The sequence below is a fragment of the Nocardiopsis coralliicola genome (assembly GCF_054779695.1).
Genome location: NZ_BAAGXT010000037.1, coordinates 1 through 57,671, shown reverse-complemented (window position 1 = coordinate 57,671; position 57,671 = coordinate 1). Strand labels below are relative to the sequence as shown.

Sequence of the window (57,671 nt, the reverse complement as noted above, 5' to 3'; positions counted from 1 at the left end):
CGCCCAGATCCAGGCCCAGCGCGTGGTCCGCGTCGCCGCCGCCCTCAAGGAGAGCGGCAGCCTCTGATCACTCCGCTGATCCCGACGGGGGCGCCGCGACCGCTGCGGCGCCCCCGTCGCGCTGTTGACCGGGTGCCCTCATCCCCATGTCGACACGGGGATATGCGGGTAGGGCGATTCGGCGGCTGCAGGCGCATTCCCGTGCGGGCGGCGGCTGCTACTCGGCGAAGAGCTGCAGCGCGGCCGCCTTGGCCGTATCGGTGGCGTGCGGTACGCCGGCGCTGGCCACCGCAACTGTGGCGCCCTCGAAGAGGATGAAGAGGAGGTCGCCGGCCGCGCCGGGGCGAGGCAGGCCCGCTTCCGCGGCGCACCCGCGGAACAGGGACCGCGTCCACTCCTTCTGTGCCCGCACGACGTCCAGCCCGGGGTGGGCGGGGTCGGTCAGCTCCACGCCAGCGTTGACCATGGCGCAGCCGCGCCGGGCCTCGTCGCCGAGCCACCCGCCGAGCGTGTCGAAGGCGGTGCCGACCCGCTCCGCTGGAGAGGTGCACCCCTCCAATCGCTCCGCCAGTGTGCCGCGCCAGCGCCGGTCCCGCGCCGCCAGGTACGCGGCGACGAGGCGGTCCTTGGAACCGAACCGGTCGTAGATCGTCTTCTTGGTGACCGCCGCTTCCTCGGCCACCCGGTCCATTCCCACCGCGTTGATGCCCTCCGCGTAGAAGAGCCGCGATGCTGCCGCCAGCACCTTGCGCGCCGCCGGAGTGAGTGTCGGCGGCAGGTCCACTGCAACGTCGTCCATGGGGACCGGCCTCCTTCCATCGCGCCCGAGTATACCGGTTGGTATAGGGAGGCGCGCTGGCGCGGATCTCCGCTCCCGGCCGGGGCCGGCGCCGCCGCGCGCTAACCCGGTTCGCCGGGCGGTTCGAGCGGCGCGGGATAGCCCGCCGGCGGCGGGTCGAGCGTCCACGGGGTGTGCACGGCACGGCCGGCGATACCGCCGAGCTCGGGGACGTAGCGCCGCACGTAGGCGCCGTCCGGGTCGAAGCGGTGGGCCTGCCGGATCAGGTTCGCCCGCCGGTTCGGCCGCGTATCGTTCCCGGTCCCCGCCACCCACTGCCAGTTGCCGTACTCGTCGGCCACGTCCCCGTCGAGCAGGAGGGTGCCGAAGTGGCGGCCGCCGCGGCGCCAGTCGATGCCGAGCCGCCGCGTCAGGTACCAGGCGGCGATCATCCGGGCGCGGTTGTGCATGAACCCCTCGTGCCGGAGCTGGCGCATGCCCGCGTCGACGATGGGGACGCCGGTGCGCCCTTCGCACCACGCGGCGAACGCCTCGGGGTCGTCCCGCCACGTCTGGCCGCGGGGCCGGTAGTCGTCGTCGGCGATCGACCGGACGGCGGCTGTGACCTGGTGGTGGAAGTCGCGCCAGGCGAGTTGGCGGACATACGGCGCACCGCCCTCCCGCTGCCGGGCGGCAGCGGCGAGTTCGAGCGGGGAGAGGCAGCCGAACCGGAGGTCGGCGCTGAGCCGCGAGGTCGCGTCCGCCGCGAGCAGGTCGCGCGCTGCGTCGTAGCGGGCCAGGCCTCCGTCGAGCCACGCGGCCATCCGCCGCCGCGCCGCGGGCTCCCCTCCTTCGGGCACGGCGGGGGAGAGGATGCCGGTCCCGGTGCCGAGCTCCGGCCGGCCCGGCAGCGGGCCGCAGCGCAGTCCGCGCGGAACCGGGACGGCCTCGGGGGCCGGGAGTACGCGGCGCCAGGCGTGCTTCTCCCACGCATGCCAGTAGGGCGTGAACACCCGGTAGTGGGTCCCGCCGGAGGGGGCTACCGCGCCGGGCGGCACCACCGTGACGCCGGGCAGCCCGCGCACGCGCAGGCCGGCGGCTGCGGCGCCGCGCTCGAGGTGCTCCCGCCGCGAGCGGGCCAGCCGGCTCACGTCGTCCGAGAGGAAGACGGTCTGCGCACCGGACTCGCGGGCGGCACTGAGCACCTCGGCGACGGTGTCGCCGCGGCGGACCGCCAGGTCGCCGCCGCGCTCCCGCAGCTCTGCGCGGAGCGCGGAAAGGGCCTCGCCGAGATGGCGGTTGCGGTTGCGCGCGCTGCTCCGGAGGATCCGCGGATCCAGCACGAAGAGCGGAACCACCTCGTCCGCGCCGTCGAGCGCCGCAGCCAGCGCCGGATGGTCGTGGACGCGCAGGTCCCTGGTGAACAGGACTACGGCGCGATGTCGCTCAGCCATCCAACCCCCCGTTCCGGGAGCCCGGACGGCACCCTTCGGCCTTCCTATCGATTCGGGCCGGTCCGCGCGCGCTGATCCCGCGGAATCAGCGGAGGACGTTCAACGGCGCACAACGAGGGGAGGCCGATGGAAGCGCCGGGAAGAGCTGGGGGCCCGCCCCGGCCGTGTCCTCCGCATTCGCGGCTGGCCGGAGCGGACCCCGCGGACGGGCTACTTGCCGCCGTGGCTCCAGTTGCCGGACTCGCTGACGGTCCACTCGGACGCGACACCGTCCGGACCGGCCATGCGGTGGCCCTCGACGTAGTACACGTCGCCGTTCTCCGTCACACCGGTGTAGACCCCGTGCACGCCCGCGCCGTCCGGACCGGCCATCGTGCCGCCCGTCGAGAACGAGTCGGCCATCGCGGTACCGGACAGGCTGAAGGCCAGCGCGGGTGCGGCGACACCAACGGTCAGAGCCCAGGCGGCCTTCTTCGAGATGCTCACAGTCAATCCCCTTTGATTGCGGATTACCAGTCCACCAAAAAGGCGAACCGGGAAGAGGGGAACACCATTCAGCGCCCCCTCGATCGCAGTCTTCCAGTGAATTTTTCGAGGTCAACGCAGCGATCGGTGACGATTATCATCCAATCCTTTTCCGCGGCCGCTACGAACACGCAGCCCCTTTGGGGGCGCATTTCGGCATTCCTCCCACCGAACCGAACGCACAATACCCGCCGCCGCTGCGCACCCTTATTTTTCCCTGAACCGCCCGCACGATCGCCCCGTACGCTGAACGCACGCCTGGGCCCACTGCGAACACTGCACTGCCCACCCCGGGCTGCACGAACACTCAGACGTACATGAGCAATCGCCGAAAAATCTCAAATCATCACCGCAGCCCCCGATTGAATTCCCTATACAATCCGGACCGGACGAATCACCCTGGATACATTCATCCCCGCGGCGACCTGCAGAGAAAAATCGAACTACGCAGTCAATCCGATACGCAATCCACCGAAGACAGTGATTTTCTCTGGCACAGGGGTTGCGCCAGGGGTCGCGAATTCGCCAAAATCCCCGGCGGCGTGGAATGCGGGCCCCACCCCCCACTGGCCCGCACGGCGCAACCGGAGCACACGTATGCCCCCCATATCCCCCCACCCGCCCGATGCCGTCCGCCTGGATGACCCAGCGGTACTGGCTGACCCGCCGGCGCTCTGGGACGACCTCCTTGAGCGCTATCCCGAGGGACTCGCCCCCGTCTACCTCTCCGAGGGGGTACCGGCCTGGCTGATGCTCACGGTGGAGGTCCACCAGCAGGTTCTGCAGTCGCCGGACACGTTCGCCCGCGACGTCGTGCACTGGCGCGACTTCAACAACGGCACCATCCCCGCCGCTTCGCCGGTGCGCGCCATCTACACGCGGCGCCGCAACCTGTGGAACCGCGACGGCGCCGAGCACCGCCACTACCGCGACATCGTCGTGCGGGCGCTGGCCGGCATCTCGCAGGAGCGGGTCCTGGGCCACGTCGAAGAGGTCGTGGACCGCGTCATCGACACGTTCTGCACCGAGGGCCGGGCCGACCTGGTGACGCGCTACAGCGGGATCGTCCCGCTGCTGGTGCTCTGCCGCCTGTACGGCATGGACGCGCAGGAAGGCGTCGCCGTCTGCGCCTACCAGCGGCGGGTGTGGGACGGGGCCGGGGACGCGCTGCACGCGCACGCGCAGCTCCAGCGCCGGATGACCGACCTCATCACCCGCCGCAGGGCGGAGCCGGGCCCCGACCTCGCGTCCGCGCTCATCGCCGAAGGGCTGGACGACGAGGAGGTGCGCGACCACCTCACCTTCATCACGGCTGCGGCGCACGAACCCGCGGCGCACACCGTCGCCCACGCCCTGCGGCTGCTGCTGGACCGCAAGAGCCGGCTCGTCCAGCTGCACTCCGGGCGCACGGTCGGCGAGGCGGTCAACACGAGCCTCTGGCACTCGCCGCCGATCAACACGCTCATCGGCCGCTTCGCGGTCCACGACACCGAGGTCGGCGGATTCGCCATCGCCGCCGGCGACTGCCTGGTGCAGGGGTTCGGGCCGGCGCAGCAGGAGCTGCGGCGCAACCCGCAGCTGGACACCGACAGCAACCGCTCCTACCTCGTCTTCGGCCTCGGGCCGCACGGCTGCCCGACCTCCGGCCGCGACCTCGCCCTGACCATCGCCGAGACCGCAGTGCAGCGGATCGACCTGCGCATGCCGGACATGGTGCTCGCCGACGAGACCCGGCCGACGGGCGCCTCGGCGCTCCTCAGCGGCGTGGAATCGCTGCGCGTTGCCTTCAGCCCTACCGACCGCCGCCACGAAGGAGCCCCGTGGGAACTCAGCGCATCGCCATCGACCCCCGAGAAGCCGACCGGGCAGCGCTCACCCGCGCGCTCCACGCCGCGGGGCCGGTGGCTGAAGTGGATCTGGCCGGGATAGGGGCGTTCGCGGTCACCCACCACGAAACGCTGCGCACCGTGCTCACCGACCGCACCGACACCTTCGTGCGCGGCAACGCGCAGCAGAACTGGCGGGCGCTGCGCGAGGGCGAGGTCGAACCGTCCAGCCCGCTGGCGCGGCTGGTCGGCGGCGGGATCGGCAGCCTGCTGACCGCGCACGGAGCGGACCACGCGCGCCTGCGCAAACCCATGCAGACGCACTTCACCCGGCGCCGGGTGGAGGGGCTGCGGCCGCGGGTGGAGGAGATGGCCGCGGAGCTGCTCGACCGCGTGCCGGACTCGGGCCCGGCCGACATCAAGGCCCGGTTCGCCTGGCCGCTGACGGTCGGCGTGCTGGTGGAGCTGATGGGGCTCTCCGCGGAGGAGGCGCCTGTCCTCGGCGACATCGCGCGGCGGCTCTTCGAACTGACCGACCCCGCCGTGTTCAGCGACGCCCCCGCCTTCCTCGGCGCACTGGTGCAGCGGCGCAGGGACGACCCGTCCGACGACCTGGTCGGCGCGCTCGTCGCGGGGGACGATGCGGCGGCGCCGGAGGACCGCCTCGGCGACGCACAACTCGTCGCCAACCTCTTCCTACTCGTCGTCGCCGGGTTCGAGACCACGATGGGCACCCTGACCACCGGCGTCCGCGCGCTGCTCGACCATCCGGACCAGCTCTCCCGGGTCACCGGGGGAGAGGTGGCGTGGAGCACCGCAATCGAAGAGGTCCTGCGCCGGCACACTTCGGTCAGCCTCCTGCCGACCGTCTTCAGCGCCCGGGACACCGAACTCGCCGGTGTCGCCGTACCGGAGGGCTCACTGCTGCTGCTCGGCTACGGGCCCGCGGGCCTGGACGCCGCGGCGTGGGAGGACCCCGAGGTGTTCGATGTCGCGCGCGACACCCGCGGCCACGTCGCCTTCGGCCACGGGGCGCACCTGTGCCTGGGCGCCCCGCTGGCGCGGCTGGAGCTGGAGGTCGCGCTGCAGGCCCTGTTCACCCGCTTCCCCGATCTGGCGTTGGATCCCGGCGGCGACTCGGAGACGCCGGTGGCGAGCTGGATGATGAGCCACCCGCAGGAGCTCTGGGTGCTGCCGAAGGGCAGAAGCTGACCTGCGGACGGCGCTGCTGACGAAAGGCCCGGACACCCGGGCCGCGCAGCTCCGGAATGCGGCTCCGGCGCCGGAGCCACTAGGCTGCCCCGGCGCCGGGCCCGGCGCCCGAGGAAGGGGGGCCGGGCCCGGTGCGTCTCGATCGGCGCCGCTTCCGGAGCAGGTGTTCAGGCGCCGAACGCGGTCAGCGAGCCCGAGTCGTCAAACGCTGCGCCGGGTGCCCATGCGATCTCCCACCGGTTGCCTTCCGGGTCGGCGATGTATCCGGAGCGTCCGCCCCAGTCCCGGTCGCGCGGCTCGGCGACGGCATGGGCTCCGGCTCTGATGGCGGCGGCGAATGCGCGGTCCACATCCTGTGGACGGTCGACGTTGCAGGCGAGGGTGGTGCCCGACCACCCCGCCGGGGGCGCCGCGCCGTCCGCAGCCTCCGCCGCGAGCGCACCCACTGGGTAGAGGGCCAGAAGCACCCCGCCCAACGGGAACCCCGCCCACTTGTCGCTGCTCCCCGGCGCCTCGTCCCAGCCCAGGGCCCGGTAGAAGCGCCGCAAGGACGGCAGGTCGCGCGCGCCGAGGGTGACCACGGTCAGTCGTGCAGGGATTTCACTCATACCGCAACCCTAAGAAGCGGAGGCGGCGCGCAGGCGGTCCAGCACGGCATCCCGCGACAAGTCGACACGGCGACAGGCCGATTCGCCGACGGGGCGGCAACCGGAAACCGGCCGCTGGGGACCGGGAACCGTCCGCGCCGCGGGGTGCCGCCTCTTCCACGGCCCCCGCGCGCGAACCGAACAGGGAGGCTGCCGCCGGCCCCTTGTCACGCCCCGCGGGCGGAGACACCCGCCAGGATGAGGTCGAGGACCTGGTCGAAGTAGGTGCCCTCGACCGCGAGGACCTCGGCGCCGGAGGCGGCGGCCGCCCGGGCGCCGTCGTGGGCGGCAGCATCGCCGGCCTTCATCGCCTGCATCGTGACGGCGGCCGCTGCCGCGCCGAGGAGCTGGTTCGAGACCGCGCGGATCGCCACGGCCATCTCTTCCTCGGTGCCGCCGCGCTCGGCGAGCGCCTCGACGATGCGCCGGGAGAGCGCCACCGCGTTGGGGCCGACGAGGGGCCGCGAGCCGGCGAACTGCGCCGCCCAGCTGTGCGCGGTCAGCGCTGAGTAGAAGCGGTGCGCGGTCGCCTTGACCGCGGCGTCCCAGGGGACGTCGGGCCCCGGGAGCTCGGCCGCCGCGCCGGCGAGGATCGCGTCCACGGCCAGGTCGATCAGGTCCTCGCGCCGCTCCACGTACCAGTACAGGCTGGTCGCGTGCACGCCGAGCTCGGCGGCGACCTTGCGCATGGTCAGCGCGCCGGAGCCGTCCCGGTCGAGCAGCGCGATGACGCCCTCGACGATCCGCTCGCGGCTGAGCGCCGGCTGAGCGCGCCGGCCGCGCGCGGGCCGGTCGAAGACGCTCCCGGCGCCGTGTCCGGCCGCTTTCTTCGCGGTGCCCCGCGCGGCCTTCCGGGTGCCGGATCCGGCGGCGGGCCCGGGCTCCGCGGCGGATCCGCCGTCCGGGCTCGCGTCATTTTTCGGCGGGGCGCCCGACTCGGGGCGCTGGTCAGCGGGGTGCTCAGCTCGTGCGTCGTCCATGCGTCCCAGAATACTCGCAATCCTACGTTGTATGTCGCTATCCAACGGTGTATGTTTTCGGCATGGCCAACGACACCGCGGCTCGCCCGCAGCCCCCCGCACCCTCCGCCCCCGCGACTCCCGCCGACCCCTCCCGGACCACGGTCCTGCCGGCCCGCGGCCTCGCCCCCTACTTCCTCATCACCTTCGCCTTCTCCTGGACCGTCTGGTGGCTCGGCTCCTTCCCGCAGGCCCAGGCCCTCGGCCCGATGCCCTTCGTGGTCGTCGGCTCGTTCGGCCCGATGGTCGGCGCGGTCCTGGTGACCCTCGCCAACCACGGCCCCTCCGGCGTCGGTGCGCTGTTCCGCCGCCTCTCGCCGTTCCGCGGCGGCCTGGTGCCCTACCTGATCGGATTCCTGGTCGTCGCCGCGATCGCCGCGTCGGCGGCGGGGCCGGTCCTGCTCGAAGGCGCCGGCATCGACCAGCCCGCACTGCAGGCCGCGCTCGCAACGGCCCCGATCCAGTTCCTGGTGATCGCCCTGGCCGGCGGCGGCAACGAAGAGCTGGGCTGGCGCGGCTTCGCCCAGCCCCGCCTTCAGGGCGCCCTGCCGCCCCTAGCCGCCAACGTGGTACTCGGCCTGATCTGGGCCGTCTGGCACGCCCCGGTGTTCCACATGGCCGGCACCATGCAGTCGGAGATGTACTTCCCGGCCTACACGCTGCTCTGCGTCGCGCTCACCGTCGTCCTCGGCCACGTGTTCAACGCCTCCCGCGGCGGCGTCTTCGCCGCGGTGGTCGTGCACGCCGCCATCAACACGGTCTCCGGCCTCAAGGGCGCCGCGGTCTTCGACCCGGCAGGCCCGACCGAGGTCGCCGCGGTCGGCCTGGTCGCCCTCCTCCTCTTCGCCGTCACCAAGGGCCGCCTCGCCCCCCGCCGCCCGAACCCGCACAACGCGCCCGCCTGACCCCCGATACGCACCGACAGCGAAGGGGCCCCGCGGCTGAGCCGCGGGGCCCCTTCGCTGTGCCGCGCCATCTGCCGGGCCGGGTCAGTCCGATGCGCCGCGGAGCTGGACGGCGGGCGGCTCCGGTGCCGTGCGCAGCCGGGTCCGCACGGCGAAGGCCAGCAGGCCGAGGCCCAGCAGGGCGAGGACCGGTTGCGCGGGGGCGAACCAGTTCAGCGCACCGGCGGTCCCCACTGCGGCCAGGACCAGCGTGTTGCAGACCGGGCAGGCGATGGCGAACCAGGCGAGCAGCCCGCCGCCGAGTCCCTGGCGGCGCGGGACGGCGCACGCCCCAGCCCCGCCCGGGCCCGCGTAGGTCGCCATCAGCACGCCGCCGAGCACCGCGGTGGCAGCCCAGACCGGATAGGACCACCAGGTCGGCTCGATCTCGCGAGTGAAGAGCCCGTTGGGGATGAGGACCGCGGGGATCCCCAGGACGACCAGCAGCAGGACCGCCCCGCCGACCGCCACCGCCCACTGCCGCCGCGTCCATCTGCGCATTCCCGACTCCCTTCCACCGGGGCGGGCGGCACCCGCCGTTCTTCTATGTAGAGTAGAGGAACTTCTATTAGGGATAGAAAAGGGGGGCTTTCAGTGCGGAACACGGCGCGGCCCGATGGCGGCGGACCGCTCTGGTGGATCGTCGGGGCGGTGGTGACCGTCATCCTGGCAGTCGGAGCGGTCGGCCTGTACCGGGCCGGCGGGGAGGGCGGCGCACCTTCCGGCGGCGCGGGGCCCGCCGGCGGAGTCACACCCGAGCTGCGGGAGCTCGGTGAGACGCTGGCGCGCCGCGACGCCGAGGACCCGATGGCGCTGGGGCCGGCGGACGCCCCCGTCGTCCTCGTGGCCTACTCCGACTACCAGTGCCCGTTCTGCGCGAAGTGGGTCGCCGAGACGCAGCCCGAGCTCGTGGAGCGCTATGTCGACAAGGGCGACCTGCGCATCGAGTGGCGGGAGTTCCCCTACCTGGGCGCGGAGTCGGAACTGCTGTCGATCGGCGCCCACGCGGCGGCCGCACAGGACCGCTTCTGGGAGTACCACCGCGATGTGTACGCGGCGCAGGAGGAGCTGAAGGAGGCCGGGTCGGACCTCGAACCCCAGCTGGTCGAGCACGCCGACGGAGCGGGCCTGGACCCCGACCGGTTCCAGAGCGACCTCGGCGACCCCGAACTCGCTTCGGCCGTCGACGAGGAGTTCCGCGAAGGGCAGCAGCTCGGGGTCTCCGGGACTCCGGCGTTCTTCATCAACGGGCAGCCGGTCATGGGGGCCCAGCCGATCGGTGTCTTCACCGACGCGATCGACACCGCGCTGGCCGAGGCGGAGGGCTGACCATGGACGTCGGCTACGCCGCCGCCCTGGTCGGCGGCCTACTCGCCCTGCTGAGCCCGTGCAGCGCCCTGCTGCTGCCGTCGTTCTTCGCCTACGCCTTCCGCGACCCCGGGCGCCTGCTGCTGCGCACCGGCGTCTTCTTCGCCGGGCTGTGCACCACGCTCGTCCCGCTGGGGGCCGGCTCGGCCGCCGTGAGCACCCTCTTCTACGGCCACCGCGGCGCGCTCATCACCGTGGCCGGCGTGCTGATCATCGCCCTGGGCGCGGTGCAGATCCTCGGCATCGGGTTCGCCTGGGGGCCGGCGGCCCGGCTGCAGAACCGGTTCGCCGGCGGGCGCGGCGCAGCGTCGGTGTTCGGCCTGGGCGCCGTCTACGGCCTGGCCGGCTTCTGCTCCGGCCCCATCCTCGGCGCGGTGCTCACCGTGGCGGCGACCGGAACACCGGCCCGCGGGGCGCTGCTGCTCGCCTGCTACGCGCTGGGCATGGCGCTGCCCCTGTTCGGCCTGGCGCTGCTGTGGGACCGCTTCGACCTGGGCCGCAAGACGTGGCTGCGGGGGAGGAGCTTCCAGGTGGGCCGGTTCCAGGTGCACTCCGGCAACCTCGCCTCCGGGCTGATCTTCATCGGCATCGGGGTGCTCTTCCTCGCCTTCGACGGCACCGCGTCGCTGGGCGTGCCCGGGATGGGCTGGGCCGAAGAGGCCGCCTACCTCGCCCAGGGCGCCCTGCTCGGGCTGGGCCCCTACCTCGACGCCGTCCTGCTCGCGCTGGGGGCGGCGGTGGCAGCCGCGGTCGTGCTGCACCGCTGGGCGCGCCGCCGCGCGAGAGCGCAGGAGGAGGCGGAGGTGCACGATGACCGCGGCGCGTGACCGGCGGCGCCGCCTCTCCGGGCAGGCCGCCGCAGCCGCCCTGCTGCTCCTCGCCGCGGCCTGCGGGCGGGACGTCGGAGCTGCGGACGACGCCGAACCGCGGTCCGCGCCGCCGGAGGCCGCGCCCGGCGTCGAACCGTCGGCCGTCCCGCCCGCACTGCACCCCGAACCGCTCTGGCGGGCTCCGTTCTCCTCCGCGCCCAAAGCGGCCGGCGACGGCTACGTGGGCCTGGTCATGCCCGCGGAAGGCGAGCACGACCTGCGCTTCCTCGGCGTGGACGCCGACGGCACCACCCGCTGGGAGACGCCCCGCAACCCGAGCTGCACCGGGTTCGCCGTCACCCGCATCGGCGGCCGGGACCTGGTCGTGCTGCTGGACAGCGATGCCGACCCGGACCGCGGCGCGGCCGCAACCCGCACCACCGCCGCGGCCTACGACCCGGCCGACGGCACCAAGGCCTGGGGCCCGGTCGACGTGCCCGGCACGCTCACCGGGCCGGGGCTCGTCTTCGGTGCGATCGAGCACACCATCATCAGCGCGCGCAGCGGCCCGAAGCTGGCGCTGACCGCGGAGACCGGCCGCGCCGCAGCGGACGAGGAGGACGGGGACCTGGAGATCCTGCACGAGCACGGCGGGGCCCTCCTGGTGCGGGACGGCGACCGGCTGGAGGCCCGGAACACGGCGGACGGCCGCGCGCTGTGGGACAGCGGCGGCCTGCGGGTGCCGGACCCGCCGGCCGGGGCGGCACCGGTCGTCTCCTATGGCCCGCGGCCGGAGTCCGACTCCAGCGCGGCCGTGCTGCTGGAGTGGGCCGACGGCGAGCGCGGGGAGGTGTACGCCTACACGCTGCACGACCTGCGGAGCGGCGAGCAGCTCGCAGGACTGGCCGCCGGCCGCGAGCCCGTCCTGGTCGGCGACGAAGGCGGCGACCGCTCCCTCGTGCACGGCCTGGACGCCGCGGGGGAGGAGGTGCTGGCGGCCTTCGGCGGCACGGGTGCCGAGCCGCTGTGGTCCCGCGATCCCCCGGCCGGCGAGTTCCGGCTGGAGCGCATCGCCGGCGGCGCGGTCTACGGGTCGGCCGGGCCGGACACGGTCGCGCTCGAGGCCGCGACAGGCCGCGGACTGGGCTCGGGGCCGTGGTCGGCCCCGGTCGCCGCGACAGCGGACAGCGCCCTGCTGCCGGTCGAAGACCCGGGCCCGGGGGAAGTGTTCGCGGCGCTGCCGCCTGCCCGATGACCGGCCCGCAGCGCAACCGAGATCTGCTATACAGCATAGAAATAGACGCGAGCGGTGGGAGGCGCGAGGCAGCGATGGGCCGTCGGGGGCAGGAGCGTCCGGGACTGGGTCCGCTGGAGTCGGCGGTTCTGGAAGCACTGTGGTCCGCCGAGGCGGCACTGAGCGTGCGCGACGTGATCACGGCGCTTTCCGGTCGCGAGCCCGCCTACACCACCATCTCCACCGTGCTGGAGAACCTCCGCCGCAAGGGGTGGGTGGACCGGGAGCGGACCGGGCGGGTCTGGTTCTACCGCCCGCTGCACGAGCGCAGCGACTACGCGGCACGCCTCATGCACGGGGCGCTGGTCGACAGCGGTGATCCGCGCGCCACGCTGCTGCGCTTCATCGACGACATGTCCGACGCGGACGCCGCCACCCTGCGTGCCCTGCTGGCCGACGTCCCGCGGGAGGAGTAGCCGTGCTCGCTGCCCTGGTGTGGCTCGCCGCTGCCGCAGCCCTCAGCACCGCCGGGCCGGCCGCGCTGCGTGCTCTGGGCGGCGGCGCTTCGCTCGGGCCCCGCGCGATGCTCGCCGCGTGGCTGGCGGCAACGGCTGCCTGGCTCCTGTCCTGGGCCGCGTTCCTCCTGCTGGTGGCGATCGAGGCCCTCGGCCCCGGGCTCAAGGGGTTCCTCACCGCATGCGTCACTCTGGCGCAGGCGATCCACCGCAACGGCGGCGCGCTGCTGCTTCCCGTCCTCGCTGCCGCGGCCGCCGGCCTGCTGCTGCGGTTCACCTGGGTTTCCGTGCGGCGCGCGATCCGCTCTGCGCAGTGGCGCCGCAGCCACGTGAGCGGCCTGGACGCCGCCGGCCGGACCGCGGTGGTCGAAGGCCACCGGGTGCACCTGGTTCCGCGCAGCCGCCCCGAGGTCTACTGCCTCCCCGGGGACCGGGCCTGCGTCGTCGTGACCCAGGGGGCAGTGGACGCGCTCACGCCGCGGGAGCTCCGCGCGGTGCTCGCCCACGAGCGCGCCCACCTCACCGGCCGCCACCACGCCATGGTCGGCTGGGTCCGGCTGCTGAACACCGCCTTTCCCGGCGTGCCCCTCCTCGCGGCCGCCGAGGAGGAGACCGCCGTCCTGGTCGAGTGGGCCGCCGACGACCGGGCCGTCCGCGCCGCCGGCCCCGCCGCCCTCGCCCACGCCCTCGGCGCCATGGCCGGCGCGCGCACGGCCGCCCCTGAGGCGACCCTGGGCGTCCTCGGCGCCTGCCCCGTCCAGCGCGTCCGGCGCCTGCTCACTCCGCTTCCGGCCCCGCGCCACCGCACCCTCCGCAGGATCATGGCCGCAGCAGCCGTCTGCGCGGCCGCCGCGCCCCTGGTCCTCCTGCTCACCACCACCATCGCAGGCGCCGCCCTGACGCAGTGCACCTGCAGCCTCTGAGGCTGCTGCCCGGACCGTCCGGCAGTCCGGCAGCCCTGTCTCCATGGCGGCACGGCTGCATGGCGCCACGTCGACATGGCGCTCTCTCTACCTGCGGCGCACGCCTCTCGCGGAGGTCGGTGGCGGCGGAACCGTGCATGGTGCGCCACCCCGCCCGCGGTTCTCCCCCGGCCCGGAGGACGCGGACCGGCGACCCGTCCCCCGATGGCCCGCAGTAGCCGGCGGCGCTCGGCGGCCGCGGCCGAAGGGCACCGCGGGGCCAGGCGCGGTTGCGCTGCTCAGGGGCAGCAATCCAGAAAGTGCCCGGAACAGGGACCCCGGCGGCGCACGTGTGGCGCACGGGCATGAAAAAAGGCCCCCGTGTGGGAGCCTTTTCGCTGGTGGGCGTACCAGGACTTGAACCTGGGGCCTCATCCTTATCAGGGATGCGCTCTAACCGACTGAGCTATACGCCCGCGTTCCGAGTGGAACTCTACCGCATCCCGGGGGAGCGGCGAACCGGGTTGAACCGGCGGGGAGGGGGTCCCTCCGCTGCCACCAGTGTAGCGGCTGTGCGGAGGGGTTGGTCCGGCCGGCGGACCGGCCGGACCGGCTTCTACTCTGCCTCGGAGAGGGTGACGTCGATGCCGCCGACGAGGTCCGCGGCGAGGTTGTAGAGCATCGCCGAAACCGTAGCCAAGGCGGTGATCAGCACGATGTTCAGCGCGCCGATCAGACCCGTGTAGCCCAGCACCCGGGCCGGGGAGAACCAGGCGGCCGGGTTGATCGGGATCTCGCCGCCCTCGCCTTCGCCGCCCTCGGTGAGCGCCGTCAGCATGTCCGCCAGGGCGTCGAAGACACCGAGGCCGGAGAGGATCGCGTAGATCACCGCGACAGCGACGAAGAGCACGATGAAGCACACCAGCGAGATGACGAAGCTGAACTTCATCACCGACCAGGGCTCGATCCGGCTCAGGCTCAGGTGGGCCTTGCGCGCCGACTTGGCCGCGCCCACCGGCGACTGCTGCGCCGCACGGGCGGCCTCCGAGGCCGTGCCGCTCTGACCCGGCTGGTCGTGCCGCGGTATCGACATGGACGACTCCCCCTGCGCCTTGGCCCCCTTCGGGGCGCTCCCCGCCACCATGCTCGGGCCGGACCCGCTCGGACGCGACGGCGCGCTGGCCGACCCGGCGGCACCCGATGCGGCCGCGCCCGTGGCCTTCCCCGCGGTCGCCTTCGCCGAACCGGCACCGGCCGGTCCTGCCCCGGCCGCGGAGCTCTTCTCCGCCGCCGTCCCCGCTGCCCGAGTCGGGGACGTCCCGGCGCTGGGCGCTGCCGCACTGCCGCCGGGCTTCTCCGCGGGCTCCGCCTTCTCGCCGGCCTCGCCGGACGAGGCGCTGCCCGCGGTCTCGGCCTCCGCTGCATCGCCCGCCGGGGCGGTCCCCTGCTCCGCAGCCGCCGGGCCCGCCGCGGCCGAGCCCGCGCCCGCCCCGCTCTTGCTGCCCTTGGTGCTCTTCTGGCCGGACTTCCCCGAGGTCCGGCTGCCTGCTGCCCGGCTCTTGGCCCCCGTGCTCCGGCTCTTCGCCGCGGAGCCCTTGGCGCCGGAGGCCTTGGCGGCAGTGCCGGCGCCGGCGCCCTCCCCGTCTTCGGTGTCCCCGGAGCTGCTGCCGGCGCCGGGTTCCGGGGCGCTCTCGGGCGCAGCGCCGGAGGAGTCGGTGGAATCCCCGTCGGCGGACGCGTCCGCCCCGGAGCCGGCCTCCTGGGCCGCCTCGGTGCCGGACTCCTCCGCGGCCGAACCCGCAGGCGCTTCTGCGGAGGGGTCGTCCGAGGAGGTCGTCACATCTGAGTCCTGCTTCGTCTTGTCAGACATAGCCACGTTACCGCTGGACTTTCCATCGACGGGTGAAAATGTGGGCGACCGGTGCGGGGGAGGGGACCGGGAGAGGTGTGCGGAGGGGCACTCGCCCCTCCGCACACCACGGTAATAGCCGAACGGGGGTCAGGACTCCCCGCCCGAGCCGCCGGCGTCGCCGCCGGAGGCTTCCGCCCCGTCCGCATCGGGCTCAGCCGCGCTGGCGCCGACACCGCCGGCGTCCGCGGTTTCTTCGGCGGCCTCGGTGTCGGCCCCGTCGTCTTCGGGGTCGTCCGCCTCGGCGTTGCGGGCGATGGCCACCACGTGGTTGTTCTTGCCGAGGTTGACCAGCCGGACGCCCATCGTGGCGCGGCCGGACTGCTTGATCTCCGCGCTGCGGGTGCGGATCACGCCGCCCACCGAGGTGATCGCGAAGACCTCGTCCTCCTCCGGGTGGACCATGGCGGCGCCGACGAGTTCGCCGCGGGCCTCCACGACCTTGGCGGTGAGAACGCCCTTGCCGCCGCGGTTCTGCACCGGGTACTGGTCGGACGGCGTGCGCTTGGCGTAGCCGCCCGCCGTGGCGACGAGCACGTCCACCGGACCGTCGTCCTGGCGGATGGCGTCCATGCTCAGCAGGTGCGCGTCCTCGGTGAACCGCATACCGATGACACCGCTGGTCGCCCTCCCCATCGGCCGCAGCGACTCGTCCGACGCCTGGAACCTGATGGCCTGCGCGTCGCTGCTGATGAGCAGCAGGTCGTCGGTGGGGAACACCAGCCGGGCGGAGATGAGCTCGTCGTCGTCGCGGAGGTTGATCGCGATGATCCCCGCCGAGCGCGCCGAGTCGAAGTCCTGCAGCCGGGACTTCTTCACCAGGCCCTCGCGCGTGGCCAGGACCAGATACGGCGCGGCATCGTAGTCGCGCAGCGCCATGACCTGGGCGATCTCTTCGTCGGGCTGGAACTCCATCATGTTGGCGACGTGCTGGCCGCGGGCGTCGCGCGCGGCCTCCGGCAGCTCGTAGGCCTTCGTCCGGTACACGCGGCCCTTGTTCGTGAAGAACAGGATCCAGTTGTGCGTGGTGGTGACGAAGAAGTGCTGGACGATGTCGTCCTGCTTGAGCTGCGCGCCGCGCACGCCCTTGCCGCCGCGCTTCTGGGCGCGGTAGCCGTCCAGGCGGGTCCGCTTCGCGTAGCCGCCGCGGGTGATGGTGACCGCGACGTCCTCCTCGGCGATGAAGTCCTCCATCCGCATGTCGCCCTCGAAGGGGACGATCTGCGTCCGGCGGTCATTGCCGTACTTCTCGACGATCTCGCCGAGCTCCGCGCGGATGATGGAGCGCTGCCGCTCCGGCGAGGCGAGGATGTCGTTGTAGTCCTCGATCTGCGCCATGAGCTCGTCGTACTCGGCGGTGAGCTGCTGCCGCTCGAGGGCGGCCAGCTTGCGCAGCTGCATGTCGAGGATCGCCCGCGCCTGGACGTCGTCGATCTCCAGCATCTCCATCAGGCCGGTCTTCGCGGCGTCCGCGGAGGCCGACGCGCGGATGAGTGCGATGACGTCGTCGATGCGGTCGATGGCGCGCAGCAGCGCACGCAGGATGTGGGCCCGCTCCTCGGCCTTGCGCAGCAGGTAGCGGGTGCGGCGGACGATCACCTCGACCTGGTGCACGACCCAGTACCGGATGAGCTGGTCCAGCCGGAGGGTCCGCGGCACCCCGTCGACCAGGGCGAGCATGTTCGCGCCGAACGTCTCCTGCAGCTGGGTGTGCTTGTACAGGTTGTTCAGCACGACCTTCGCGACGGCGTCCCGCTTCAGGACGATGACGAGGCGCTGGCCGGTGCGGCCGCTCGTCTCGTCCTTCACGTCGGCGATGCCGCTGACCTTGCCGTCCTTGACGAGCTCGGCGATCTTCAGCGCGAGGTTGTCCGGGTTGACCTGGTAGGGCAGCTCGGTGACGACCAGCACCTGCCGGCCGCGGGAGTCCTCGTCGACCTCGACGACGGCGCGCATGGTGATGGAGCCGCGCCCGGTGCGGTAGGCCTCCTCGATGCCGCGGCGGCCGACGATCCGGCCGCTGGTCGGGAAGTCCGGGCCCTTGACCCGCTCGATGAGGGCTTCGAGAAGCTCCTCGTCCTCGGCCTCGGGGTTGTCCAGGTACCACTCGACGCCCCGCGCGACCTCGCGCAGGTTGTGCGGCGGGATGTTGGTGGCCATCCCGACCGCGATCCCGGACGAGCCGTTGACCAGCAGGTTGGGGAAGCGGGCCGGGAGGACCTCGGGCTCGGCGGACCGGCCGTCGTAGTTCGGCCGGAAGTCGACCGTGTCCTTCTCGATGTCCCGCAGCATCTCCATGGCGAGCGGCGCGAGCTTGCACTCGGTGTAGCGCATCGCCGCCGCCGGGTCGTTGCCCGGCGAGCCGAAGTTGCCGTTGCCGTCGACCAGCGGCATCCGCATCGACCACCCCTGGGCGAGGCGGACGAGGGTGTCGTAGATCGCCGAGTCGCCGTGCGGGTGGTAGTTGCCCATGACGTCGCCGACGACGCGGGCGCACTTGAAGTAGCCGCGGTCGGGGCGGTAGCCGCCGTCGTACATCGCGTAGAGGACGCGCTGGTGGACGGGCTTCAGGCCGTCGCGGACATCGGGCAGGGCGCGGCCGACGATGACCGACATCGCGTAGTCGAGGTAGCTGCGCTGCATCTCGACCTGGATGTCGACGGGCTCGACGCGCTGGGCGAGCCCGCCGCCCTCCTCCGGGGGTTCCGGCGGCTGTGGGGTATTCGCATCCGTCACTGGATGTCGAACCTTTCTGGTGAGTCCTGCAAGGCGGGCGCGGTCGGCTCCGGTCCGCGCGGGGCCGGGGTCGGCACCGGGGTCAGATGTCCAGGAACCGCACGTCGCGGGCGTTGCGCTGGATGAAGGAGCGCCGGGATTCGACGTCCTCGCCCATGAGCACGCTGAACAGCTCGTCGGCCTGTGCGGCGTCGTCCAGGGTCACCTGCATGAGCAGCCGGTTCGCGGGGTCCATCGTGGTCTCCCAGAGCTCGTCGGCGTTCATCTCGCCGAGGCCCTTGAACCGCTGCACGAAGTCGCGGGGGCGCGGGTCGCGCTTGCCGGCGGCGATGCCGCGCTCGATCGCCTCGTCGCGCTCCCGGTCGGAGAAGACGTAGTCGGCGTCGCTGCCGCGGGTGTCCCACTTGATCTTGTACAGCGGCGGCATCGCCAGGTAGACGTGGCCGGCCTCGACGAGGGGCTTCATGAACCGGAAGAGCAGCGTCAGCAGCAGGGTCCGGATGTGCTGGCCGTCGACGTCGGCGTCCGCCATCAGGATGATCTTGTGGTACCGCAGCTTGGTGATGTCGAAGTCGTCGTGGATCCCCGTGCCCAGGGCGGTGATGATCGCCTGGACCTCGTTGTTCTTGAGGATCCGGTCGATGCGGGCCTTCTCCACGTTGAGGATTTTGCCGCGGATCGGCAGGATCGCCTGGTAGAGCGGATCGCGCCCGCCCTTGGCGGAACCGCCGGCCGAGTCTCCCTCGACGATGTAGACCTCGGACTTCTCCGGCTCCGTCGACTGGCAGTCGGAGAGCTTGCCCGGCAGGGACGTGGACTCCAGCAGCGTCTTGCGCCGGGTCAGGTCGCGCGCCTGGCGGGCGGCGATGCGCGCCCGCGCCGCCTGGCTCGCCTTGGTGACGATGTCCTTGGCCTCGCCGGGGTTGCGCTCGAACCAGTCGCGCAGGTGCTCGTTGGCGACCCGCTGCACGAACGACTTCGCCTCGGTGTTGCCCAGCTTGGTCTTGGTCTGCCCCTCGAACTGGGGGTCGGCCAGCTTCACCGAGATGATCGCGGTGAGGCCCTCCCGGACGTCGTCCCCGGTGAGGTTGTCGTCCTTCTCGCGCAGCAGCCGCTGCTCGCGCGCGTAGCGGTTCACCACCGTGGTCAGCGCGGAGCGGAAGCCCTCCTCGTGCGTGCCGCCCTCCGCCGTGTTGATGGTGTTGGCGAAGGTGTGCACCGACGACGTGAAGGACTGGTTCCACTGCATCGCGATCTCGACCGCGATGCCCTCGCCCTCCTCCTCGAAGTCGATGACCGAGACGTGCGAGGGCTCCTTCTTGGCGTTGATGTGCCGGACGAAGTCGACCAGGCCGTCCTTGTAGTGGTACGTCTGCACCACCGGGCCGTCGGGGGTGAACTCCGGCCGCTCGTCCCGCAGGGTGATGGACAGCCCCTTGTTCAGGAACGCCATCTCCTGCTGGCGGCGGGCCAGCGTCTCGAAGCTGTAGGTGGTGGTCTCGAAGATGCCCGGGTCCGCCCAGAAGGTGATCCGGGTGCCCGTCTCCGAGGTCTCCTCGCCCTTGGCGATGTCGCCGGTCGGGCGGGTCATCTCGTAGTCCTGGCGCCACACGTGGCCGTCCCTGCGGACCTCGGCCTCGAGCCGGGTCGACAGCGCGTTGACGACGGAGACGCCGACGCCGTGCAGGCCGCCGGAGACCGCGTAGGACTTGCTGTCGAACTTGCCGCCCGCGTGCAGCGTGGAAAGCACGAGCTCCAGCGCCGGGCGCTTCTCCACCGGGTGGAGGTCGACGGGGATGCCGCGGCCGTTGTCGTCGACGCGCACACCGCCGTCGGCGAGGAGCGTCACCTCGATGGCGTCGGCGTAGCCCGCCATGGCCTCGTCGACCGAGTTGTCCACGACCTCGGATACGAGGTGGTGCAAGCCCCGCTCACCGGTGGATCCGATGTACATGCCGGGGCGTTTACGGACCGCCTCGAGTCCTTCCAGAACCGTGATAGATCGAGCATCGTAGGCCAAGTGGGTACACCCTCCTGCTGGGGGACGCCTCCCACCGGCGGCCGCGCCCGGGAAGCGGGGAGGGCGGCCGGCAGCGTCAGCACCGTTATGCGCGGGCCGACTCGGGGGCCGTCCCGACCGCTTGGCGCTCCACCGACCGGACCCCGTTCACGGCCGTGGTCCCGCCACCCGTCACTGGGGGGCCGTACCGGCGAAAGCGTCCGAAGAACCGCTCCCATGATACCGCGCGCGCGGCGCGAAGGTGGCATTGGCGGCGCTGTGCCGCCCGACAGCGGGCTAACAGACCGGCCGATGACTCCCTACACGCGCCCCGGCGCCGCGTCATGTCCGCGCGTGATTCAGGCGCGTCCGGCGCCCATCGGCGGGTGTGCCGGGCGGCACCGGAATCCGAATCGGCTCCGGGGCCCACCGCACCACCGACCGCGAGGGTCCCCCTACGGTGCGGATTCATCGGGGGTTCATCCGTCCGCCACCGGCCGGAGCTGCGCAGACGCTGCCGCGGTCGCGCTGCGGGCCCTTCCCCGCGGTGCTACCGCAGAGCCGTTCCACCACCGCGCGTTCGGGTGCCGCCGCCGGCCGCGGCGGAGACCGGTGCCCGAGCGGTCTGGCACGGGGCCGGCTCCCGCAGCTGCCCGGGACGACCCCTCGACGCGACTGTGCGACCGGTTCCGGACGGCGCGACGGCCGTTCCGTTCCGCGCCGCGTACCGATGCGCCCGCTCCCGCGGGAACGGGTCCCCGGCAGCCGCCGCGCGCCCGGAGCCGACCGGCGGCCGCGGCGGAGCTCCCGGGTCAGCGGGCCCGCAACCGCCCGGTTGAGCGTCCGCGGCCCGGCCCGCGGACGGTGATGGTCTGGACGGCGCCGTGCCCCAGCTCCTCGTTGATCCGGCGCAGCAGGTCGCGGACCATCGCCCGGGCATGCGCTGCCATGGTGGCGGAGTCGGCCGCGACGACCAGCTCGCCGCCCTCGAAGGAGACCGGCTGCAGGTGCTGGGCGTTGAAGTCGCCCACGATCTCGTTCCACCGGCCGAACAGGCCGCCCACGGCCACCTCGTCCTGCCAGCCGTGCTCGATCAGCCAGGCGCGCACTGCGTCGCCGAACATTTGCGGATCGCGGCGGGACCGGACTCGGGCTCCGGAGCGCCGCCGGGGTGCGGCGCGGCCCGTTCCGCCGCGTTCCCGCGCCGCCGCCCGGGCCCGGGCCAGTTCCTGGCGGGCCAGCTCGGCACCAGACGGCACCGGACCGTCACCGGCCTCCGGTCCGCCCGCGGCAGCGTTCGCGTCGTCGGTCATGCCTCGCCCTCCCCGCCGGCACCACTGCCGGAAGCGGCATCAGAGGTCTCGGCCTCCCGGCCGAAGCCACCGTCGGGGTCGGAGTCGGGAAACGGCTCGCCCTCTCCGGCGACCGCTCCGGTGCGCACCCGGAAGCGGGCGCCGCGCAGCTCCTCGGGCACGTCGTCGGCGACCGCAGCGCTCACCAGGACCTGTTCGGCGTGCCGGACGTGGTCGGCTAGGCGGCGGCGGCGCTCCGCGTCGAGCTCGGAGAAGACGTCGTCGAGCAGGAGTACCGGGTCGTCGCCGTCGGCGCGCAGCAGCTCGAACGCAGACAGGCGCAGAGCGAGCGCATAGGACCAGCATTCGCCCTGGCTCGCATAGCCCTTGGCGGGCAACCCGTCCAGTTCGAGCAGGAGTTCGTCCCGGTGCGGGCCGACCAGGCTGACGCCGCGCGCCAGCTCCTGATGGCGGGCCTCCTCCATGGCCGAGCGCATCCCGGCGGCGATGCGGTCCCGGTCCTCCGTGTCGGGCACCGGCCCGTCGGGATCGGCCGAATTGCGGTACCGCAGCACCGTGGCGGCGCTGCCGGCGGTGAGTTCTCCGTAGGCCTTGGCGACGAGCGGCTGCAGCTCGGCGACGAGCGCCAGCCGTGCCGCGAGCAGTTCGGCGCCGGCCTCGGCCAGGTGGTCGTTCCACACGTCCAGCGTCGACAGGTCGACTTCCTGGCGCTTGAGGTAGCGGGCCGACGCCGACTTCAGCAGTGCGTTGCGCTGCTTGAGCACGCGGTCGTAGTCAGAGCGGACGCCGGCCAGCCGCGGCGTGCGGGTGACGAGCAGGTCATCGAGGAAGCGCCGGCGGTCGCCGGGGTCGCCCTTGACGAGTGCCAGGTCTTCCGGCGCGAAGAGGACGGTGCGGAGGATGCCCAGTGCCTCACGGGGGCGAGTGGCGGCGGCGCGGTTCAGCCGGGCCCGGTTGGCCCGCCCGGGGTTGATCTCCAGCTCGATGACGGCCCGCTGCTCACCGCGCACCACGGCGCACCGGACGATGGCGCGCTCGGCCCCGCGCCGCACCAGCGGCGTGTCCGAAGAGACGCGATGGCTGCCCTGCGTGGCGACGTACCCGATCGCCTCGATGAGGTTGGTCTTGCCCTGCCCGTTGGGGCCGAGGAACGTACTGATCCCCGGCTCGAGTTCAAGGTGGGCCTGGGGGTAGGAGCGGAAGTCGGCCAGCTGCAGATGCGATACGTACACGGCTCGTCCTCTCCGTCCCTGGGCTCTCTGCGCCGGCTGCTCCGCCTCGGCCGCCCCTGCGCAGCCGCGCCGTGCTCGGTCCCGCCGGCGGCGGGTTTCACGTGAAACCCGCCCCGCGCCAGGGGAGGGAGCCCGCTTCGCAGCCTGCCAGCGGGGTGGCGCCGGACCTCCCGCGCCACCCCGCATCGGGCACGGCGTGTCTGCATCGGCGCTGCCCCGAAACCGGTCCCGCAGAGACCTCCGGGCCGGGCGCCGGACCGGATGCGTCAGCTGCGCGGGGTGCGCGCCGGGTCGTCGGTGGTGCGGGTGACGGCGTGGCCGCCGAACTGGTTGCGCAGCGCCGCGATCACCTTCATCGCCGGGCTGTCCTCCTGCCGGGAGGCGAACCGGGCGTAGAGGGCGGCGGTGATGGCCGGCGCGGGCACGGCGTGGTCGACGGCGGCCTGCACGGTCCACCGCCCCTCGCCGGAGTCCTGGGCGTAGCCGCGCAGCTGGTCGAGGTTGGGGTCCTCTTCGAGCGCGCGGCTGAGCAGGTCCAGCAGCCAGGAGCGGACCACAGTGCCTTCCCGCCAGCTCTCGAACGTGCCCGGCACGTCGTCGACGATGTCGGAGGCGGCCATCAGCTCGAATCCCTCGGCAAACGCCTGCATCATGCCGTATTCGATGCCGTTGTGGACCATCTTCACGAAATGCCCGGCACCGACGCCGCCGGCGTGCACGTAACCGCCGCCGTCATCCGGGGTGAGCGCGTCGAACACCGGCTTGACCCGCTCGACGTCGGCCGGCGCCCCGCCGACCATGATGCCGTAGCCGTTCTGCCGCCCCCAGACGCCGCCGCTGACGCCGGCGTCGAGATAGCGGATGCCCTTCTCCTTGAGGCCGTCCGCGTTCTTGCGGTCCTGGACGTAGTGGGAGTTGCCGCCCTCCACGATCAGGTCGCCGGACTCGAGCAGCTCCGCCAGCGAGGCGATCACCCCGAGGGTCGGGTCGCCCGCGGGGACCATCAGCCAGACCGTGCGCGGGGGCTCCAGCGCCTGCACCAGGTCCGCGAGGCTGTCGACGTCGCGCTCGGCGGGGTTGAAGTCGAAGCCGACGACCTCGTGCCCCTTGTCGCGCAGCCGGGCGGCCATGTTGCCGCCCATCTTGCCCAAGCCGACCAGGCCCAGTTTCATTCTGCTTCTCCCCCTAGAAATGGTCACTCGGCACCCGCGCCGCCCGGGGTTCCGCGGCGGCCGCGGAACCGGTGGCGCACCGTGCGTGCAGCAGCCGCGCCTGCCGGACGTGTGCGGCGGGTCCCGTGCTGCGGATCATGCTCAGCCGGACAGCCGCACCGGCATGATCAGGTAGCGGTAGTCGGATCCGGCGGTGTCGTCGGCGGGCTTACCGGAGATGATGGCCGGCTTGGTGGACGTGGTGAACTGCAGCCGGGCGATGTCGGAGTCGACGGCGCCGAGCCCGTCCAGCAGGAACCCGGAGTTGAACGCGATCTGGATCTCGTCGCCCTCCAGGGAGGCGTCCAGGACCTCGACGGCCTGCGCCTCGTCGCCGGTGCCGGCCTCCAGCACGACCCGGCCCTCGCTGAAGGCCAGGCGCAGCGGGGTGTTCCGCTCGGCGACGAGCGAAACGCGCTTGACGGCCTCGATGAACTCCGACTTCTGCACCTCGGCGAGGGAGTTGAACGAATCCGGCAGCAGCGCCCGGTACTTGGGGAACTCGCCGTCCAGCAGCCGGGTGGTGGTGCGGCGGCCGCCGCCCTCGAAGCCGATCATGCCGTCGCCGTCCTCGCCGTTGGCGAGCGCGATGGAGACCTCCGCGCCGGAGGTGAGCGACTTGGCGGTGTCTGCGAGCGTCTTCGCGGGCACGAGGGCCACCGCGGACAGCTCGGGGTTCTCCGGCTTCCACTCGAGCTCGCGCACCGCGAGGCGGTACCGGTCGGTGGAGGCGAGGGTGACGGTGCCGCCCTCGATCTCGACCCGGACGCCGGTCAGCATCGGCAGCGTGTCGTCGCGGCCGGCGGCGACGGCCACCTGGCTCACCGCGGAGGCGAAGACGTCGGAGCCGATGGTGCCCGTGGGGCCGGGCATGTCCGGCAGGGTGGGGTAGTCCTCCACAGGCAGTGTGAGGAGTGTGAACGTGGCACTCCCGCAGGAGACCACGACCTTGGCGCCGTCGGTGCTGATCTCCACAGTCTGTGGAGGGAGGTTCCGGGTGATCTCGGCGAGCAGGCGCCCGGAGACCAGCGTGGTGCCGGGCTCTTCCACATCGATGTCGACCGAGACCTGGGCGGAGACCTCGTAATCGAAGGCCGAGAGCCGCAGGCGCGCGGAACCGCCGGTCTCCTCGGCGCTGAGCAGCATCCCTGCGAGCACCGGCACCGACGGCCGTGCGGGCAGGCTGCGCGCCGTCCAGGCGACGGCGTCGGCGAGCACATCGCGTTCGACCCGGAACTTCACGATCCGACTCACTCTCTTCGCAGGGGTCCTGGGACTCGCAGCCCCGTGTACGTCTGGGCCCGGCTTCGGGGGGTCTGGCCGACCGCGCGGGGCCCGGGGCCGGGAGCCGGAGGCGGGCTGCGGGCGGCGGAGCGTGCCGCGGGCTCTTGAGGTGGTCCCCACGGTACCCGCATTCACCCGGAGCCGCTGCCTGCCACACCTGATCCACGAGCAGCGGCGCACCGGTCAGGCCACGGCCGGAAGCGCTCCGGAGCGGTCATCCACAGAATCGGGCCCAACCTGTTTTCGAAGCAGAATGAGCTCTCTTAGGGGGAGCAGTAATAGTAGGGGCTGTGGATACTGTGGATAAGGGTCCTTCCCCCAGGTCAAGACCTCTTTTTTATCCACCGCGCTTGTGGGTATCGGGTGTGGAGAACCGCGGGTGCCTGTGGAGGCCGGAAGAGCGTGCACAGGTTGTCCCCCGGTTATCCACCGCCCGTCCACCGGTTGTCCCCAGTTTTCCCACAGGCGGTCCACCGGGGCTCAGGACCCCGCGGCGGGCTCCGTCAACAGGAAGGCGCCGTTCATCCTCAGGTTGCCCACAGGAAAACGGAGTTGTCCTCAGGGTTGTCCACCGGATATCCACAGATTTTGCGGCTCCCCTGGGGATAACCCGACGTTGCGGGAGCGCCGGACGGAGAAAAAAATCGGTCCGGCGTCGCCAATGGCCGGGTCCGGTCGGGAATCGCCGGGCCCGTGCACCCGCGCCGAATCTGTGCACATGCGGTGGACAGCGGTGCGGGACGGCGGGTCAGCCGTTGCGGGACTCCTGCTTGATCCGGTTGGTGAGTTCGGTGACCTGGTTGTAGATCGACCGCCGCTCCGCCATCAGCGACCGGATCTTCCGGTCGGCGTGCATCACCGTGGTGTGGTCGCGCCCGCCGAACTGCTGGCCGATCTTGGGCAGGGACAGGTCGGTCAGCTCACGGCAGAGGTACATGGCGATCTGCCGGGCGGTGACCAGGACCCGGGAGCGCGAGGTGCCGCACAGGTCCTCGGTGGTGAGACCGAAGTAGGACGCGGTCTGCGCCATGATCGCCGACGCGGTGATCTCCGGGCCCTCGTCGTCGGGGATGAGGTCCTTCAGCACGATCCCGGTGAGGTGCAGGTCGACCGACTGCCGGTTGAGGCTGGCGAACGCGGTCACCCGGATCAGCGCGCCCTCGAGCTCGCGGATGTTCGTGGAGATCTTGCTGGCGATGAACTCCAGCACCTCCGGGGGAGCGGCAAGCCCCTCCTGGGCGGCCTTCTTGCGGAGGATCGCGATGCGCGTCTCCAGCTCGGGCGGCTGGACGTCGGTGATGAGCCCCCACTCGAACCGGTTGCGCAGCCGGTCCTCCAGCGTGACCAGCTGCTTCGGCGGCCGGTCGCTGGAGATGACGATCTGCTTGTTGGAGTTGTGGAGCGTGTTGAAGGTGTGGAAGAACTCCTCCTGCGTCTGCTCCTTGTTCTCCAGGAACTGGATGTCGTCCACCAGCAGCACGTCGATGTCCCGGTAGCGGCGCCGGAACCCGTCGGCCTTGCCGTCGCGGATGGAGTTGATGAACTCGTTGGTGAACTCCTCTGAGCTCACGTACCGGACGCGCGCGCCGTCGTAGAGGCGCTGCGAGTAGTGGCCGATGGCGTGCAGCAGGTGCGTCTTGCCCAGACCGGAGCCGCCGTAGATGAACAGCGGGTTGTACGCCTTGGCCGGCGCCTCGGCGACAGCGACCGCCGCCGCGTGTGCGAACCGGTTGCTCGACCCGATGACGAAGGTGTCGAAGGTGTACTTCGGATTGAGCCGGGCCGGCTCGGCGGAGGTGTGCGGCTGGTTGCCGCCCTCGGTGTCGGGCGCGCTGGGCACGGGAGGCGGGGGCACCGGGCCGGGCCGGTCCTCGGCTCCGCCGGCCGGACCGGGCGGCGGAAACTCCTCGTGCGCGGGCGGAGCCCCGGGCCCGCCGTCCACAGGGCTGGGGGAGTGGTCGCCGGAGCGCTCGGGGGCAGCGGCGCTCTCCCAGCGGTTCGGAGCATCCCACCGCTCCCACGACGGGCGGTCCCAGCTGCTCTGCTCCCATGCCGGCTCGCGCTGCGGCGGCTCGACGGCGGCCGGGGCGGCGTAGTCGGCCCGGCCGCCCTGGCGCGGCTGATCCCAGACCGGCTGCTGCACCCCGCTGTCGGGGACGCCGGCCTGGCCGGCACTGTGGTGCTGGTGCTGGTCCCACTGCGTCGGCCATGCCTGCTCCTGCCGCGGGTGGGTGTCCCACGGGGCAGCGGAGGATTCCCCGCGGTATTCGTCCGGTGCGTCACCGCGCGGGGCGGACGGGCTGTGCGGAGCAGGGGGGTCGCTGGGGAAGAGCGGAGCGGCGTGCCGCGGCCCGCTGTCGCCGGCGCCGGGGTAGGGCGGAGCGGCGGCCTGCGGCTGGGCGGACGGGGCGCCCGGGTAGGGGTCGCCGGTCCCGTAGGAGCCCTGGTCCTGCGGGGGCTCCTGCGGGTAGGGGGCCGCGGGATAGGGCGGGGTTCCCGGCGGCGGGCTCTGCGGGCCCGACTGGGGATAGCCGGGTGCCGAGGGCGGGGGCGGGGGCGGCTGGACCGCCGCGGGGTCGACGGTGACCGCGACCCGGATCTCCCGGCCGAGCTCCGCGGAGAGCGCACGGCTGATGCTGTCCCGCAGGCGCGTCTCCAGGATCTCCTTGGCGAAGTCGTTCGGGGCCGCGAGCAGCGCGGTGTCCTCGATCAGCCCGAGCGGTCGGGTCTGCGGGAGCCACGCGCGCTGATGCGGGGGCAGCACGGTGTTGTCCAGGCTGTCGAGCACGCTGGCCCACACGGACGCGAGGTTCACCTGGGCGTCAGACACGGTGCCCTGCCATGGTCGGTCCCCTTCTCCCTGCTCGCGGGTCGGTCGGCTCCGGCGCTGCGGAGCCGGCGGAAATGCGGCGGATGCGGTCTCGGTCGAGCGGCCTGCTGCCGGGGCGCGGACGGGGCAGCAGGCGCCGGCGTGCTGCCGCCGTTCTGTGGATGACTCGGCTGATCCTGTGGATGTCCTGTGTACACCGGGCATCCGGGAGAACGGGTGCCCGGCGCTGTGCACACCGGACGGTTTCCCCAGGGAATCAGGGATGTCCACAGGTTGTGCACCGGTTCGTGCACAGCCTGTCACAGGATGCAGTCAATCCCTGGGTTATCCACAATTCGCAGATCGCAGGCTATGGATACCCGGCAGTGCCGGGCGATTAGCCCGTTCTGCACCCTGCTCTGCCCCGCGTTCTCCCCAGCCCGGCACCGTTCCACGTTATCCACAGCCTAGAGGAGAATGTTCGCCCGTCCCCACTGTGGATGACGCGATTTCCACAGACCGCAGATACTGTGGACAACAGTCCCGGATGCCTCCCGCGCAGCCGGTCAGGACGCAGTCGTGGCGTACCCCTGTGGACAACCTGTGGGGACGCCCGCGCGGCGCCTTGATCCGCATCCCGCGTGGGCGGGCTCACCCGCGAGCGGCGATCGGCCCAGGTCGCGACGGCTCGGCGCGGGCTGGGCCGATTTGACCGCCGCCGGGACGCGCCGTATCTTCTTTATGCTTACGTCGCGATCTCTCTGCGCGCCTTCGCCCGGACTCCACAGACGGTGGAATCCGCGTGCGTGGCGCCGGTAGGTGCGGCACGAGCGGGCGATGTTCCCCAGTACCGGGCGTCCCCCGCGACGTTGACGAGCAGGAACATCGAGCGGTCCGACGGGGGCCGCGTCGAGCACTTTTCGAGAAGCCCCTGGAGTAGCAGTGAGCAAGCGTACGTTCCAGCCGAACAACCGGCGCCGTGCCAAGGTCCACGGTTTCCGGCTGCGCATGCGGACTCGCGCCGGCCGCGCGATCATCGCCAACCGCCGCAAGAAGGGCCGCGCCGCGCTGACCGTGAGTCACTGACCACGGCGCAGCCCCTGAGCCAGGACCGGTCTGCCCGCTCGGCGGCCGGTCTTCTTCGTGTGTTCTAGGACCAAGTAGGACCCATCCCATGTTGTCCTCGCCCAACCGCATGCGGCGCAGCGCCGAGTTCGGCCTCGTCATGCGCACCGGTCGCCGGGCCGGCCGCGAAGGGCTGGGCGTGGTCCTGATCGCCGGAGACCGGCCCGCGGCGGCGGATGCCGCGCCGCGGGTCGGCTTCATCGTCAGCAAGGCCGTAGGCAACGCGGTCGTCCGCAAGCGTGTCCAGCGCCGACTCCGCCACCTGATGCGGGATCGGGTTGCTGATCTGCCTCCGGGTAGCCTGCTGGTAGTGCGCGCCAAGCCACTGGCCGCGCATCTTGCATACGACACGCTGGCCACCCAGCTCGATGGCGCACTCGCAGCAGCCCGCCGCCCCAGAACCGGCGCCCCGCGCAGGGGCCGGGGCAGAGGTGCGGGCGCTCCGGGCCCGGCGGCCGGCGGCGGACCTATGGCGGACCGATGACGCACGACCGACCGAACACGCTGGCGCGGGCCCTCATCCTGCCCATTCGGGGCTACCAGAGGTTCATCAGCCCGCTGTTCCCGCCGGTCTGCCGCTTCTACCCCTCGTGTAGTGCCTACGCCGTAGAAGCACTGCAGGTCCACGGACCGCTCCGAGGGCTGTGGCTGGGGATCGCCCGGATCGCCCGATGCCACCCGTTCCACCCAGGTGGGCTGGATCCCGTTCCGCCGCGCGGCGGACGCGACAACCAGGCCGAGGACTCGAGCGCCGGCGGCGCGGACGGTACCGGCGGTACCCCCGACCCCGGCCCCGCGCACTCGTAGCCGAACCGAAGCAAGAGGAGTGGCCGGTGCTGGACTGGCTTTACAACATCGTCGGGTGGGTGCTGATCCGCATCCACTCCGGCCTGAGCTTCCTGGGTCTCGACCCGGACGGGGGCTGGGCCTGGGGGCTGTCGATCGTCTTTCTGACGTTCCTCCTGCGCCTGATCATGGTGCCGCTGTTCGTCAAGCAGATGAACACGCAGCGCAAGATGCAGGACATGCAGCCCAAGCTGAAGAAGCTGCAGGAGCGCTACAAGAACGACAAGCAGCGCCAGCAGCAAGAGATGATGAAGCTGTACCAGGAGAACGGCGCCAACCCCATCATGGGGTGCCTGCCGCTCCTGCTGCAGATGCCCGTCTTCTTCGCTCTCTTCAGCGTGCTGCGCTCGGTCGCTCAGGGCAACGCCCAGTACGGCTTCACCGCGGAGCTCGCGGAGAGCGCACGGGGGGCACTGGTCTTCCACGTGCCGATCGCGGCCCAGTTCACCAGCTCTCCGGAGGAGCTCCAGGCGTTCGGGTCGAACCCGACCATCGCCAAGGCCGTCATCATCGTCGCCTGCATCATCATGGCCACCACGACGTTCCTCACCATGCGGCAGAGCATGAAGCGCACGTCGAACCAGATGCCCGACAACCCGATGGCGCAGTCGCAGAAGATCATGGTCTACATGGCGCCGGCGTTCGGTCTCTTCGGCCTGGGGATGCCGCTTGGCGTGCTGATCTACTGGGTCACCAACAACCTGTGGACCATGGGGCAGCAGACGCTCATCTACCGCCGCTACCCGGCCCCCGGCAGCGATGCGGAGGCGGAGCAGGCCGCCAAGAAGGGCGGTTCGAACAGCCCGAAGGGCGGCGCGTCGAACGGTTCTGCAAAGGGCATGCTCGGCAAGCGCAAGGAGTCCGCGCCAGAGCCGGTCGAACAGCCTAAGATCGAACGCAAGCAGCCGAAGAAGCAGTCCCGGGCCAAGCGTGCCGGTGGCAGCTCCAACAAGTGAGTGATCGGCAGAGGTGTCGGCGGCACGGCGGTGTGCAGGCGGAAGGCCCCGGAGGCGCACCGGCCGCAGGGGAGCGGACGTGAAGGAGACAGCGCACTGTGAGTAACGGCAAGACCGAGGTCGCCGAAGAGGCCGGTGGAGGCGTCGCCGTCGCGGACGCCCCGGCGCCCGAAACCGACGTCGAAGCCCTGGAGAACGAAGGCGATATCGCCGCGGACTACATCGAGGGCTTGCTCGATATCGCCGACTTCGACGGCGATATCGACATGGACGTCGAGGGGGACCGGGCGCTGGTATCGGTCGTCGGGGACACCCTGGACGAGCTCGTCGGTGACGAGGGCGAGGTTCTCGAGGCGCTCCAAGAGCTCACCCGGCTCGCTGTGCACCGCGCCACTGGCGAGCGCAGTCGACTGATGCTCGACATCGGCGGATTCCGGGAGGGGCGCCGAAAGGCGCTCACCCGGGTGGGAAGTGACGCCGCCGCGGAGGTGAAGAGCTCCGGGGAGTCGAAGGCACTGGAGCCGATGACGCCGTTCGAGCGCAAGGTCGTGCACGACGCGGTTGCGGCCGCCGGACTGGTCAGCGAATCCGACGGTGAAGAGCCGTACCGCTACGTCGTGGTGCGTCCGGCCGAGTAGCGGGCCGCGGCCCCGCGCCGCTGCAGAACAGGACAGAACGGCACGCTCACGGTGCCGCAGAGAAGCGCAACGGGCGCTCCCGGTCCATCGGGAGCGCCCGTTGCGCTTCTCGTCTCCCATCCGTGTTTCACGTGAAACCCGGCGACGAGTGGATCCCGTTTATCATCAGAGGGGCGCTCCGGCGTGCCGGCCGCGGCAGTGCCCGTGAGACGGTGAGTACCGTGCCTGCGGCCGTTCCGGCCATTCCGCGGCTGTGGCGCCGTCAATCGGGAGGCTGTCTGATGCGGCTAGCCGATCGGGCCGTTCGGTGGGCGTCTCTGGATGTTCACGCGTGGGACGCTCCCCTCTCGGCGGTGCCCGGCGCCGAGTGCCGCCCCCGTGTCCCTTCCGGTCGCTGTGGCGTTCTGTCGACAGAGTGATAGGGCGCCTGAGTGATTCGTCGGCAGAGCGCTTTGCCGCTGGAGCGTGGAAGAGATGTGGTGGCGCCCGCTGGCACGGGGATGGCGGGTGCGCGGACAGAGTCGTCTGCCGACTCGCTCGCGCGGCCGGACAAGCATCCGCTGAGCGTTGCCCGCGGCGTCATGGTCGCGCGGGCGAGGTCGCGATGTCGACATGGGGATGGATCGCTGAGTGGCTACGTCGCTGAGAGGTGCGGGGCTTTTGGAGCGGATTGCCCTGCGGGCGGTGGACGACCAACGACGGAGAGACCAAGGTGGTGACGATGACCTCGGGTGCTGATCGGAGCGTGGAGCCCCCGGAGGAGGCGGTCGCACTGTTCGGTGAGCGCCTTCCCGTAGCGGAGCGCTTTGTCGACCTGCTCGCCGATGCCGGGGTGGAACGCGGACTGATCGGACCGCGCGAAGTGCCGCGGCTCTGGGAGCGGCACATCCTCAACTGCGCCGTGGTGGAGGAGGTGATTCCCCAGGGCGCCCAGGTGGTCGACATCGGGTCGGGAGCGGGGCTTCCGGGGATCGTACTCGGCATTCTCCGCCCCGACCTGACCGTGATCCTGCTGGAGCCGCTGCTGCGCCGTACGGTCTTTCTCTCTGAAGCGGTCGAGCTCCTGGAGCTCCCCAACGTGCGCGTCCTCCGGGGGCGAGCCGAGGAGCAGAAGACCCTGGAAGCCGACATGGTGACTGCCCGGGCTGTCGCCCCGTTGACACGTCTGGCCGGGTGGGCACTCCCGCTGCTACGGAAGGGAGGGTCGCTGCTCGCGCTCAAGGGAGAGCAGGCAGAGAGCGAACTCGCCGACTCCCGCTCGGATTTGTCGAAACAACGCCCAAGCGTCGCCGATGTGATTCGAGTGGGGAGCGGTAAGGTCGATCCCGCTACCACGGTCGTTCGCGTCACGGTGACGTCTGAGATCGATCGCGCCGCCCCGTCTTCTTCGCGACGGAGCGGAAGAAAAAAGCGCGGACGGAAGAGGTGAACTCATTCGTGCCCGAGAACCCTGGCGGCGACGGAGTCTCTGTTTCACGTGAAACGTGGACCACGCCGCAGACCCCCACACTCGATTCGCCGTTCGTTGCGGCGACTGACCCAGCCCCGGGTGGACCGAGTCCGGAGGCGCAGAATCCTAGCGCCCAGGCTCCGCTGACACAGGCGCCGGGCGCCGTGTCCCACGGGGCGGTTTCACGTGAAACAGCGGCGGGCAGCACGGCGGGCAGTTTTGCCCAGAACGCGATGGCAGGTGCGGCAGCCCCGGATTCGCACCAAGCCGTTCCCGACTATGCCGGCGGAGTCCGCGGCACTGTGGACAGTGGCCGCGAAGGCGACGACGGAGTCCCGGACACGCCCATTGCCCGCGCGGCCCGCGCGGCGATGTCGGTACGCGGCTACCGCGAGGACCGCTGGCCGCGTCCGGGAGAGTGCCGGATCATCAGCGTCGCCAATCAGAAGGGCGGCGTCGGCAAGACCACGACGACGGTGAACATCGCCGCCTCGCTCGCGATGCACGGCAACCGCGTCCTCGTGGTCGACCTCGACCCGCAGGGGAACGCGTCTACCGCGCTCGGGGCCGAGCGAAGCGGGAATTCCGGGTCGATCTACCACTGCCTTGTGGAAGACGCGCCGCTGAAGGATCTGGCTCAGCCCGTCCCGGACATCGAGGGCCTCTGGTGCGTACCGGCGACGATCGATCTGGCCGGGGCCGAGATCGAGCTGGTCTCGCTGGTGGCGCGGGAATCGCGGCTGAAGAGGGCCTTTGCGGCCTACGACAGCGGCGAACTCGACTACATCTTCATTGACTGCCCGCCGTCGCTCGGGTTGCTGACCGTGAACGCGATGGTCGCCTGCGATGAGGTCCTGATCCCGATCCAGTGCGAGTATTACGCTCTGGAGGGGCTCGGGCAGCTGCTGCGCAACGTGGATCTGGTGAAATCGCACCTGAATCCGTCGCTCGCCATCTCAACGATCCTGCTGACCATGTACGACGGTCGCACGCGGCTCGCCTCCCAAGTTGCCGACGAGGTCCGGCAGCACTTCGGGGACCTCGTCCTGAAGACACTGGTGCCGCGCAGCGTGCGTGTGTCGGAGGCGCCGAGCTATGGGCAGTCCGTCATGACCTATGACCCCGGGTCGACCGGCGCCGTCGCCTACATGGAGGCGGCACGGGAGATGGCCTACCAGGCCGAGACGGGCGCCGCAGTCGGATAACCGGGCCGCCCGGGTCGGGCGGGCCCTCGCACGGGGCGGTCCCACCCACGGGGCGGCTCCTCATCGGGACAGGAAGGAGACGCCGGTGAGTCAGCAGCGGCGCGGCCTGGGGAAGGGCCTTGGAGCCCTTATCCCCCAGGGACCGGTGGCTACGGAGGCCGATCCGGGCTCGGGTGCCACCCAGGTGGGCGGCAGTCAAGCGGGGGGCGGTGGTTCAGCCGCACCGGAAGCAGTGGACGGCGCGTATCTGGAGGAGATCGCGGTCGGTTCGGTCACCCCGAACCCGCGCCAGCCGCGGCAGCACTTCGACGATGAGGCGCTGGAAGAGCTCCGGGCCTCGATCGCCGAGGTCGGTCTCCTCCAGCCGATCGTCGTGCGCAAGCTGGGACCCGAGCGCTACGAGCTCATCATGGGCGAGCGGCGGTGGCGGGCGAGCAAGGAGGTCGGCCTCAGCCGGATCCCGGCGATCGTGCGGGAGACCGGGGATGACGAGCTCCTGCGCGACGCCCTCCTGGAGAACCTGCACCGGCAGCAGCTCAACCCGCTCGAAGAGGCGGCGGCCTATCAGCAGCTCCTCGACGACTTCGGCGCCACGCACGAGGAGCTCGCGCAGCGCATCGGGCGCTCGCGCCCGCACATCACCAACACGCTCCGGCTGCTGAACCTGTCGCCGGCCGTCCAGCGCCGCGTCGCCGCGTCGGTGATCAGCGCGGGGCATGCGCGGGCCCTGCTGTCGGTGGAGGACTCGGCCGCGCAGGACCGGCTGGCCCGGCGGATCGTCGAAGAGGGCCTCTCCGTTCGGGCGCTCGAGGAGATCATCACCCTCGGCGAGATGGGCGACGAGGCTCCGGCCCCGCGCAAGCGCGCTGCGAAGCAGGCCGACCCCGAGATCGAAGAGCTGGCGACGCGGCTCTCCGACCGTCTGGACACCCGCGTCAAGGTCAACATGGGCCGGAACAAGGGCAAGATCGTGGTCGAGTTCGCCACCCAGGAGGACCTGCAGCGCATCATCGCGGCGATGGCACCCGACCGAGTCTGACAAGTCCTCGCTGCCGCGCAGCGATGTCCACACGTCGCGGTGTCGGTACGCCGACACCGCGACGTGTCGACATAGCGCGGAAGCGATTGGACGCTGAAGCACCCCCGGCTATGGTCCGCGCGGCAAGCCGAATCCCGCTCCGCGCCCGGCTTCCGCCGCTCGTCCACCTGTCTCCCCGGCGGCGCACACGCTTCGCGCCGGTGCGTGAAGGGTGAGCGAACCGCGCGCCGGGGACGGCGCTGCGCCGCCCGGGACGTCTGATCCGGCATGCCCGTCCTGCGGCAGAACCTCTGTGAGACGTCCCCCTGATCGCCGCTGCGGACCGCGGAGCGGCTCGGTGTACATGCCTGGAAGCCCTCGCCTCCGCGGGGCGTGAGCGGCGCCGTAGGGCGCGGAGGCGCCCGGAGGGCGTGCCCGGGGGAGTGCTGCCCCTGGCTGTGCGTCGTCCTGATGCGCAGAGGCACATCTCGCTTGCCGCCGCGCGGAAACGCACTCCGCCGCGGCTCGCGAGCAACGCCACCCGGCAGACTCGCGCCGCCCTGGGAAGCGCCGCTCCGGTGCCGTGTTCCACGTGAAACATCGCGCTGCGAATGGTCGCTGCTCCGCGTCGGTTTCACGTGAAACGGAGCGCTCGTGCCGGAGGGTCGAAGCCTGCGTGCGCACACCAGGCAATCGTGCCCGCCGTTGCGCCTTGCCGAGGTCGGGGTCCGGCGCGGCTGTCCGGGGAAGGCGGGACGCACGGTCGCCACCCACCGGCGGGGGTGGCGCCGCTGTCCGGGCGCGGAGCCCGGGACACGGCAGAGGGGCCCGGCCGATCGGCCGGGCCCCTCTGCGGAGGAACTCAGGGCGGCGCCGCGCCTGTCGGGAGCCCACCTCCCCGCGGCGCTCTCCCGGAGCGCTCCTTACAGGAACTCGCCGAGGTCCTTGAGCAGGGCACGCTTGGGCTTGGCGCCCATGATCTGCTTCACGACCTCGCCGTCCTTGAAGACATTCATCGTCGGAATCTGCATGATCCCGTAGTCCCGCGTGGTGTTCGGCTGCTGGTCGATGTTGAGCTTGACGATCTCGATCTTCTCGCTGTACTCGGCCGCGATCTCCTCCAGGATCGGAGCGACCTGGCGGCACGGGGCGCACCACTCGGCCCAGAAGTCCACCAGGACCGGCTTGTCGTTCTTGAGGACGTCGGCCTCGAAGGTCGCGTCGGTGACCTGCTTGAGGTTGGCCACGGGGTTCACTCCTCGGGATGGGTGCGATGCTGCGGGCTGGTCGGCCCGGCTTCGGTCGTGCACAGCGGCGGCGGAGCCCCTCCGCGCCGCCTCAGTCGTTCAGGCTCTCCAGGTAGCGCTCGGCGTCCAGCGCGGCCGAACTGCCGGTGCCGGCGGCCGTGATCGCCTGGCGGTAGACGTGGTCCACCACGTCGCCGCAGGCGAAGACGCCGGGAATCTTCGTCTTCGTGGTGGGGTGCTCCACGGTGAGGTAGCCCTCGCCGTCCAGGTCGAGCTGGTCGGTGAAGAGCTCCACGCGCGGGTCGTGGCCGATCGCCACGAACACACCGGTCACGTCGAGTCGGCTCTCCTCACCGGTGAGCCGATTGCGCAGGCCCACTCCGGTCACCTTGGAGTCGCCGAAGACCTCGGTGACCTCGGAGTCCCACACGAACCGGATCTTCTCGCTGTCGAAGGCGCGCTGCTGCATGATCTTGCTGGCGCGGAGCTCGTCGCGGCGGTGCACGATGGTCACCGACTTCGCGAACCGGGTGAGGAAGGTGGCCTCCTCCATCGCGGTGTCGCCGCCGCCGACCACCACGATGTCCTGGTCGCGGAAGAAGAACCCGTCGCAGGTAGCGCACCACGAGGTGCCGCGGCCGGAGTACTCCTTCTCGCCGGGAACGCCGAGTTCGCGGTAGCCGGAGCCGGTAGCGATGATGACGGACTTGGCGCGGTGGACCTCTTCGCCCACCTTGACGATCTTCGGGTCGGCGGCGAGGTCGACCTCGGTCACGTCGTCGGCCACCAGTTCGGCGCCGAAGCGCTCGGCCTGCTTCCGCATGTTGTCCATGAGCTCGGGGCCCATAACGCCGTCGGGGAAGCCGGGGAAGTTGTCGACCTCGGTGGTGTTCATCAGCGCGCCGCCGGCGGTGATGGCCCCCTCGAACACCAGGGGGGCGAGGTCAGCGCGCGCGGCATACACGGCCGCGGTGTAGCCCGCGGGACCGGATCCGATGATGATTACGTTGCGGACGTCGCTCACGCTCGTCGGCCCTTCACTCGGCGTTGTGATCGGGGGGTCCTTGACCCTCCGCCAGGTCGTTCACTACCAACAGATGGTAGTTGCGGGCCATTCCCGCCGCGGACCGCAGGCTGGGTGGGACGGATCTCGGGCTGCGCCGCGCGCCCAGGTCGGACCGCCCGGAAGCGTGCGATGCCGCGGGGAGCCCCGGCCGGCGCCCGGCTGCCGCGGCGTCCCGCACCGGCGGGTGCGACATCGGAGGGGACGGCTGCGCCAGGTTGCGGCGGTTCGCCCCGGCGCGCCCGAAAGGCGCGGAACGGGAAGGCCGGGGGCCGATCCGGGATGCCGGTGCAGGGCCGGGGCGTCAGGGCGCCTGGACGGCGGTCTCCGCGAGGACGGAGGCGTCGGCGTCGGGACCGGAGCAGCTGGCGTCGATCACGGTGACCTGGTAGCTGGAACGGTCGTCCGCCGAGGGCCCGGTCGGGGAGAAGAGCACCCAGGCAGCCACGGAATCGCCGTCCGCGGGCGCGTAGGTGGCGATGTCGACGAGGTCCGGACGGACGTCATCGGCCGCAGGGAGCCCCTCAATGCACGAGGACAGCGCTGCAGGCGCCTCGTCGGGCTCGGTAAGGGTGATGTTCTCCGAGTCGCCCTGGGGCAGCTCAGCGCCTTCCTCGGCGCCCTTGCCGCTGTCGGGAGACGGCAGGGACGGACCGGCAGCGCGGAGTACCTCGGATGCCTGCCGCTGCAGGCCGCTCTCGGTATAGGGGGTGCCGCTCTCCGTGAGCAGCGGCTGGTAGGGCATGATTGCCGCGGGCTCGTCGCCCTCCCCGGGCGCTTCGGCGGTCCCTGCGCTGTCCTGCTGCCCGCTCAGCACGCCCTGGAAAAGCGCGGCGCCGCCGCCGATCACGAAGACGGCTGCGGCAGCGGCGGCGAGGTAGGGGAGCCACCGCGCGGTACGGCGCGGTCGCAGCGGGGTGACCTCGGCGCCTGCGGCGCCGTCCGGGTCGGCCGCGCGCGCTTGGGCCCGGGCCCGGCGCAGCTGGTCGGCCGTGTCATTGGGGTTGCCCTCGGGCGCTTCGACGGATTCGCTGCCCGGAGCGGGCGGGTCCGACTCCGCGGTAGCGGCGGACTGCCCAGTGCCGGTGGCCGGGGCTCCGGGAGGGGAGGCGGCGTCGCCGCGGCGTGCGGCTACTTCGGCAAGCACTGCGGCGCTCAGTTGCTCGGCGACGGAGTCAGGCAGCTCGGGTGCCGGTGCAGCGCCGAGGATGCCGGTGACCTCGCCGAGCGCTGCCTGCTGCTCGGCGCAGTGGGCGCAATCGGCCACGTGGGCCTGGACGAAGGTCGCTTCGTCGCCCTCCAGCAGCCCTTCGGCCGCCAGCGCGAGTACCTCCGTGTCGACATGAGACGTCACGATCTCTCGCCACCCCCTCTCGGAGTTGTGACGTCTCTGGGCCCTTCAGGGTTCCGGAGATGAACGAGATATGGCAGGAGTCTCGCGCGCCCGCGGGCACAGCGGCTCTTCACTGTGCCGGGGGCGATGTCGAGGATGGCGGCTGCCTCGTCGACGCGGTAGCCGAGCATGTCGACGAGAACGAGCGCCATGCGCTGCTCGGTGGGGATGCGGTCGAGCGCGGCGTGGACGTCGAGGGCGGAATCCGAGCGCCCGCTGGGGTCGGGGGTGGCAGCGGCCTTGGCGCGCTCATTCGACAGCACGTCGAGGGTGGCGTCATCGGTGGGCACCGCGGGCCGGACCATGCGCCGCCGCATGCGGTCGTGGCAGGCGTTCACGACGATCCGGTGCAGCCAGGTGCTGACGCGCGCCTCGCCGCGGAACCGGGATGCGGCGCGGAACGCGGACAGGAAAGCGTCCTGCAGGGCGTCGGAGGCTTCCTCTGGATCGCCGAGGACGCGGACCGCAACAGCCCACATACGCTCGCGGTGCCGCCGGACCAGTTCATCGAAGGCCCGGTCGTCACCGCCAGCGTGTCTCGACAACAACTCCTTGTCGGGGAGCTCCTGGACCGCGTCCATCAGCCTCGTCACGTCGTTCCGTGCAGTGTTACCTCGTTGATGCTCCCCTGGTAGCCGCCCCCGCTGGCAGGGAGATCAGTGAACCATACGAGGACGTAGCGGCCCTTGGCCGGGTCCTCGAGTTCGACGGTGGTCTCGCCGGTCGCGCTCTCCGCCGCGCCGGCGACGGGCATGGCGTCGAGGCTGGCATTGTCGCCCACCCGGACCTCGACGCTGTGGCCGCCGCTGCCCTCGCCGAGCACCAGGTCGGCCTCGTGCAGCTCCACCGAGCCGCCCATGTCGAAGACGAGGCCGACGCCCGGCTTCAGCTTGCCGAACTGCGGGCCCTGGTAGGTCGACGTCTTCCACGCGGTGGACGGGTCGCCGTCCATGGCGAGCGAAGCCTTGTCGCCGTGCTCGCCGTTGCCGTCGCCCTGGGGGTCGAAGTCGGTGACGCCGTCCGGCACGAGCTGCTCGGTGGCGGCCTCCTGCTCGGTACCCTCCTGGCCGCTGCCGGTCTCGGTGCCTTCGGTGGCGGGGGTGTTGAGGCTGGAGCCGATGTTCCATGCGCCCACCACGACGGCGATGAAGACCGCGACCGCGGCGGCGCCCATGCCGGCCTTGCGCAGCGTGCGCGTCCGGTCGGCCCGGGCAGCGGCTGCTGCCTGGCGGCGGCCCGTGCGGCCGCCCGCCTCGGTGCCCGCCGCCGAGGCGGGGAACTGGCCGGAGTTGCGGGACGTGCCGCGCTCGGGCGGCGGCGCCGCGGGGGCGTGCGCCGGCGAGACCGGGATGGGCACGAGGCGCGGAACATCCGCGAGCGCCTCGGCGACGTGCTGCGCGCTCGGCGCCGGACCAGGGCCGAGGGGAGCCTGGAACGCGGCGCGCAGGGCGAGCTCGTCGAAGCGGGCCGGAACGCCGGGCCGGACCTGGGACGGCCGCAGCGGTGCACCCTCCGGGCCGGCCGGAGCCGCCGGAAGGTCGACACCCGGCGGGCCGGGCCAGCGCGCGGTGAGCCCCGCGTACAGCAGGCGGCCCAGACCGCGGGCGTCAGCGACGGTGGCGTCGTCGGCAGCGATGCCGTGCAGCGCGGCGTCGACGCCGATACCGGTGAGCTTGACCGCGCCGCCGACGCTCCAGATGAGCTTGTCCGGCGTGAGATTGAGGTGGTAGAGGCCCGTCCCGTTGGCCGTGGCCAAGGTCTCCGCCGCTTCGGCGATGAGCCCGGCGGCCCGCTCCGGGTCCAGCGGGCCCTGCTTCTTCAGGAGGTCGGTCAGCGATTGGCCGACGACCCATTCCTCCACGACGTAGGGGGTGGGGCCGGAGTCGTCGGCGTCGAAGACCTGGGTGACACGGGAGTCGGCGATGCGGCTCGTTGCGCGCGCGGCGCGGACGGCCTCCGCCGTCCGGGGGAAGCCGTCGGCGAAGGTACGCACGCCGACGAGGCGGGCGAGGGTCTCATCGGTGGCCTTCCAGAAGGACGCGCCTTCGGATTCGCTCACCAGTTCGTCAAGGCGGTAGCGGCCTGCGAGCCGCGCGCCCGGCTCGATCATGGAAGTGCTCATGCCGGGAGTGACGGACGCGACGACCGGGGGGCCAGTAGCGGTGGATCCGCGCTGGGGCCGGCCAAGTCGGCTGTCCCTGACCTCCCTTCGGGCAGCTCGGCGGACATGGGTGTGGCGGGGGAGAACTGCTGTTCCATGCTAGGACGCCCGGACGGTGCCTCCGGAGGACAGGTGCACACCACTCGCTGCACTTCGCCCTCCTTCCTGCGGGTGCCTGCCGGTGCGGGGTCGGGATGATCAGCGGCGCAGCAGGCGGCTCCGTACCATACCGAAGAATGTTGTGACTTCGGTCACCCCGAGCCGCTGTGCGGTGGCGATGAACAGGAATGCGCCGACCAGGCCGCCGATCACGATCGACAGGAGCGGCGGCAGGTAGCTGCCGGGGAGGACGCCGAACGCGAGCACCATCGCAACCGCGAACACGGCACTGGGGATGGTGGCCGCGTACAGCAGGCCCAGAGTGCGCAGGGTGCGCCGCCCGTCCAACCCGTTGAGCGTACGCGACAGCATCCGCCAGGCGATGACCGAGCCGACGATGTAGTACATGCCGTAGGCGATCGGCAGCAGCACCACGACGAGGTGCGGCGGCGCGAAGAAGAGCAGGGCGACCGCCAGCACCGCGTGCGTGAGCTCCGCAGGGATGGCGATGAGCGACGGCGTGCGGGTGTCGCCGAGCGCGTAGAACACCCGCTGCTGCAGCTGGAACAGCGTGAACGGGATGAGCATGACGGAGAACGCCATCAGGATCAGGCCGATGCTCTGGGCGTCCTCGACCCGGGTGGCGCCGCGCGCGTAGAGCAGCACGCAGAACGGCACCGCGTAGACCACCATCGCGACCGAGATCGGCACCAGCAGCACCGAGGAGAGCCGGAAGCCGCGGGAGAAGTCGCTGCGGACCAGGTCCTTGCGGCCCTCGGCGACGTGCCCGCTCATCCGCGGCAGCAGCGCGGTGATCACCGAGACGGCGATGATCGCGTAGGGCAGCTGGTAGATCAGCGAGGCGTACTGGTAGGCGGTGATCCCGGCACCGGCCATCGACTCGCCGGCCTCGGCGGCGCGCACGCCCGCCCGGGTGGCGACGTTGGTGGTGACCAGCAGGCCGAATTGGACGATGCCGATGTAGAGCATCATCCAGCCGGCCGCGCGCAGCGGCTCGCTGAGGCCGACCCCGCGCAGGTCGAGCCGGGGGCGCCAGCGGAACCCGGCCCGCCACAGTGACCAGCCGAGGATGGCGGTCTGCAGCAGCTGGCCGAAGGTCGTTCCGGCGCCGAGCAGCGCGATCTCGCCCTCGGTGATGGTCTCCGGCGTGCTGCCCGGCCCCGCGATGCTCAGGAAGAGCAGGCCGACGCCCATGATGACGAGGTTCTGCAGGACCGGCGTCCACATGGGGGCGGCGAACCGGTTCCGCGCGTTCAGCATCGAGCTGGCGATACCGCTCGCGCCGATGAAGAAGATCTGCGCGAGCAGGAAGCGGGCCAGCTGGACCGCGACGTCGTGCTGCGCGCTGGTGAACTCGCCGGCGTAGATGCGGATCAGCCATTCGGCGGCGAGGATCCCGAGCAGCGTGATGGCAAAGAGGGCGAGCAGCATCGCGGTGAACAGGCGCTGCTCGGTGGCGTTGCCCCCGTCGGAGTCGGCCGCGCGCCGCTTCACCAGGAACGGGACGAACACGCTCGCCAGCAGGCCGCCGATGAGCAGGTCGTAGACGGCGAACGGCACCATGTTCGCGGTCTGGTAGGCGTCCCCGAGCAGCTGGGTGCCGAGCGCCGCGGCCAGCACCAGGGTGCGGCCGAAACCGGTGAGCCGGGAGAACACCGTTCCGAGGGCCATGATGGCGCTCGACTTGGCCAGGTTCGGGGCGCTGTGCGCGGCGCCGCCGATCTCGTTGCCCTCTTCCCCGGCCCGGTCTGCGGTGCCGAGGTCGCCGATGTCGCTCGGGTCGCGCTGCGTGGTGAGGCCGGACTCCGGAGCCGAGCCCGGTTCGGAGCGCTCGATCGAGTCGAGGACCTCCTCGGGCAGCAGCACCCGGGTGCGCTGCGGCCCGTCCTCGCTGCGGTTCTGGTCGTCAGGCACGGGAGAGCAATCGTGATCGGGGTCGGGGTGAGGCGCGCCGCAGCCGGGCAGGGCCGCTGCGGCGCCGCCGGGAGTGCGCGGGGGCGCCCGCCGGTTCGAACGGTGCCGAACGGGACGTTTGGGGGCGAGGGGACGAGGATACGCCCGCGGGCGGGCGGGCCGGACATCGGCGGTCCGGCGCGGCCGATGTCGGTCACCGGCCGGCCGTGCCGGACGGGGGCCGGAGCGTGCCGGGCTGCGGCCGGGTCAGCGCTTTGCGCGGGCCCGAACCAGGTCGATGGCGCCCTGCAGCTCGGGCACGCGGAGCAGCCGTGCCATGCCCAGGAACAGCACCACGCCCACCACGCTGCCGGTGAGCGGTGCGCCGAGGTTGGTGGCCAGGCCCTGCCCGAACTGCTGGGTGAACCACCACAGGATGCCGATCGCGGCGGCGACGCTGGGCACCGACGCCAGGTGCAGGCGCACCAGAGTGCCCAGGATCCGCGGGCCGTCCAGACCGCCCAGCCGCGCGCTCAGGATGGTCCCGGCGATGGCGAGGCCGGAGACGAACGACAGCATGAACCCGGCGGCGACGCCGACGACGACGCGGTCCGGAGGCAGGACCAGGTAGGCGCCGATCGCGAGCACGCTGTGCACCGCCACATTGGCGATGCTGATCATCGCCGGGGTGCGGGTGTCGCTCATCGCGTAGAAGACCCGCAGCATCAGCTGGAAGATGGTGAACGGCACCAGCCCCAGGGACATGACGGCGAGCACGATCCCGATGTTGCGGGCGTCCTCGACCGACGTGGAGCCGCGCGCGAACACCAGCACGGACAGCTGTACCGAGTACACCGCCATCGCGAGCGCGAGCGGCACCAGGAACAGCGCCGAGACGCGCAGCGTGCGGGAGAAGCCGTCGCGAACCTCGTGCCAGAGCCCGTCGTGGGCGTGCCCGCTCATCCGGGGCAGCAGCACCGTGATCAGGGAGACCGCGATGATCGCGTAGGGCAGCTGGAAGAGCTGGTAGGCGTAGTTGTAGGCGGTGAGGCCGGCGCCGACGCCGTAGCCCTGCTCCACGCTCGTGCTGCCGGCGCGGTTGGCGATGTTGGTGGTGACCAGGAAGCCGACCTGCGTCGTGCAGGTGTAGAGGAACATCCAGCCGGCGGTGCGCAGCGCCTCGCCGAGGCCGGAGCCGCGCAGGTCGAGCCGGGGCCGCCAGCGGAATCCGGTCCGCCACAGCGAGACGATCAGCGCGATGGTCTGCGCGACCATCCCGCAGGTGGTGCCGAGGCCGAGCAGGGCCAGCTCGCCGGAGGTGATCTCGCCCGGGTCCCGTCCGGGCCCGGCGACCAGCATGAACGCTGCGCCGACCGCGATGATCACCAGGTTGTTGAGCACCGGCGCCCAGACCGGGGCGCCGAACCGGTCGCGGGTGTTCAGCATTGCGCTGATCAGCCCGCTGAGGCCGACGAAGAAGATCTGCGCCAGCAGGAAGCGGGCGAGGTAGACCGAGACCTGCATCTGGGTCTCGGTGAACCCGCCGGCGTACAGGCTGAGCAGCCAGTGCGAAGCGGCGATCGCGGCCGCGCTCACCGCGAACAGCAGCAGCACCGCCGCGGTGAACAGGCGGTTCTCGGTGGCCTTGCCGCCGTCCGGGTCGCTCTTCCGCCGCTTCACCAGGAACGGGATGATGACGCTCGCCATCAGGCCCTGGATGAGCAGGTCATTGATGATGAACGGGATCGTGTTGGCGGTGTTGTAGGCGTCACCGAGGAGCTGGGTGCCCAGAGCGGCGGCCAGCACGATGGTGCGGATGAAACCGGTGATCCGGGAGGCCATCGTGCCGATGGCCATGATGGCGCTGGAGCGCATCGCTCCGCCGGCCGGCTGCGACCCGCCGTCTCCTGCGCCGTCTCCGGCGGCGCCGCCCTCCGGCGCGCCGGGGGAGTCGGCACCCGGACCGGGTGCGGGCCCGGTACCGGGCGGCGCAGCAGCGGCTCCGGCCGGCGGACCCTGCGGCGACGGCGCGGCAGGGGCGCCCGGAGCGCGGTGGCCGGAGGGGTCTCCGGGGGAGCTTGCGTGGGGATCGGTCGCCAACGGAGGAGGGTTCCCTTCATCCTCGGGGCTGTTCGTGCCGCCTGCTCGGCAGGGCCGCGCTGGTCGGCGGCTCCGCCGAGCGGCCCCTGCCGCTGCTGGAGGGGCGGGATGCCCGCCCTGGCGGGCACGCCGGGCGCTCTGGCACGGCACCGCACCTGGCCGCCGGGGCCGGGCGCGCGGGCGGCACGCGGGCCCTGTGCCGGAGCCGGGCGGACTCCGGCGAGCACAGCCTAGGGCGTGTTCGGTGGCTGGCGTCCGCAGCGAGCGGTTTCGGAGGTGTGTTCGGCTCGACCGGTGTCCGGGCGGGCCCGATTCCTCCTACTCGCCTCTCGACCGGGGAGAACGCAGCGGGGAGCGGGGCCAGCGCGACACGCAGCAGGACAGGTGTCCACCACACGCGCCCTAGTCCCGGTCGGGTCCGGAGCCGCCGTTCTCCTCGCGGCCGGTGCCGCTGCTTCCACTGCCGTCTCCGGAGCCGGCGTCCGCGGCCGGGTCCGACCCGCGGTCCGGCTCCGCAGGCCCGTCAGCGTCAGCGGCGTCGTCGTCAGCGGCGGCAGTGTCCTCTGTGGCCGCGGAGGACGCAGACGCGGGCTCAGCGGCTGCCTCCGGCGGGCCGGCGCCGTCAGCGGTCCGGTCGGCGGGCGCGCTCTCCCCGTCCGCAGCGGCGCTGTCGTCGGAGTGCGCGGCTCCTTCGGATCCGGCGGATGAACCGTCCTCGCCGGCCTTCGCCGCGCCGTCCTCCTCGCCGGGGTCCCCGCCTTCGGCGCCGCCGGCCGCCGCCGCGGTCTCGGCACCGCCGCCGTCCCGGCGCCGCCCCCACTTGCGGAGTGCGCGGGGGGCGAGGGCGGCGATGAGCACGAGCGCGCCGACACCGCTGATGATCATCGCCTGGTTGCCCAGCCCGGTCGCGCTGACCTGGGTGATGGTCTCCTCCGCGGTGATCGGCTCGCCCTGGGTGTTCTGCAGGCTCTGGTAGATCATCGTGCGGCCGTTGATCCGCGCGTTGAGCGGCACGTACACCGTGGTCTTGCGGCCGGGGCCGATCTCCATCTCGTCGGTGTAGTCCTCGATGCTCATCCGCTCGGAGTTCTCCGAGGAAATGGAGAGCTTCACCCGCACTGACTCGTGCTCGCCCTGCAGGTCGTTGGCGATGATGACGCCGATCGTGCCGGACTTGCTGGCCAGCGTCACCGGGTCGGTGGGAATGATCCGCACCTTGCCCAGGCTGGTCTCCACCGAACTGTGGATGAGGCCCACGGCGAGTGCCCCGCGGCCCTCCTCTTCGCGCCAGGCGGCCGAGGAGGCGCGCAGCACGGCGGGGCGGAACGGGTCGATGTCCTCGACCAGGATGCTGTTGAACAGCCGGACGCGGCCGCGCACCTCCTCGACCTCCGCCATGTGGTCGCTGTCCAGCCGCGACTCGTTGGCGGCGGTGTTGCTCGGCCCGGACCGCTCCGCGCCGGCGTCGCCGGACGCCTCCACGTCGTCGAGCTCGACCGCATCGAGCCAGGGGAGCTCGCCGGTGGCCGCCAGCACACCGGAGGCGAAGTCGGCGCCGGGATTCCAGGTAGCGGGCGGCATCGCAACGACGGTGCGGTCGCCGCCCTCCTCACCGCCGATCATGGCCGTCTCCGCGATGAACCGCTGCTGGGCGAGCGCGCCTTCGCCGGCCCCGCGGCTGGGCATCGCCAGGGCCTCGGTGATGCCGGCGTCGGCAACCAGGCCGGTGGCCTCGCCGTCCGGTGCGGCGTCGACGGTGAGCGGTGCTCCGGCCGAGGGCGTGTGGTCGACCCAGTCCTGGGCCGGCATCGCGGCCTCGCTCAGCAGGAACCGGTCTGCGCCGTGCTCGGCGAGGAACTCGTAGGTGGGGCCGTCGGCCACCCCGCCCGGCGGCAGCGCGTACGCGGGGTCGGCCTTGGTGCCCAGGGTGCGCTGCACCGAATCGCCGCCGATCCGCACGGCGGTGTTCAGGTCGCCCTCCAGGTCGGCGTCGAGCATGGCCGGGATGTCCGGGTCGGCGTAGGGGGTGGCGATGACGCTGCCGCCGGAGACGGCGGACCGCGCCTCCTGGAGCCACAGCTGCGCCGCCGGGGACGCTTCGTGCGCGGTGGTGGGCGGCTCCTGGCCGCCGGTCTCCGCCGCCGGGTCGTCGAGCACCCGGAAGGCACCGCCGGACATGCGCTCGATGTCGGAGAGGACGCTCGGGTCGACCGCCCAGGTGATCGGCGTGCTGCCGGAGCCGGTCCGCTCGGCCGCGGTGGTGTCGCTCGCGGTGCCCGACCGCGGCGAATCGCTGGCCGTCGGCGACGGGGACGGCTCGGGCTCCTCTTCCTCGAGGTCGCCGGGCTGCAAGGTGACCGCGTCATCCTGCGCGCCGGCCACGAGCAGCCGCCCCAGCCGCCCCTGCGGCCCGACGCTGGAGGCCAGGTCGGTGCTGAGGTAGGTGTTGTCGTCGGTGCGGCGCGGATAGTCCATCAGCGGCCACACCCAGGCGATGTCGACCTTCGACGGCGCGTCCTCGCCCGCGTAGGGCAGGAAGGTGCGGACCGAAGCGACCGCGTCGCCGGAGCCGTCCACCAGCTCCACCGCCATCGGGAAGACGCCGAACCCGTCCAGGTCCAGGGACGCCTCCTTCGCGGTGAGCGTGAACGCCGACGCGTCACCGGGCTCCAGCGCGTCCGGGATCTCGGTGTCCGGGCCGACCGAGGGGGTGGCGGAGGTGCCCTCGCCCTCGGCGAACTCGGTCAGCTGCCCCCGCTCGTAGAAGGGGACGCTGCTGTAGCGCAGCCGCACGGAGAGGTCGTCGAGCGGCTCGTCTGCGGTGTTGGAGACCTGCCCGGTGATGCGCAGGGTGTCGCCCGATTCCACGGCCCGCGGAGTGATCGCGTCGAGGATGAGGGGGGAGTCCCCGGCCTCCGGCTCTGCCGGCGCGGTTTCCGGCGCCTGTGCAGGATAGAAAGCGGCCAGTGCCGGGATCAGGACGGCGGTCGTGGCCACGACCGCGCCCAGGTGAGCAATTCGACGCACGCCAGTTGGTTTCCAGTCGGGTTGGACGGTGGCCGACGGGGGAGGGCGCATACCCCGCCGCAACCGGATCCGTGCTGTGCGTCAGCACGCGGGGGCGCTGTGCGAGGTGCGCTATCGGACCTGACGATACCCCCTCTGCGGGCCTGTCCCGAAGTAGGAGAGCCCCGGCGCGGGCGGGACTCTGCCGATTCGCACCGGAGGCCCGCTGCGCCTACCCTCTACACCTGTGCCGAACACTGCGCTTCCAGGAGAAACCCCGCGTCCCCCGGGGGAGCCGACCGAGGAGCAGCGGGCCGCTGTGGCCGCGCTGTTCGCCTCGCTCGACCCCTCTGTTGCCGAGCTGGGCGAGAGGTTTGCCGGGGCCGGTCGCGAGCTGGCGCTCGTCGGCGGCCCGGTTCGGGACGCGCTCCTGGGCCGCGACGTCCACGACATCGACCTCACCACCGACGCCGTGCCCCAGCAGGTGCTGGACATCGTGGACGGCTGGGCCGACGCCGTGTGGACCGTCGGCATCGACTTCGGCACCGTCGGGCTGCGCAAGGGCGGCACGCAGCTGGAGATCACCACCTACCGCAGCGAGTCCTATTCGCCGAAGTCCCGCAAGCCCGAGGTCGACTACGGCACTTCGCTCACCGAGGACCTGCGGCGCCGCGATTTCACCGTGAACGCGATGGCGGTCCGGCTGCCGGACCGCTCCTTCGCCGACCCGTTCGGCGGCCTCGCCGACCTCGCCGCGCAGCGGCTCCGCACGCCGGGCCGGCCGGAGGACTCCTTCAGCGACGACCCGCTGCGCATCATGCGCGCCGTGCGGTTCGCCGCCCAGCTCGGCTTCGCGGTGGCACCGGAGGTGCGCGAGGCCGCGGCGGGCATGGCCGACCGGCTCTCCATCGTCTCCGCCGAGCGCATCCGCGACGAGCTGTCCAAGCTGCTGCTGAGCCCCCAGCCGCGGACCGGCATCGAACTCATGACCGACCTCGGAGTGGCGGCCTACGTCCTGCCGGAGATCCCCCGGCTGCAGATGGAGATCGACGAACACCACCGGCACAAGGACGTCTACGAGCACTCCCTGACAGTGCTCGACCAGGCGATCGAGCTGGAGAGGGCCCGCGGCATGCAGCCCGACCTGGTGCTGCGCCTGGCCGCCCTGCTGCACGACGTCGGCAAGCCGAAGACGCGGGCCTACGAGTCGGGCGGCCGGGTCACCTTCCACCACCACGAGGTGGTCGGCGCGTCGATGAGCCGGAACCGGCTCTCCGCGCTGCGCTTCCCCAAGGACGTCATCGCGTCGGTGCAGACCCTCGTGGCGCTGCACCTGCGCTTCCACGGATACGGCAAGGGGGAGTGGACCGACTCCGCGGTGCGCCGCTATGCACGCGACGCCGGAGACCAGCTGCCGCGGCTGCACGTGCTCACCCGCGCCGACTGCACGACGCGCAACCGCCGCAAGGCGGCCGCGCTCAGCCGCGCCTACGACGACATCGAACAGCGGATCGAGCGGCTCGCCGAGGAGGAGGAGCTGGACCGGATCCGGCCCGACCTCGACGGCGACGCCATCCAGCAGGCCCTCGGCATCAAGCCCGGCCCGCTCGTCGGCAAGGCGTACCGGTTCCTGCTGGAGCTGCGCCTGGAGAACGGGCCGATGGATCCGGACGAGGCCGAGCGGGCGCTGCTGGAGTGGGCCAGGAGCCAGGGCATCCTCGACGGCTGAGCGCGCGGCGGGGCGGTGCGCCGACATGTCGGTACGGCGCCCTGCGGACAGATTGCTCTGCCGACAGGGCGCTGCAGAGACAGGGCTCCTTGTCGACAAAGCACTCTGCCGACGGAGCGGAAACCGCTCGCGGCGGGGGTGAGGGGAGCCGGCGCCGGCCGGGGACCGCGCGCACCGCTCGGTCCTATCGCGTGTGCGGCGCCGCAGCCGGCCGTGGGCCGTACGGTCCGCCGCGGCCGCCGCGCGCCCGCAGCAGCCAGCCGCCCGCCAGCGCCAGGTAGGCCGCCGCCATGGCGCCGACGACCCACGGGGCGACGCCCGAGGGCGGCACCGCCACCGCCGACACCCCGGCGGCCGCCACGAAGCACGCGTTGAAGAGCATGTCGTAGACGGAGAAGACGCGGCCCCGGTAGGCGTCGTCCACATTGCGCTGGACCAGGGTGTCGACGGTGACCTTGACCCCCTGCGACACCGTGCCCAGGGCAAACGCCGCGACCGGGAACAGGGCGGGGGAGAACGGCAGCCCGAACACCAGAAGCGACCCGGCCCCGGCGGCCAGCAGTACCGCGATCCAGGCGTCCGGCGCCAGGCGCTGCGTCGCCCACGGGGTGGCCACCGCGCCAGCGAAGAAGCCCGCGCCCGACGCGGCGAGCGCCACCGAGAAGCCGGCGAGCCCGGCCACACCGCCGCTGGTGAAGGTGTTGTTGTAGAGCAGCAGCGTCATCAGCGTGGAGATGCCGAAGAGGAACCGGTGCGCGCCGATCGTGGCCAGCCCGGCGCGGACCGGCCGCCGCGACCAGACGTGCCGCACTCCCGCGGCCATCCCGGTGGCCACATCGGCCGCCGCCGACCGCAGCCGTACCCGGGCGGCGCCGCCTGCCGGCCCCAGCTCGGCCCGGCCCAGCGTCAGCGCGACCGCGGCCGCGGCGGCGAACCCCGCGCCCGCGCCGGCCAGGACGAGGCCGGTGCCGAGCGCGCCGTCCCCGCCGATCAGGCGCAGCCCCGCCGCTGCGCCGGCGCCGAGGAACGACGCGATCGTGCCGCAGGTGGGCGTGACCGCATTGGCCATCATCAGCCGGTCGGCCGGCACCACGTGCGGCAGCGCCGCCGACAGCGCCGCCAGGTAGAAGCGGTTCACGCTGAGCAGCAGGAGCGCGGCCGCGAAGAACAGCGGCCCGTCTGCCCCGGTGGCGGCGAGCACGCCGGTCAGCGCGGCGAGCCCCGCCTTGGCGAGCGCGGCGATGAGGAGCACCTGGCGGCGGTGCCAGCGGTCGATCAGGACGCCGGCGAACGGCCCCACCACCGAGAACGGCAGCAGCAGGACGGCGAACGCGGCCGCCACCGCGCCGGCCGTGGTCTGCTGCTCGGGGGAGAAGAACACGTAGCCGGCCAGCCCGGCCTGGTAGACGCCGTCGGAGAACTGCGACACCACGCGTGTGGTGAACAGCCTGCGGAAGCGGGGGCCCTGCAGGACGGTTCGGAGATCACCGAAGAACGACACGGGGTCAGCGTAGGGCGTGTCTGCCGGGGCGGGCGCGGCTGGTGCGGCGGGTGGGGCGCCGCCGGAGCCGTGCTCTCCGAACGGCGCCGAGGCGGGGTGCACGGCACCGGCAGGCGGCCCGTGCAGCCGGGATGCAGGTCCCGCGAACGCGGCGGTGTCCTCAGCGCGGTTCGAGAACGCCCTCTGCAGTGGCGATCTGGCCGTCGTGGAGGATGCTGGTCACCTCCGCGTCGATCGATCCGCCGGAACCGGTGAGGTTCACCGCACCGTTGTCCGCGCAGTCGCTGTCGTTCTCCACGATGTAGGCGAAGGTGAGCGTGCCGCTGCCGGTGCTGCTCTCCACCACCTCCCACGTGCACTCGCCGTCGCCGCTGGGCATGCCCGACTCGCGGGCCTCGGCCACCTCGCCGTTCTCGATGGTGAGGTGCATGGTCCAGGTGCCGGCGGAATCGCCGTTCGCGTGGAACTGCTCCATCTCCGCGTCCCACACGCCGTCGAAGCCGGCCGCCGCCGGGGAGCCCTCTTCCGCCCCCGTGCTTCCGCCTCCGCCGGAGGAGGCCTCCTCCGGACTGCCGGCACTGCTCAGGACCAGGTAAGCGCCGGCACCGATGCCGCCGATCAGCAGAACCCCGGCGCCGACGACGGCCGCGATGGCCAGGCCGGTGCCGCTGCTCTTCTTCGGGGGGCGGCCCGGCGGTGGCGCCTGGCCGGGATAGGGCGGCTGCTGCGGCGGGGGCGGCCCCTGCCAGCCCGGACCGGGGGCGCTGTACTGCGGCCCCGCGGGGCCGCCCTGGGGGCCCGGGCCGTACGGGGGCGGTGGACCGTGCGGGGGATAGGACACGGAAAGCTCCTCGGTCGCTCTGCGCGGCGCAGAAGGGGCGGGGACCAGGAAAGCGTAGCGTCCGAAGGCGGACCGCCCAGGCGGGTCCGCTCCGTTCCGCCCCGCCGCCGGCAGAGGCACGCCCGCCCCGGGCGCGGGGTGCGGCCGGGGCGGAGGAGGGAGCGGGGGGCGCTCAGCGCGCCGGGCGTCAGCCGTCTCCGTTGATGAACGCCTCGACGGCGTCATAGGCCGCGCTGTCGCTGTACTGCTCCGGCGGGGACTTCATGAAGTAGGAGGACGCCGACAGGATCGGGCCGCCGATGCCGCGGTCCTTGGCGATCTTTGCGGCGCGCAGCGCGTCGATGATGATGCCGGCCGAGTTCGGGGAGTCCCACACCTCGAGCTTGTATTCCAGGCTGAGCGGCGCGTCGCCGAACGCGCGGCCCTCCAGCCGGACGTAGGCCCACTTGCGGTCGTCCAGCCACGGCACGTGGTCCGAGGGGCCGATGTGCACCGACCCCGCGTCGAGCTCGTGCGGGATCTGCGAGGTCACCGACTGCGTCTTCGAGACCTTCTTGGACTCCAGGCGCTCGCGCTCGAGCATGTTCTTGAAGTCCATGTTGCCGCCGAAGTTGAGCTGGTAGGTGCGGTCGACAACGACGCCGCGGTCCTCGAACAGCTTCGCCAGTACGCGGTGCGTGATGGTGGCGCCCACCTGCGACTTGATGTCGTCGCCGACGATGGGGACGCCGGCGTCGGTGAACTTCTGCGCCCACTCGGGGTCGGAGGCGATGAACACGGGCAGGGCGTTGACGAAGGCGACCCCGGCGTCCAGCGCGCACTGCGCGTAGAACCGGTCGGCGTCCTCGGACCCGACGGGCAGGTAGCTGACCAGTACGTCCACCTGCGCCGCCTTGAGCGCGGCGACGACGTCGACCGGATCGGCGGCGGACTCCTCGATGGTCTCCCGGTAGTACCGGCCGAGGCCGTCGTAGGTCGGGCCGCGCTGTACGGTCACCCCGGTCGGCGGCACGTCGCAGAGCGAGAGCGTGTTGTTCTCGCTCGCGGTGATCGCGTCGGCCAGGTCCTGGCCCACCTTCTTCGCGTCGACGTCGAACGCCGCGACGAACTCGACGTCGCGCACGTGGTAGGGGCCGAAGCGGACGTGCATCAGGCCGGGGACGCGGGCGTCCTCGTCGGCATCCCGGTAGTAGTGCACGCCCTGGACGAGCGACGCCGCACAGTTGCCGACGCCGACCACGGCTACGCGTACCGAACCCATTGGTCCTTACTCCTTCATGATCCGTTGACTCAGATGCCGGTGCTGGCCGCCGCGGTAGGTCACCGCGGCCCGGTGGGCGGCGGGGCGGTTCCGCCGATGCTTTCACCGCCTGCCGGGGCGGGCGGCGCGCACCGCCGCTCGCGGTCGATGAGGCCGTCCAGCCAGGCGACCTCTCCCTCCAGCGCCGCGGCGCGGTGCCGGTGCAGCTCGCACGCGTAGGGGTCGGCGCCCACTTCGGGGTCGCAGAGCCGGGCGCGCAGCCGGTCCAGCTGGTGCTGCAGGCGCAGGCGCCGTTCCCGCAGGATGTGCAGCCGCACGTCCTGGCGCGTGCGGGAGAACAGGGAGAAGTGAACGCCGAAGCAGTGCTCGTCCTCCGCGGCCGGCTCCGTGTCGGACAGCAGGGTGTGCAGTGCTTCGCGCCCGTCAGGAGTGGCCCGGTAGACGATCCGCGACGGGCGGCGGCCCGCTCCGGCACCGTCTTCGCGGGTGATCAGGCCGCGCCGCAGCAGCGACTTCAGGCAGGGGTAGAGCGACCCGTAGGAGAAGGCGCGGAACGCCCCCAGTTCGTGGTCCAGGCGCTTGCGCAGCTCGTAGCCGTGCATGGGCGCGCCGGACAGGTGGGCGAGAACGGCCGCTTCCAGCATCCGCGCACCGTTGCCCGCCATCGCCGCCCCCTGTCGCGCTCGTGCCGCCCCGCGTGCAGCTGCTTGTCCCGCACGGGCCGTGCGCCGCGGATCTCCGGGACGGGCGGGCCCGCGACCGACTATATCCATCCGATATGCCGACCCCGGCGGTCAGGTGACGTAACCGGGCATACCGCCGCGACCAGGTAGGATTCCCGAGACGATTTCGACATGCAATCGATATGCGGGATAGATTCCTGAAGTGGTAGTGCCGATTCCCCCGCGGCTGCCGGAACCGACGGGCCTGCTGAGGCCGCGATGCGAGGACGTGCGTGGACGACACCGTGGGGGGCGGCGCCGCAGCGCCGCGACGCCGTGGAGGCGCCGGCGGAGCCGGCGGAGTGGGCCGCGGGCGCCGCTGGCTGCACAGGATCCTGATGGTCCTGTCCGGAGTGGTGATCGCCGGTGTGGCGGCTTTCCTGGCCGCCTACGCGCTGACGCCGTCCGCCGACCGGCTCCAGCCGCAGAGCGACGCGGACGTGTCGGCGTCGCGCATCTTCTACGAGGACGGCTCGCGCGCCGCGACGACCGGCGCGGTCAACCGCACCAAGGTGCAGCGCGAGGACATCCCGGACGGAGTGATCGCCGGAGTCCTCGGTGCCGAGCAGCACGACTTCTACGCCGTCCCGGGCGTCTCCGTCTCCGGCACGATGCGCGCGATCCTGTCCGGAGGGGAAGCCGGCGGCGGCTCCACCATCACCCAGCAGATGGCGCGCAACTACTACGACGGCCTCTCCCAGGAGCGCAGCTACGTCCGCAAGATCAAGGAGATCTTCATCTCGCTGCGGGTCGCCCAGGAGACGACGCCGGACCAGATCATCACCCAGTACCTGAACACCATCTACTTCGGGCGCAACGCCTACGGCATCCAGGCCGCAGCGCAGGCGTACTTCGGCAAGGACGTGCAGGAGCTGGACGCCGCCGAGGGCGCCTACCTGGCCTCGCTCATCCAGCAGCCGAGCACCTTCACCGACCCGGAGCCGGGCTCGGCCGCCGAGCAGTCGCTCCGCGACCGCTGGGAGTACACGGTGCGCGGCGCGGTCAAGGTCCGCGCGGGCGACCCCGAGCACGGGATCACCCAGGAAGAGGCCGACCAGCTGGAATTCCCGGAAGCGGTGCCGTGGAACGGCGGGCAGGACGACACCCCGCCGCGCGAGGGCTACATCCGCGACGCCGTGGTGCGCGAGTTCGGCAACCGCTACGACCTCACCGACCAGCAGATCGCGACCGGCGGCTATGAGATCCACACCTCGCTCGACTCCGACCTGATGGACGCCGCTGAGGACGCCTTCGCCGACACCCTCGGCGAGGTGGACGCGGAGACCGTCCAGGGCCTGGCCGCCGTTGAACCGGAGACCGGCGAGATCCGCGCGTTCCACGGCGGCACCGACCCGGTCGCCGACACCGACAACTCCCTAGTGCAGCGCGCGCAGGCCGGCTCGGCGTTCAAGCCCTACGTGCTCGCCGCGGGCCTCGCCGACGGGCGGAGCCTGAACACCGTCTACGACGGCGGCTCGCCGCGCTCCTTCCCCGGACTCTCCGCGCCGGTCCGCAACAACGAGGGACGCAGCTACGGCCCGGTGTCGCTGCTCCAGGCCACCGAGAACTCGGTCAACACCGCCTACGTGGACCTGGCGGTCGACGTCGGCCCGGAGAAGGTGCGCGACACCGCCGAAGCGGCCGGCATCCCGGCGAGCCAGTTCGAAACGGCCGGTCTGGGACCCAACATCGCGCTGGGCACCTACCAGGTGACCGAACTGGACCAGGCGTCCGGCTTCGCGACCTTCGCCAACGAGGGCGTGCACATGCCCCGGCACATGATCACCGAGGTGTCCGGCCCCGACGGCCCGATCGACCCGGTCGACGCGGAGGCGCTGGATACCGGTACCCGTGCGGTCAGCACCGGGGTCGCCGCCGACACCACCTACGCCCTGCAGCAGGTGGTGGAGGGCGGCACCGGCTCTTCGGCGGCACTGGCCGACGGCCGTCCCGCCGCCGGCAAGACCGGTACCACCGACAGTGCCACCGCGGCCTGGTTCGCCGGGTACACCCCGCAGCTGTCCGTGGCGGTCGGCCTCAGCCGGGCCGACGGCCAGCCGCTGGAGCTGCCCGGAGTGGGCAGCGTCTACGGCGGCACCACCTCGGCCCTCATCTGGAAGCAGTTCATGGAGCGGGCCATGGAAGGCGAGCCGGTGCGCGAGTTCCCCGCGCCGGCCTGGGGCGGCTCGGCCGAGCGCGGCGGCGGCAGCCAGGAGCCCGATGTGCCCCCCGGCGGCGTTCTCCCCGGCACCGGCGAGGCTCGGCCCGACGAGCCGGAGGAGTCCGAGCCCGCGGAGGACGGCGGCAGTGACGCACCGACCGGGGAGCCCGGCGGCGGCGAATCGCCGGACGAGGACGACGGCGGCAACGGCGGCGAAGACGGAACCGGCGGCGATCCCGACCCCGGCCAGGGCGGCGACGGCGGGGACACCGGCGGCGGCGACCCGGGGGGTGGCGGCGGCGCCGGAGGGGACCAGGACGGCGCCGGAGGCGGCAGCCAGGGCGGCGGTGCCGCGCCCGGCGCGGCCCAGTAGCCGCCGGCTGCGGCAGACGGGAGGCAGGGGACTCCCGGGGCAGTAGAGACCGCAGTTCCGGTCCCCGGCGCGGCGCTGCGCGCCGGAGGCCCTCCGCCCCTATCCCCCTGCAGAACCCTTCCCGCGGCCCTGCAACGCCATGGCGCCCTGTCCCTGTAGAGCCGTGTCGACACGGCGACAGATCCCTGCAGCGACAGGGCGGTACACCGACACGCCGCCCGGCCGTCCCGACCGGCGGTGCCGGCCTCGCGCACCGCTGCCGTGCGCGGAACGTGACGGGCCTGATCCGCTCCGATGCGGCCGGGCCCTCCGCTGCCCGGCGCCCCGCACGACTGTTGCGCAGATAACATCCAGGGGTGTTGCGCCCGGGATCGCCGCCGTGCGTGCCGCGCGGGAGCGCGGCGCCGGGTTTCGGCGGCATCCTCCGTGGTCACGCGGTGTTGCTGGACCGTGGCGGTCGAGGGTGTCGCGCCGACCCGTACGCTGGGCTCCGCCGAACATAGGGTGTCCAGACCGTGATCGGCGGCGGAGCGTCGCAGGGGTACCCTCCCCGCTGGGTTGTGCTATGCGATGCTGTGGCCTTAGCGTGACGCGTGCTTTGCACGGCGCCCGCTGCTGCGCCCGTATGAGGGCCCGCCAGAGAGGTCCACGACAGGAGGAAGCCGAGGACCACGTCTTCCGGCCGGGCGGAAAACCCCGCCCCTGGGTTGCGCGTCACATGAGATGAGCGAGGAAACCGCCGCTCCCCCCGGTGCGACGGTGCGCTTGTCGGCGCGGTCCGGGAGTTCCGGCCGGTACGTATCCCCCAGGGGGACCGCACGGTCCCCTTCCACCCGAGTCGTCAGGCCCATCGGCCGTAGAGATGCAATCGAGGACGCGTGAGTACCGAGAGACGACGTAACGCCGGCGGAGGCCGCCGCAGGGCCGACGGCCCCGCGCCGGAGCCGCGCGGCAGCGGCGGCAGGCGGCGGGCCGACGGCCCGCCGCAGGACGAACGCGTCGGGCGCCGCAGGGGAGAAGCAGGCGACGACGGCGGTTTCTGGGATGACGAGCAGCCGCGCCGGCGCCGCGCCCCCGAACCGCGCGAGCGCGGTCCCCGCGACCGGGAGCGCGAGCGCGATCCGCGCGGCCGCGAC

The 57,671-nt window shown here is 72.2% G+C and carries 44 protein-coding genes, 1 tRNA gene and 2 pseudogenes (1 of these 47 running past the window's edge); 20 read left to right on the top strand and 27 right to left on the bottom strand.

Translation table 11 applies throughout. The features are described from left to right. Positions 1-67, top strand: partial view of an NAD(P)H:quinone oxidoreductase gene (wrbA, locus tag ACYVGT_RS21330; protein WP_460861281.1) — the final stretch only. 545 nt of this gene lie to the left of the window's left edge; 67 of the gene's 612 nt are visible here — the last part of the coding sequence; its start codon lies beyond the left edge, outside the window; it ends in the stop codon at positions 65-67. Positions 68-217: 150 nt separating this feature from the next. Here the strand turns inward: wrbA and ACYVGT_RS21325 are convergent, their stop codons facing one another. The 3 genes from ACYVGT_RS21325 to ACYVGT_RS21315 form a co-directional block, all read right to left on the bottom strand. Further along, entirely contained in the window at positions 218-799 is a 582-nt protein-coding gene (locus tag ACYVGT_RS21325) for a TetR/AcrR family transcriptional regulator (protein ID WP_460861278.1), read from the bottom strand. 101 nt (positions 800-900) lie between these two features. Beyond that, positions 901-2,232, bottom strand: a complete 1,332-nt coding sequence (locus tag ACYVGT_RS21320; protein ID WP_460861276.1) for a cryptochrome/photolyase family protein — start codon at positions 2,230-2,232, stop codon at positions 901-903. Between the two features lie 210 nt (positions 2,233-2,442). Beyond that, entirely contained in the window at positions 2,443-2,718 is a 276-nt protein-coding gene (locus ACYVGT_RS21315; protein WP_460861273.1) for a hypothetical protein, read from the bottom strand. 636 nt (positions 2,719-3,354) lie between these two features. On the opposite strand from ACYVGT_RS21315, the gene ACYVGT_RS21310 reads away from it, so the two are divergent. Both ACYVGT_RS21310 and ACYVGT_RS21305 read left to right on the top strand, forming a co-directional pair. Beyond that, entirely contained in the window at positions 3,355-4,686 is a 1,332-nt protein-coding gene (locus ACYVGT_RS21310; protein ID WP_460861271.1) for a cytochrome P450 family protein, read from the top strand. Beyond that, complete coding sequence (locus tag ACYVGT_RS21305) at positions 4,578-5,795, top strand: cytochrome P450 (protein ID WP_460861268.1); 1,218 nt, start codon at positions 4,578-4,580, stop codon at positions 5,793-5,795. Before ACYVGT_RS21310 ends, ACYVGT_RS21305 begins: the two co-directional genes overlap by 109 nt. Before the next feature lie 167 nt (positions 5,796-5,962). Here the strand turns inward: ACYVGT_RS21305 and ACYVGT_RS21300 are convergent, their stop codons facing one another. Together ACYVGT_RS21300 and ACYVGT_RS21295 are read right to left on the bottom strand one after the other, a co-directional pair. Next, the gene (locus tag ACYVGT_RS21300) at positions 5,963-6,403 is read right to left on the bottom strand and encodes a VOC family protein (RefSeq protein ID WP_460861264.1); all 441 of its coding nucleotides are present in this window, start codon (positions 6,401-6,403) and stop codon (positions 5,963-5,965) included. Between the two features lie 206 nt (positions 6,404-6,609). After that, positions 6,610-7,422, bottom strand: a complete 813-nt coding sequence (locus ACYVGT_RS21295; protein ID WP_460861261.1) for a TetR/AcrR family transcriptional regulator C-terminal domain-containing protein — start codon at positions 7,420-7,422, stop codon at positions 6,610-6,612. A gap of 62 nt (positions 7,423-7,484) precedes the next feature. Between ACYVGT_RS21295 and ACYVGT_RS21290 the strand changes: the two genes are divergently transcribed. Further along, positions 7,485-8,366: a CPBP family intramembrane glutamic endopeptidase gene (locus ACYVGT_RS21290; protein WP_460861258.1), complete on the top strand. Its 882-nt coding sequence runs from the start codon at positions 7,485-7,487 to the stop codon at positions 8,364-8,366. Between the two features lie 84 nt (positions 8,367-8,450). Here ACYVGT_RS21290 and ACYVGT_RS21285 read toward each other — a convergent pair whose 3' ends face one another. Further along, complete coding sequence (locus ACYVGT_RS21285; RefSeq protein WP_460861256.1) at positions 8,451-8,906, bottom strand: hypothetical protein; 456 nt, start codon at positions 8,904-8,906, stop codon at positions 8,451-8,453. A gap of 93 nt (positions 8,907-8,999) precedes the next feature. Here ACYVGT_RS21285 and ACYVGT_RS21280 point away from each other — a divergent pair, with 93 nt between their 5' ends. The 5 genes from ACYVGT_RS21280 (at position 9,000) to ACYVGT_RS21260 (ending at position 13,254) form a co-directional block, all read left to right on the top strand. Next, on the top strand, positions 9,000-9,734 hold the full coding sequence (locus ACYVGT_RS21280) for a DsbA family protein (protein WP_460861254.1): 735 nt from the start codon (positions 9,000-9,002) through the stop codon (positions 9,732-9,734). Between the two features lie 2 nt (positions 9,735-9,736). After that, positions 9,737-10,600, top strand: coding sequence for a cytochrome c biogenesis CcdA family protein (locus tag ACYVGT_RS21275; protein WP_460861251.1), 864 nt, complete (start codon positions 9,737-9,739; stop codon positions 10,598-10,600). Next, positions 10,584-11,837, top strand: coding sequence for a PQQ-binding-like beta-propeller repeat protein (locus tag ACYVGT_RS21270; protein ID WP_460861250.1), 1,254 nt, complete (start codon positions 10,584-10,586; stop codon positions 11,835-11,837). The genes ACYVGT_RS21275 and ACYVGT_RS21270 overlap by 17 nt, the downstream gene beginning before the upstream one ends. A gap of 74 nt (positions 11,838-11,911) precedes the next feature. Continuing rightward, positions 11,912-12,292: a BlaI/MecI/CopY family transcriptional regulator gene (locus ACYVGT_RS21265; protein WP_460861249.1), complete on the top strand. Its 381-nt coding sequence runs from the start codon at positions 11,912-11,914 to the stop codon at positions 12,290-12,292. 2 nt (positions 12,293-12,294) lie between these two features. Further along, on the top strand, positions 12,295-13,254 hold the full coding sequence (locus ACYVGT_RS21260; protein ID WP_460861247.1) for a M56 family metallopeptidase: 960 nt from the start codon (positions 12,295-12,297) through the stop codon (positions 13,252-13,254). A 378-nt stretch (positions 13,255-13,632) separates the two neighbouring features. Here the strand turns inward: ACYVGT_RS21260 and ACYVGT_RS21255 are convergent. The 9 genes and pseudogenes from ACYVGT_RS21255 to dnaA all read right to left on the bottom strand — a co-directional run bounded on the left by ACYVGT_RS21255 (position 13,633) and on the right by dnaA (position 27,747). After that, positions 13,633-13,709 (bottom strand) — tRNA-Ile (locus ACYVGT_RS21255). A 140-nt stretch (positions 13,710-13,849) separates the two neighbouring features. Continuing rightward, positions 13,850-15,103 carry a DUF3566 domain-containing protein gene (locus tag ACYVGT_RS21250; RefSeq protein ID WP_460861245.1) on the bottom strand — a complete coding sequence of 418 codons (1,254 nt, stop codon included), beginning with the start codon at positions 15,101-15,103 and terminating at the stop codon, positions 13,850-13,852. 129 nt (positions 15,104-15,232) lie between these two features. Continuing rightward, the gene (gyrA, locus tag ACYVGT_RS21245; protein ID WP_460861243.1) at positions 15,233-17,878 is read right to left on the bottom strand and encodes a DNA gyrase subunit A; all 2,646 of its coding nucleotides are present in this window, start codon (positions 17,876-17,878) and stop codon (positions 15,233-15,235) included. Positions 17,879-17,960: 82 nt separating this feature from the next. Continuing rightward, the gene (gyrB, locus tag ACYVGT_RS21240; protein ID WP_460861241.1) at positions 17,961-19,898 is read right to left on the bottom strand and encodes a DNA topoisomerase (ATP-hydrolyzing) subunit B; all 1,938 of its coding nucleotides are present in this window, start codon (positions 19,896-19,898) and stop codon (positions 17,961-17,963) included. 791 nt (positions 19,899-20,689) lie between these two features. Further along, entirely contained in the window at positions 20,690-21,190 is a 501-nt protein-coding gene (locus ACYVGT_RS21235) for a DciA family protein (RefSeq protein ID WP_460861239.1), read from the bottom strand. A gap of 101 nt (positions 21,191-21,291) precedes the next feature. Beyond that, positions 21,292-22,422, bottom strand: a pseudogene (gene recF / locus ACYVGT_RS21230) (DNA replication/repair protein RecF); the annotation flags it as partial. A 266-nt stretch (positions 22,423-22,688) separates the two neighbouring features. Then, the gene (gene gnd, locus ACYVGT_RS21225; RefSeq protein WP_460861236.1) at positions 22,689-23,594 is read right to left on the bottom strand and encodes a phosphogluconate dehydrogenase (NAD(+)-dependent, decarboxylating); all 906 of its coding nucleotides are present in this window, start codon (positions 23,592-23,594) and stop codon (positions 22,689-22,691) included. A gap of 141 nt (positions 23,595-23,735) precedes the next feature. Beyond that, positions 23,736-24,875: a DNA polymerase III subunit beta gene (gene dnaN / locus ACYVGT_RS21220; RefSeq protein WP_460861296.1), complete on the bottom strand. Its 1,140-nt coding sequence runs from the start codon at positions 24,873-24,875 to the stop codon at positions 23,736-23,738. Between the two features lie 790 nt (positions 24,876-25,665). Beyond that, positions 25,666-27,747: a chromosomal replication initiator protein DnaA gene (dnaA, locus tag ACYVGT_RS21215; RefSeq protein ID WP_460861234.1), complete on the bottom strand. Its 2,082-nt coding sequence runs from the start codon at positions 27,745-27,747 to the stop codon at positions 25,666-25,668. 921 nt (positions 27,748-28,668) lie between these two features. Between dnaA and rpmH the strand changes: the two genes are divergently transcribed. The 8 genes from rpmH (at position 28,669) to ACYVGT_RS21175 (ending at position 34,985) form a co-directional block, all read left to right on the top strand. After that, positions 28,669-28,812, top strand: coding sequence for a 50S ribosomal protein L34 (gene rpmH / locus ACYVGT_RS21210; protein WP_460861233.1), 144 nt, complete (start codon positions 28,669-28,671; stop codon positions 28,810-28,812). A gap of 88 nt (positions 28,813-28,900) precedes the next feature. Then, complete coding sequence (gene rnpA, locus ACYVGT_RS21205) at positions 28,901-29,335, top strand: ribonuclease P protein component (protein WP_460861232.1); 435 nt, start codon at positions 28,901-28,903, stop codon at positions 29,333-29,335. Continuing rightward, the gene (gene yidD, locus ACYVGT_RS21200; protein WP_460861230.1) at positions 29,332-29,658 is read left to right on the top strand and encodes a membrane protein insertion efficiency factor YidD; all 327 of its coding nucleotides are present in this window, start codon (positions 29,332-29,334) and stop codon (positions 29,656-29,658) included. The genes rnpA and yidD overlap by 4 nt, the downstream gene beginning before the upstream one ends. 26 nt (positions 29,659-29,684) lie before the next feature. Next, positions 29,685-30,653: a membrane protein insertase YidC gene (yidC, locus tag ACYVGT_RS21195; RefSeq protein WP_460861228.1), complete on the top strand. Its 969-nt coding sequence runs from the start codon at positions 29,685-29,687 to the stop codon at positions 30,651-30,653. Between the two features lie 98 nt (positions 30,654-30,751). Continuing rightward, positions 30,752-31,291 carry a Jag family protein gene (locus ACYVGT_RS21190; RefSeq protein ID WP_460861227.1) on the top strand — a complete coding sequence of 180 codons (540 nt, stop codon included), beginning with the start codon at positions 30,752-30,754 and terminating at the stop codon, positions 31,289-31,291. Positions 31,292-32,012: 721 nt separating this feature from the next. Then, the gene (gene rsmG / locus ACYVGT_RS21185) at positions 32,013-32,720 is read left to right on the top strand and encodes a 16S rRNA (guanine(527)-N(7))-methyltransferase RsmG (protein ID WP_460861294.1); all 708 of its coding nucleotides are present in this window, start codon (positions 32,013-32,015) and stop codon (positions 32,718-32,720) included. A 254-nt stretch (positions 32,721-32,974) separates the two neighbouring features. After that, the gene (locus tag ACYVGT_RS21180; RefSeq protein WP_460861292.1) at positions 32,975-33,946 is read left to right on the top strand and encodes a ParA family protein; all 972 of its coding nucleotides are present in this window, start codon (positions 32,975-32,977) and stop codon (positions 33,944-33,946) included. Positions 33,947-34,031: 85 nt separating this feature from the next. Continuing rightward, positions 34,032-34,985 carry a ParB/RepB/Spo0J family partition protein gene (locus ACYVGT_RS21175; RefSeq protein ID WP_460861225.1) on the top strand — a complete coding sequence of 318 codons (954 nt, stop codon included), beginning with the start codon at positions 34,032-34,034 and terminating at the stop codon, positions 34,983-34,985. A 902-nt stretch (positions 34,986-35,887) separates the two neighbouring features. On the opposite strand, the gene trxA is transcribed toward ACYVGT_RS21175, so the two are convergent. The 8 genes from trxA to ACYVGT_RS21135 all read right to left on the bottom strand — a co-directional run bounded on the left by trxA (position 35,888) and on the right by ACYVGT_RS21135 (position 47,968). Beyond that, the gene (gene trxA / locus ACYVGT_RS21170) at positions 35,888-36,211 is read right to left on the bottom strand and encodes a thioredoxin (RefSeq protein WP_460861223.1); all 324 of its coding nucleotides are present in this window, start codon (positions 36,209-36,211) and stop codon (positions 35,888-35,890) included. Between the two features lie 91 nt (positions 36,212-36,302). Beyond that, the gene (trxB, locus tag ACYVGT_RS21165; protein ID WP_460861219.1) at positions 36,303-37,235 is read right to left on the bottom strand and encodes a thioredoxin-disulfide reductase; all 933 of its coding nucleotides are present in this window, start codon (positions 37,233-37,235) and stop codon (positions 36,303-36,305) included. 343 nt (positions 37,236-37,578) lie between these two features. Then, complete coding sequence (locus ACYVGT_RS21160) at positions 37,579-38,628, bottom strand: anti-sigma factor family protein (RefSeq protein WP_460861217.1); 1,050 nt, start codon at positions 38,626-38,628, stop codon at positions 37,579-37,581. Further along, positions 38,625-39,248, bottom strand: coding sequence for an RNA polymerase sigma factor SigM (sigM, locus tag ACYVGT_RS21155; protein WP_460861290.1), 624 nt, complete (start codon positions 39,246-39,248; stop codon positions 38,625-38,627). Before sigM ends, ACYVGT_RS21160 begins: the two co-directional genes overlap by 4 nt. A gap of 8 nt (positions 39,249-39,256) precedes the next feature. Next, on the bottom strand, positions 39,257-40,789 hold the full coding sequence (locus ACYVGT_RS21150) for a protein kinase family protein (RefSeq protein ID WP_460861214.1): 1,533 nt from the start codon (positions 40,787-40,789) through the stop codon (positions 39,257-39,259). A gap of 237 nt (positions 40,790-41,026) precedes the next feature. Continuing rightward, on the bottom strand, positions 41,027-42,862 hold the full coding sequence (gene murJ / locus ACYVGT_RS21145) for a murein biosynthesis integral membrane protein MurJ (RefSeq protein WP_460861212.1): 1,836 nt from the start codon (positions 42,860-42,862) through the stop codon (positions 41,027-41,029). A gap of 246 nt (positions 42,863-43,108) precedes the next feature. Continuing rightward, entirely contained in the window at positions 43,109-44,716 is a 1,608-nt protein-coding gene (gene murJ / locus ACYVGT_RS21140; RefSeq protein WP_460861210.1) for a murein biosynthesis integral membrane protein MurJ, read from the bottom strand. A 627-nt stretch (positions 44,717-45,343) separates the two neighbouring features. After that, a complete protein-coding gene (locus ACYVGT_RS21135) occupies positions 45,344-47,968 on the bottom strand; it encodes a DUF6049 family protein (RefSeq protein ID WP_460861208.1) in 2,625 nt (874 codons plus the stop codon). Between the two features lie 226 nt (positions 47,969-48,194). On the opposite strand from ACYVGT_RS21135, the gene ACYVGT_RS21130 reads away from it, so the two are divergent. After that, entirely contained in the window at positions 48,195-49,676 is a 1,482-nt protein-coding gene (locus ACYVGT_RS21130) for a CCA tRNA nucleotidyltransferase (RefSeq protein ID WP_460861206.1), read from the top strand. Between the two features lie 184 nt (positions 49,677-49,860). Here the strand turns inward: ACYVGT_RS21130 and ACYVGT_RS21125 are convergent, their stop codons facing one another. From ACYVGT_RS21125 to ACYVGT_RS21110, 4 genes are all read right to left on the bottom strand, one after another. Further along, a complete protein-coding gene (locus ACYVGT_RS21125; RefSeq protein ID WP_460861204.1) occupies positions 49,861-51,177 on the bottom strand; it encodes an MFS transporter in 1,317 nt (438 codons plus the stop codon). Positions 51,178-51,337: 160 nt separating this feature from the next. Then, positions 51,338-52,018 (bottom strand): hypothetical protein, encoded by a 681-nt coding sequence (locus ACYVGT_RS21120; RefSeq protein ID WP_460861202.1) that lies wholly within the window; start codon positions 52,016-52,018, stop codon positions 51,338-51,340. Positions 52,019-52,205: 187 nt separating this feature from the next. Beyond that, entirely contained in the window at positions 52,206-53,279 is a 1,074-nt protein-coding gene (locus ACYVGT_RS21115; RefSeq protein WP_460861200.1) for an inositol-3-phosphate synthase, read from the bottom strand. 59 nt (positions 53,280-53,338) lie between these two features. Continuing rightward, complete coding sequence (locus ACYVGT_RS21110; protein ID WP_460861198.1) at positions 53,339-53,944, bottom strand: PadR family transcriptional regulator; 606 nt, start codon at positions 53,942-53,944, stop codon at positions 53,339-53,341. A gap of 395 nt (positions 53,945-54,339) precedes the next feature. Here ACYVGT_RS21110 and ACYVGT_RS21105 point away from each other — a divergent pair, with 395 nt between their 5' ends. After that, the gene (locus tag ACYVGT_RS21105) at positions 54,340-56,535 is read left to right on the top strand and encodes a transglycosylase domain-containing protein (RefSeq protein WP_460861195.1); all 2,196 of its coding nucleotides are present in this window, start codon (positions 54,340-54,342) and stop codon (positions 56,533-56,535) included. Positions 56,536-57,413: 878 nt separating this feature from the next. Then, positions 57,414-57,671 (top strand): annotated as a pseudogene (locus ACYVGT_RS21100) (transglycosylase domain-containing protein); the annotation flags it as partial.

Coding starts and splice junctions, on each gene's coding strand:
- ACYVGT_RS21325 (WP_460861278.1), bottom strand. CDS start 799: ATGGACGACGTTGCAGTGGACCTGCCGCCGACACTCACTCCGGCGGCG.
- ACYVGT_RS21110 (WP_460861198.1), bottom strand. CDS start 53,944: ATGGCGGGCAACGGTGCGCGGATGCTGGAAGCGGCCGTTCTCGCCCAC.
- ACYVGT_RS21295 (WP_460861261.1), bottom strand. CDS start 7,422: ATGGACGACGCACGAGCTGAGCACCCCGCTGACCAGCGCCCCGAGTCG.
- ACYVGT_RS21290 (WP_460861258.1), top strand. CDS start 7,485: ATGGCCAACGACACCGCGGCTCGCCCGCAGCCCCCCGCACCCTCCGCC.
- sigM (WP_460861290.1), bottom strand. CDS start 39,248: ATGGACGCGGTCCAGGAGCTCCCCGACAAGGAGTTGTTGTCGAGACAC.
- ACYVGT_RS21150 (WP_460861214.1), bottom strand. CDS start 40,789: ATGAGCACTTCCATGATCGAGCCGGGCGCGCGGCTCGCAGGCCGCTAC.
- ACYVGT_RS21285 (WP_460861256.1), bottom strand. CDS start 8,906: ATGCGCAGATGGACGCGGCGGCAGTGGGCGGTGGCGGTCGGCGGGGCG.
- ACYVGT_RS21235 (WP_460861239.1), bottom strand. CDS start 21,190: ATGACCGACGACGCGAACGCTGCCGCGGGCGGACCGGAGGCCGGTGAC.
- ACYVGT_RS21250 (WP_460861245.1), bottom strand. CDS start 15,103: ATGTCTGACAAGACGAAGCAGGACTCAGATGTGACGACCTCCTCGGAC.
- gnd (WP_460861236.1), bottom strand. CDS start 23,594: ATGAAACTGGGCCTGGTCGGCTTGGGCAAGATGGGCGGCAACATGGCC.
- ACYVGT_RS21180 (WP_460861292.1), top strand. CDS start 32,975: ATGGCAGGTGCGGCAGCCCCGGATTCGCACCAAGCCGTTCCCGACTAT.
- murJ (WP_460861210.1), bottom strand. CDS start 44,716: ATGCGCTCCAGCGCCATCATGGCCATCGGCACGATGGCCTCCCGGATC.
- ACYVGT_RS21310 (WP_460861271.1), top strand. CDS start 3,355: ATGCCCCCCATATCCCCCCACCCGCCCGATGCCGTCCGCCTGGATGAC.
- yidD (WP_460861230.1), top strand. CDS start 29,332: ATGACGCACGACCGACCGAACACGCTGGCGCGGGCCCTCATCCTGCCC.
- ACYVGT_RS21105 (WP_460861195.1), top strand. CDS start 54,340: ATGGTCCTGTCCGGAGTGGTGATCGCCGGTGTGGCGGCTTTCCTGGCC.
- ACYVGT_RS21300 (WP_460861264.1), bottom strand. CDS start 6,403: ATGAGTGAAATCCCTGCACGACTGACCGTGGTCACCCTCGGCGCGCGC.
- ACYVGT_RS21275 (WP_460861251.1), top strand. CDS start 9,737: ATGGACGTCGGCTACGCCGCCGCCCTGGTCGGCGGCCTACTCGCCCTG.
- ACYVGT_RS21115 (WP_460861200.1), bottom strand. CDS start 53,279: ATGGGTTCGGTACGCGTAGCCGTGGTCGGCGTCGGCAACTGTGCGGCG.
- rnpA (WP_460861232.1), top strand. CDS start 28,901: ATGTTGTCCTCGCCCAACCGCATGCGGCGCAGCGCCGAGTTCGGCCTC.
- ACYVGT_RS21320 (WP_460861276.1), bottom strand. CDS start 2,232: ATGGCTGAGCGACATCGCGCCGTAGTCCTGTTCACCAGGGACCTGCGC.
- ACYVGT_RS21265 (WP_460861249.1), top strand. CDS start 11,912: ATGGGCCGTCGGGGGCAGGAGCGTCCGGGACTGGGTCCGCTGGAGTCG.
- ACYVGT_RS21270 (WP_460861250.1), top strand. CDS start 10,584: ATGACCGCGGCGCGTGACCGGCGGCGCCGCCTCTCCGGGCAGGCCGCC.
- rsmG (WP_460861294.1), top strand. CDS start 32,013: ATGACCTCGGGTGCTGATCGGAGCGTGGAGCCCCCGGAGGAGGCGGTC.